Source organism: Rhizobium sp. WSM409 (assembly GCF_057653825.1).
In genome coordinates this window covers 282,855-338,691 of sequence record NZ_CM172794.1, presented here as the reverse complement: position 1 = coordinate 338,691, position 55,837 = coordinate 282,855, and the positions used below count along the sequence as shown (strand labels likewise).

Here is a 55,837-nt window from a genome sequence, read left to right as displayed (position 1 = left end):
AATTGAGATCGGGGAAGCCGCCAGATGTCATCCAACCCGACAAGACCGCCGGAAACCACCGTTGCCGGAGACAGCGAGGAGCGCATCAAGCGTTTTCTCGCGACTGCCTCGCACGACCTGCAATCACCGCTCCGCCATATCGCCATGTATGCCGAGCTGCTGCTCGACGATCTCGAGGAGAGGCTCGACGGCGAACAGCTTCAGAGCCTCCGGATGATCATGGAAAAGGCGCAGACGGCGCAGCGCCTCACCAAGGCATTGATGAGCCTTGCCGCTGGCACACCTCAGGTGACGCCTGAAGAGGTCGATCTGCAGGCGCTCGCCGAAAATGTCTGGGGCGAACTGACCGACGAGACGGCGGTCGGCGCAGCGACGCTTGAAAGCGACGGCCTGCCCTCGATCCGTACCGACCCTGCCCTCCTCGGTCTGGTGCTGCGGCACCTTTTGACCAATGCCCTCACCTACCGCGGGGAAGCGCCGCCGCATGTGGCCATTGCCGCGGAGCGCGAGCGGACGGACTGGTTCATCCGGATTTCCGACAATGGGACAGGCATCGATCCGGCTTATCGAGAGCGGATATTCGAGCCGTTCTGGAAATTGCCGAAGGCGGGAGCGGTCCCGGGCGCCGGTCTCGGATTGACCACGGCGCGTGAGTTTCTGGCGGCGCTTGGCGGCGATATCAGCCTCGAACGTTCGGATGAAAGCGGCAGTCGCTTCATCATCCGCCTTCCCATCGCTTGATGGTTAGATACTATAATCGTCCTTCCAGAAATCCGGGACGTCATAGGTCACATATTCGCGGATGATGTGCTGTAGCGTCTGGGCATCGATTTCGTCCTTGCCGATGCGGAAATCGACGCCGTAATCCGGGAATTCCTGGAAATAGCCGCCCGATATATCGGTCGAGACGACGCCGATCGGGCCGGTGTAGCCGATGCCACGCAGCTCCGGCACCGTCTCGCGGAAATCGGCATTGGGCAGAAGGCGATTGTCGAGCAGGATGAGATCGAAGCGCGCCAAGCGGATCTTTTCCAGCGCGTCACCGATCGATGGCGAATATTCAACCTCGACTGCCGGCTCGGAGAGATCGGCGATCTTCTTCTTGAGCGCGCGGAATTCGATAAATTCGTCGTCGACAAAGAGAACCTTTACGGCGTTCCTCCGGCCCGTTTCGGTGATCATCGTCTCATTTCCCCAATCCCGAAACCAACTTCACGAAACCAAACCATTCCTCAAGGCGATCGCCACCATATGAACGCGGTTGACAGCGTCGAGTTTGCGCGCGGCCGCGGTGATGTGCGAATTGACCGTATGTTCGGAGAGACCGAGAATGATGGCGATTTCCGCCGACGTCTTACCTTCGCTCGTCCATTTGACGATTTCCGATTCGCGCTGCGTCAGCCGTCCGGACATTTCCGGCGTCAGGATTTCCTCGTAGAGCTTGTCGAAAATGCGCATGGCGTCGAGAAGTATGTCGGCGATCTCACTCTGATCCGGCTCCTGACGCTCGCCGCTGAGCACGAGGCAATATCGCCGCCCTTCCGGCGTAAACAGCGGGATGAAGAGAAAGACGCCGCTCAGGAATTCGTTGAAAACCAGATCGGACGGATAAACTTCCGGCTGTGCGCTCCTGCCATGGACCGGCGTTGCCAGGAACTGGGCGGTCTTTGCCCGGACGGTGCCCAGCGCTTCCTTCAACGTCGTGATGAAAAGGCCGACACGCCGCTCGGCGACATTGGTGATGACGACATCACGTTCACCGAAAGGGGCCGAAGCCTCGGAAATGCGGGCCAGCGCAAAATTGTCGAAGTTGTAATGCTGCGCCGCCGATTTCAGCAGACGGAAAAAATCGGTGCGGTTGATCGCCCGGCTCAGCTCCGGTCCGGCATGAAAGGGAATTGCCGGGGCATTGTTCATTCCCACTCTTCCTCTCCTCCCGCCAATGCCTCTAATCCCGAAATCTTGGGATATACGTCTTAAACGCGAAGAGCTACAAAAATTGCGAGACGGTTGATGAGAGATATCGAAAACGGGGACTTTCGATATGTAAGGCGGAAATCATCAATTATCTCAACGACAGGTGATGCACGGGCAGATTTTACTGAGGGGCAGTAGTTCTTACCTGGGTATCGTATTCTTCCTGCATTCAACATCCATGAATGCGAGAAGGCAGTGCCAGACGTAAGCGCGAGAGAGCCGATAGACCCATTCAGCTAAGGGGTTGGCTGATGTTCGTGGCGGCGAACGCGGGTTGATCGGTTCTCTCAGCGCTTATTTCGCGTTCCATATTCTTCGCTTCGGTTGCATCTTGTGATGCGTCCTCGACCTTGTCAATTGCGGTTTGTCAGATGGCTTGGACGAATGAGAGGAAACAGGGCTTGCGGCTTTCGACGTTTTCTACATCTCAAGATTGAGAATGATCTTGGCAAGGTCAAGTGGCTTTTCCAGATAGACATCGGCGCCGGCATCGAGTGAGCGGGCGCGGTCCTCGGCAGCATCCGATCCGCTGCAGATAGCAAGTCGCATCGCCTTGAAACGATCATCCAGGCGCAACCGCGTGATCAGGCCAATGCCGCTATCGAGCGGCATGTAGAGATCGGCGACCAGAAGATCGGGCGAGGTCTTGCCTTCTGCCGCGCGCGTCTCCAGCGCCTCAAGCGCGGTCTCGGCTGTGGAGAAACAGAATAGATCGATGTCTATCTGCTGCTTTCTGCTCATATAGTCGAGATAGAAGAGGTCATCCTTGCTGTCGTCGACATAAAATAGGGTGGTCATCTAGCACCGTAATTTGGATATTGTTCGAATGAACCTCGCTGTCCTTCGACATCACCATATCGCGGTTCCACTAAAATTCGATATACCTCATCGCAAATCATTTCGCAAAAAGCGCGGCACCGCCCTGCCTTGGCTATTGAGTATTCCTCGATTTCGGAAAAGATGGCCGCGCAAACCGAAGGAGGACACAGGGGTGCAGGATCAGGGCAACGTGGACCTGCAGGACCAGCCAAGACAGCACTACCGAGCCTTTGCGATTGCCGTCGGCTGCCTGATGTTGCTTCTCGGCGCGACGGCGCTTACCGGCTGGCTGCTGCAGGCCGAGATTGTCATCTCGCTGGTTCCCGGCTTTCCGTCGATGGCTTTCAACACCGCGCTCTGCTTTGTGCTTTCCGGCGCAGGGCTGGCCGCCTCGACGCTGGCCGCCCGCCGTTTTCGAATAATGGCAGCGATCACGATGGGGCTTGCGGCGGCGATCGCCGCGGCCCGCCTCGTCGAAATCGTCACGATCGGGCGGAGTTTTCACAATGTCGACGTGCTGATCTCGCGCTTTCTGGTTTCGCCGGATTTCCTCGCCGAGATCGGCGGCGGCATGGGGCCGAACACGGCATTGGTCTTCCTGATTGCCAATCTTTCGCTGCTGCTCTCGCTCCAGGTGGAGAAGTCGAGAAGCCAGGTGGTGCAGGAATTGACGAGCTATGTCGTTATCACGCTCGGCATGATCGCGCTGGCCAGCTATGTCACCGATGCCGAACAGGGCTACCGCTGGGGCCCCTATGCGGCGATGGCGCTGCACACGGCGGCCGGCATGGTAATCTTCGGCTCGGGGCTTCTCGCCCGCTCCTGGTGGATGCAGCCGGCAAACCGGGCACAGATCCCGCTCTGGATCCCGGCTGCGGTCTGCTTCACCGGTCTTCTCGTCGATCTCTATACGCCGCTGGGTGTCGCCAACGGCATTCTCTACGTACCGCTGGTGCTGACGGCGCTCTGGTTCGGCAACCGGAACGCGCCGCTTTTCTTCGCCTTTGCCTGCACCGTGCTCCTGATGCTCGGCTTCTTCGCCGTCAAGCACAACGAGGCGGCGTTCTGGCAGGAAATCGCCAACCGTGCCATCACGGCTGCCACGCTTTGGCTGATCGCGATCCTCGTCTTCTATTTCATGCGCAACAACTATAACCTCGAAACCGAGCGCGTCCGCTTCGGCGCGCTGGTGCGCGGCACGCCCGATGCCGTCGTCGTCATCGACGAGCGTGGAACGATCAGGAATTTCAATCCGGCGGCTGAAAGCATGTTCGGTTACTCCCCGCAGGAGACGATCGGCAAGAACATCAAGATGCTGATGCCCGAACCCTACCATTCCGAGCATGACGGCTATCTCGCCCACTACCGGCAGACTGGCGACGAGCGCATCATCGGCACGACGCGCATGGTCTCCGGACGACGCAAGAACGGCATCGTCTTTCCGATCGACGTTTCCATCAGCGCCGTCGTCACCGGCCATACGAAGACCTTCGTCGGTATCGTGCGCGACATCAGCGAGCGCGTCCGGCAGGAAGAACGGATGAAAACGACGCTTTCCCAGCTTGAGGCCTATACGGCCGAACTCGAGCGCAGCAACCACGACCTCGATGAATTCGCCTATATCGCCTCGCATGATCTCAAGGAACCGCTGCGCGGCCTGCACAACCACTCCCGCTTCCTGTTGGAAGATTATGAAGACAAGCTCGATGCGGACGGCGTGCGCCGGCTGAACCGGCTCGTGCGTCTCAGCCAGCGCATGGAGAAACTCGTCAACGAGCTTCTTTATTTCTCCCGGCTCGGACGCCAGCAGCTGGCGGTCAAACGCACCGATATCGGCCTGATCGTCAAGGATGTCGTCGCGACGATGGAGTTGCTACTCGAGGAACGACACGCCAAGGTGATCATCGACGGCCGGCTGCCGGAGGTGGTCTGCGACGCGACGCGGCTGACCGAAGTGTTCCGCAATCTCATTACCAACGCGATCAAATACAATGACAAGCCGGCGCCGCTCGTCTCGATCGGCTATCTTGATCGGTTCGTCGGCAAGGACGGCACGGTTGCCCGCAACGTGTTTTTCGTTAAGGATAACGGCAAGGGCATTCCGCGGGAATTCCACGAGGATATTTTCCGCATTTTCAAACGGCTGGAAAAGTCGCAGGATTCCGACGACGGGACCGGAGCAGGCCTCACCTTCGTTCGCAAGATCATCGCCCGGCACAATGGCGATATCTGGCTGGAATCCGAGGTCGGCACCGGCACGACATTCTACTTCACTCTGGGAAAAAAGCGCGAGGGGCAGAATGCAGCAGCGTGATACGCAACCGATCCTGATCGTCGAGGACAGCGAAGACGATTTCGAAGCGACGATGCGCGCCTTCAAACGCACCAATCTGCGCAACTCGATCCGCTGGGCGGCCTCCGGTCAGGAAGCGCTCGACATGCTCGCCGAGATGGTGCCGAAACCGGGGCTGATCCTGCTTGACCTCAACATGCCGGGTCTTGACGGCCGCAAGACGCTGGAGGCGATCAAGTCGAACGCCGGCTGGCGCAAGATCCCGGTGGTCATCCTCACGACCTCCGACGACGAACGCGATATCGAAGGCTGCTACGCGCTCGGCGCCAATACCTATGTGCAGAAGCCGGTGGATCTCGACGGGCTCTTTGCCGCGATCCAGCGGCTGAAGGAATACTGGTTCGAAATCGCGATCCTGCCACTCGAGGACTGACAGATTGGCGGAACACTGCTCTATTCTCATCATCGACGACAACATCGACGATCTCGAGGTCTATCGCCGCATATTGGGCCGCGTTTCCAGCACTGCCTATACCGTCGTGGAGGCGGAGACGGGCGAAGAGGGCCGTGCGCTGAATGGCCGGAAACGGCCGGACTGCATCCTGCTCGACTATTCGCTGCCTGGGCGCGACGGGCTCGGCGTTCTTGCCGATATCCTGGAGGATGATCCCGCCGCCAACGTCATCATGCTGACCGGCCAGGGCAGTGAGACCGTGGCCGTCGAGGTGATGAAGAGCGGGGCACGCGACTATCTGACAAAGGATTCGCTTTCGCCCGAGACGCTGCATCGTTGCATTCAGAACGCCATCATGCACGGCATGCTGGAGGCGAAACTGGAGCAGAAGCGGCAGTCGCTGGAGATTTTCACCCGCGCCATGGCCCATGATCTGAAGGAGCCGCTCCGGACGATCAAATCCTTCACCCGCATCCTGCACGGTTCTGCGGCGCTGCCGGCCGAAGACCGGGAATTGCTCGATTACGTGCTCAGCGCGGCCGACCATATGGAAGACCTGATCGTCAAGGTCTCGGGCTTCACCAAGCTCGAGGCCTCCGGCGGACTGGAGCTCAGGCCGGTCTCGCTCTCTGATGTGCTCGACCAGGTGGAGGACAATCTGCGCCAGCAGACCGAAAGCCGTGGAGCCGTCATCATCCGCGGGGCGCTGCCCGAGGTCATGGGCGATGCGACGCTGCTGACCCAGCTCCTGCAGAACCTGGTGTCGAACGCCATCCGCTATTGCGAGCAGAAGGTTCCGGAGATCAGCATCACAGGCGAAGCGCAGGGCGATACCGGCCGCCTCACGGTGCGTGACAACGGGCCCGGCATCGACCCCGAGCACCGCGAACTGATCTTCCAGCCGTTCAAGCGTCTCGTCGGCCGTGGCATCGAAGGCACCGGGCTCGGCCTTGCCATCTGCCGCCGCATCGCGCAGATGCATGGCGGCTCGATCTGGTGCGAGGCAGAAAATGGGCCGGGCGCCACCTTCATTCTCGAAGTGCCGCTCGCCGAGGCGAGGCCCGTGCCATCAGCCGCATCGGCCGTGCCGCACAGCACAAGGCCGGCGGAGCAGCAAGCCGAAGGTTCGGGCAGGCTTGCCGAAGTGCTGCTGGTGGAAGACAGCCCGGCCGACATTCAACTTCTGAAGATCAAGCTGATGCGGAGGGAGAAGGTGAACTTCAACCTGCATGTCGCCACCAACGGGCGCGAGGCGATGCGGCTGCTCGAAGAACGCGCCGGCATTGCCGATCTGCCGCAGATCGACCTCATGCTGCTCGACATCAACATGCCGATCATGGACGGCTTCGAGGTGCTGCATGCGCTTTCAGCCGACGTGCGCCTCAAGCAAATTCCCGTCTGCATCCTCAGCACATCAAGCGACGAGAGCGACATGCGGCGGGCCAGAAATCTCGGTGCGCGCGCCTATATGGTCAAGCCGCCGACCCTGCAGCAACTAGAAGAGGCACTCGAAGATGTCGAGAATTTGGAGTTGTTGCAGCGCGGCGATTCGCTTGCGCTTTGTGCGGAACAAAACTAAGCGATCGTCATTGGCAACGGTATGACCTTCGCAGCTCTCATACTCGCGCTCCTGACGACGCCGCTTCAATCAGGACTGCTCTCGATGGTATCAGGTATACATCACGTCACGGCCGTCACCCGAAAGGTGCAGGCGAACGTGGACTTTTACGCGGGATTTCTCGGCATGCGGCTCGTCAAGCAGACAGCCGGTTACGAGGACGCGACGCAGCTTCATCTCTTCTATGGCGATGGAGAGGGGACGCCGGGTTCGCTGCTGACCTTCCTCGCCTGGGAAGATGGTGCGCCCGGCCGGGCCGGCTATGGCCAGATCAGCGAAATATCGCTGTCGATCAACCCCACCAGCATCGGCTACTGGCTGACGCGTGCCATGAGCTTCGGCCTCAGCTCCGAGGGACCGGCCGACGAATTCGGCGAGCCTGTCCTACGGCTGAAGGACCCTGACAACATCATCCTCAAGCTCGCCGGCGCAAAGAGCCTGGTATCGCCGGCCGCCTGGGACGGCGCCTCGATCCCGGTCGAGCATGCCATCCAGCGGGTGCGCGGCGCAACCATGCTGACGGAGAAGCCCACCGAAAGCCGCAGCTTCCTCGAGAGCCATTTCGGTTACCGCTTCCAGGCCAGCCGCGGCACGATCGACAGGCTGGTGTCGCAATCCGGCGACATTATCGACGTGCGCGATGCGCGCGGCTTCTGGTCCGGCGCGCCAGGCACCGGGACGGTCGATCACGTCGCCTTCCGCGCCGCCGACGAGGAGACGCTGCTTGTCGTTCGCAAGGCTCTGGAGGCGACTGACGCATCGCCGACCAACATGCATGACCGTAAATATTTCCGCTCGCTCTATGCCCGCGAGCCCGGCGGTACGCTGGTGGAGCTCGCCACCGACAAGCCCGGCATGACCGTGGACGAAGAGCAGGCCGCCCTCGGGGGGAAGCTGTTCGCACCGCCCGAAGCCATCACCAATCTTCACGACCTGAAGGTGATGCTGCCGCAATTTTCGATGCCCGGCCAGCCGCGTGTCAATTATCGCGAGCTGCCATTCGTCCACCGTTTCTATACGCCCCCCGATCCCGACGGCAGCGTCTTCGTGCTGTTGCACGGCTCCGGCGGCAACGAGACGACGCTGATGCCACTGTTGAACAAAGCGGCGCCGCGGGCGACGCTGCTCGGCGTGCGCGGCCGGGCGACGGAGGAAGGTTTTCCGCGCTGGTACAAGCGCATTACGCCCTTCTCCTTCGACCAGAACGACATCAAGACCGAGGCGGAGGCCTTCGCGGCCTTTATCGAGGGCGCCGTCAAATCCTACGGGCTCGATCCTCAGAAGGTCGTCTATGTCGGTTATTCCAATGGCGCCAACCTTTTAAACTCGCTGCTCTACCTACACCCGCACCTGGTTCACAAGGCCGTGCTGCTGCGTTCCATGCCTGTGCTCAGCGATTATCCGCATGCCGATCTGAAAGGCACGGACCTGCTCGTCATCAGCGGCAAGACGGATGCCTATGGCAAATATGCGAGCGAGTTGGAAGGGAGGCTGAAGAGTTCGGGCGCCACCGTCGATTCCGACGTCATCCCCGGCGGCCACGATCTCGGCGATGCCGACATTCCGATCATCCAGAAATGGCTGCTGCAGGAAAACCGCTGATCTGCCGCGGCTTCACACCTGAACGCGGGATGTCCGGGCAATCATGATGCCGGCCAGCACGACGGCGCCGCCGAGCGCCTGCATCGTTCCGATCGCCTCGTTAAGCAGCGCCCAGGCCAGGATTGCCGCAACGACCGGCTGCAGCAGCAGTGTCAGCGAGGAAAAGGCCGGCGGCAGATAGGCGAGCGCATAGGTGATCGCCACCTGTCCGCCGGCATGGCTGATAAAGGCGAGGCCGAAGACGATCGACCAGCCATAGACGGTCGCGGGCAGCATATGGCCCTCGTAGATCAGGCCGATCGGAAAGATGCAGGCGGCAGCGCAGGTCGTGCTCCACAGCATGATGCGGAGCGTATCGAAGCGGCTGCGCAGCCTGCCGATCGCAAGGATGTAGCAGGCATAGAAGAAGGCGGCGATCATCGCGATGCCGTCGCCGCGAAGGTCGCCATTGCCGATGGCTGCCGGTCCGCCCTTCAGAATGACGACGCCTGAGAGCGCAAGGACAAGCCCGAGCGCGAAGCCGCGGCTGATCCGCGCGCTGAAAAAGACGAAGGCAATCAGCGTGACGAAAACAGGTGCGAGGTTGGCAAGCAGAGTCGCATTGGCGACCGACGTCATGGTGAGCGAAAGATGCCAGGCGGCAAGGTCAAGCGCCAAGATGACGCCTGGGAGAATGAGCATGCCGTAGTCGGAAAGGCTTTGCGGCTTCGGCCCCCTTTCCTTCTTCAGCAGCGAGACGATGACGATCGGGATCAACGCCAGCGCCACACGCCAGAAGGCCGTCGCCATCGGTCCGACTTCGGACAGCCTGACGAAGATCGGCGAGCCGCCGATCGCCGCGCCGCCGAGAAGGAGCGCCGCAAGGGCGAAACGATTGGAAGGCGAGGCTTCGGAAAGGGTGGGGGCGGCCTGCGACATGGTCTCGATATTTCTGGTCGCCCGAATGCCGGGCCGGCGGGATATTACAGCGCCGCGCGTCTTTTCAGACGCGCAAAGGACGCTGTAACACTTTAAATTGCTGCATAATTTTATCCTTAAATCGCCTTCGATTTAAGGAATTATGCAGTGATGGCCGAGGGACTATCAGAAGTCGATCACCGGGGACAGTCGAAGAGCGACATATTGGTGGAAAATCAGGCAGGATGCCTATTCGTCGCGCTGGTCCGCAGCTTTTCGGCAATCTCGCCGGCGACGAAAAAGGCATGCTCGGTCACCTGCGGCAGTCCCATCAGCTCGCCGAATGTACCGCGCGCCAGCGGGCCGGAGATCAGCAGCGAGGGATCTACCTTTCCTGACGGGCCGATCGCCTCCGAGCGCTCGGTGCAGGCAAGGCCGAGGCCGGTCGGGTCGAGCGCCAGGTGACCGTTCGCCGCGAGTGCTGCGAGCCAGGGTTGGGTGTCGAGAATACCGCCATGCGCCGGGCCGGTGGTGACGACGACGGCGTCATAGCGCCGCTCCAACGGCTGGCGCTGATGACGCGGCTGCAGGGAGCAAAGAATGAGCTCGCCCTCGATGCGCGCATCGGCGACCGAGCCGGCCAGGATATCCAGACGGCCCGAGGTAACAGCTGCGTCGAGCACGGCCTCGACCTGCGGGGCGATCCGGAAACGATGCACATCCCAATAGGGACGCAGATGGCGGACGAGACGGCGTCGTTCGGCGACCGGCAGCGCCTGCCAGAGATCGTATCCCTGCGCCCGCACCTGGTCGATCACCCCATGCCAGCTTATGCCCTGCGCCTTCGCCGCACCTATGGCGGTACGGATCCCTCTCAGCAGCGACACGGCGGAATGGGCTGCACTGGAGACGAAATCGCCGAAGAGTTCCTGCGGTACCAGCGGATGGCCGCGAGACCGCAGCCCGCGGCGCGAGATCGCGGTCACCGAACCGTCATGCCCGCGCTGCGCCAGCGAGGCGATGACATCGGCGGCCGTCAGGCCATTGCCAATGACCAGCACCCGGTCATGCGGGCGGATCACGTCGAGCGCGTTCGGCTTGGTGGTATCGGCGACGAAACGGGGATGGGCAGCAAGCCGGCTCCCAAGCCGGCTTGGGGCTGTCGGCGGCGGATGGCTGGTGGCGATCGCGACGATATCGGCCTTCGTCACGCCGCCTCTGTCGTCGCGGATTGACCAGCGGCCGGCACAGCGTTCGACAGCCGTCACTGCAGCGCGGCAATGACGCACGCTACCGTCTTCCAGCAGCGGCTTCAGCAGCGAGGCGACATAATCGCCGAACAGCCGGCGCCGGGGGAAGAGCGAGCCATCGGGCTGCCTGGCCTCAGGGTCGCCGGCGACCGCATCGCGGACTTCGATCCAGGCCAGGAATTCGCCCAGGTCATCGGGCTGCAGGCTCATCTTGGCGGCTGGAACATTGATGCGGTGGGCCGGATCGGCCGTGTCGTAGGCAAGGCCGCGGCCGAGTTCGGCACGCGGCTCGAAAACCACGATGGCAAGGCGCTCGCCGCAGTTGGCTCTCGCGAGATGATAGGCGACGCCGGCGCCGGAGACACCGCCGCCGATGATGGCGACGACGGGCTGTTCAGACGTCGGGAGAGGCTTGGGCTGCATGGTGGCCGGGATCATTGCTTTCGATGCCCGAGCATAGAAGCCGGGCATTGGTCACGCAATCCTCCGCTCTCGATTGTCTATAATTATTATGTAGATTTAGCCTTACCCCCGATATCGTCGTCGAGAACTCGGGATTGCCGCGGATGGTGTTGCTCACGGTGCAGATCTCGTCTTCGGCGGCATGGGCGATTTTCTGCCGGGTTTCCTCGTCGATATCGCCCTTGATCGAAAAGGCGATGTTGAACTTGGCGACGCGCGAAAGGCCTTCCGTCGCTTTCTCGCCGGTGACCTCGGCAGTGATCTCGTTGATCTTGTCGAGAATGCCCATCTGGCTGGCGGCGATGCGGGCGCTAAGCACCAGGCAGGCCGAGAGCGAGGAATAGAGCAAATCGAGCGGATTGAAACCCGGCTGCGACGGCGCGGTGACGATATCTATTTCGCCCTTGGTGGCGGAGGTGACGTGCGGGAAACCGGTACGGCCGAGAACGGCGGTGGCGCCGGTCGGGCGGGGACGAGCTTTGAGATCGGCCATGTTGAAATCCTCTGACGAACATGTTGCAGATAGTAATTTCCGCCTGAGGCGGCAATGGCAAGCGGCGGCCCTTCGGTTTCGGAACCTTTCGATCCGTCATCAGTTGATTACACCTGAACGAAATCAGTGACAAAGGTGGATTGCGATGACTGACGTCCGCAGCATGGATAACCAAGGCCGGCGGATGGATGCTCGCGATCGGCTGATCGTTGCGCTCTATGCGCAGCTGAAAGCCGAGCGGGAAACCCGCCAAACGCTGGAATGGGCGATCCGAAATGGCGCCGTCTCACAGGAAGTGCTGGAAGCCATCGCTGCTGATCCGGTTCCCGTCGTCACCAGCGAGGATATCGCCTCGCTGGAGAAGATCATCGCGCTCGATGAACGGCGCAAAGCAAATCGGAACTAGCCGACGACATCATGCACCCTATTTGAGTGAGAAGAGGAGATCCGAAATGGCCGATATCACCTATCAGGTCGTGCCGCATGACAATGGCTGGGCCTACAAGCTAGGCGACACACTTTCGGAAACCTATGCGACAGCGGATGAAGCGATCATCCATGCCAAGGACGCCGCATCGCGCCAGAAGATCGGCGATGGCGATGCGTTGCTCGCCTATCCCGCGCCCGACGGCCGTGGCTGGGCATTTCAGGAACTCGAAACCGACAAGAGCGGCAGCCGGCTCTGATTGCGACGGAGGATGGAATGGCCGCTCGGGCAAGCTGGAAGGGTCATCTGAAGGTGGGCGACCTTGCCTGCGCCGTCGGGCTCTACACCGCCGTTTCCTCCTCCGACCGCGTCTCCTTCAACATCATCAACCGCAGGACCGGCCACCGGGTGGAACGGCAATTCGTCGACAGCGAGACCGGAAAACCGGTCGAGCGGGGCGACCAGGTCAAGGGCTACCAGATGGAGAATGGCGATTACATCGTCATCGAGGGCGACGAGATCGCCGAAATCATGCCGGAAAGCGACAAGGTCCTCAATATCAAGGCTTTCATCGCCTATGACGATATCGACAAGCTGTATTTCGACCGCCCTTATTATCTCGCGCCCGTCGACGAACATGACGAAGAGGCGCTGTCGCTGATCGCCAGGGGCATGCGTGACGGCAAGGTCGCGGCGCTGGCCGAAGCCGTGCTTTTCCGGCGCAACCGGACACTGCTGATCCGTCCGCATGACGACTACATCGTCGCGACGATGCTGAATTTCGACTACGAGGTGCGCTCGGCCGAGACGGTTTTCGAGGACATTCCCGACATCAAGTTCGACAAGGAAATGATCGCGCTTGCGGGCCATATCATTGGCACCAAACAAGGCAGCTTCGAACCGAGCACATACGAAGATCGCTACGAAGCCGCCCTCGTCGAGTTGGTGAAGGCGAAGATCGAGGGCCGGGCGCCACCGAAGAAGAAACCGGCCCCGGAACGCAAGGTCGTCGACCTGATGGAAGCGCTGCGGCAAAGCGCCAAGATGAGCGGCAACGCTCCAGCAAAGAAGGCCCTGGCGAAGAAGAAGGCACCGGCGCGCAGCGACAGCCGCAGCAAGAAGGCAAGCTGAGATGGCCTCGACCCTGGCGGGCGATGGGCAATCTCAGGCGCATCCGACCTCGCGCGAATGCATCGGTTTGTCGCGCCGGCGAAGCCGCTTGACCTGAAGCGCGTCAAAGTGGATTCCCGCGGCGCGCTTTAAATCTTTGATTTATATATGCAGTTTCCCGAAATCTCTGGCCACTTTTTCATTGGCGCGGCTTCTGGCCGCCTTCGGCCGCCAGGCTCTTCTTCAGCGCATCCATGATATTGATGACGTTGCCGGTCGATTTCACCGGTGCAGGTTTTTGCGCAGGCGCCGCCTTCTTCAGGCTCTTCTGCTTGCCGCGGATCATCGACTTCAGGCGTTTCTGGATCGGATCCTGCACCATGGCCGGGCTCCAATTCTTCGTCTCTTCCTTCACCAGTTGCGTCATCAGCGCAAGCAGCTTGCTGTCGATTTCAGTTTTGTTGTCGAGTTCGGCCACGGGGTCCCGCACTTCGTCGCCATAGCGCAGGGTCCAGAGAACGATGCCTTTGCCCAGCGGTTCCAGCAGCACCGCACGCTCGCGGCGATAGAGGACAAGGCGGGCGATGCCGACGACGTCATTCGCCTTCATCGCCTCGCGGATGACGCAGAAGGCTTCCACTCCGACCTTGTCCTCGGGCGCCAGAAAATGCGGTTTGTCGTACCAGATCCAATCGATCGAGCCGCGCGGCACGAAATTGTCGATCTCGATGGTGCGGGTGCTTTCGAGCCCGACTTCCTCGATCTCCTCGTCTTCGAGAAGAACATAGTCGTCCTCGCCGCGCGGATAACCCTTCACCTGGTCCCTCTCGGCCACCGGTTTGTGGGTGACGCTGTCGACATAGCGGCTTTCGACGCGGTTCTTCGTCTGGCGATTGAGGACGTGGAAACGGACCTTGTTGCTTTCGGTCGTCGCCGGCGTCAGCGAGACGGCGGCGGTGACGAGCGAGAGCTTGAGATAACCTTTCCAGAATGTCTGACGTGCCATGTCTGTCATGTCTCCCGGACACGGTTGGGCATGGCAATCAACGGCGGGTTCGGTCTTTGGTTCCGGCAATTGACGATTTCGTTGATCGGATGCGGTCGGTGCATGTCCATTTCATGGATCGGCTGCCATGCCCGAGCATTGCGGGCGGAGAGACCAGAACCACTCTTTCCTTGCCACCGCCATTTTCCTCTTCAATAATGAAAGCCCCAAGACGTCAGGATATCGGTCATCTGAATGTTGCGACTTTTCGCCAACCTCGTCATCGTCCTCGCATTGAATTTCCTTCTCATCGTCGGCAATGCTGGGCCGTCCTTCGCACAGGAATGCCCTGACCCTGCAAAAGCGACGAATGCCTCGGCCCAGCAAAAGCAGGCAAGCAAGCGACTTAATCGCGCTCTTCCCAGCTATCGCGTCAAATCGGCCCGATACAATCTGGCTCTTGTCGGCGATTCGCTCGTCGAACTCTGGCAGCCCTGGATCAAGGACAGCTTTCCCACCCGCCCGGCGATGAACCTCGCGGTCGCCGGCGACACCACGCAAAATGCATTGTACCGCCTCGATGATCTAGACCTTCCGGATTTCCATCCGACGGATGTCGTCGTGCTTATCGGCACGAATAACCTGGGTGCGAAAACGGCGCCATGCGCCGTGGCGGCGGGTGTCGTGGCTGTTGTCAGCAAGGTTCGCGCTCTTTGGCCAGGCGCCCATATTTATGCGTTGTCCATACCGCCTCGGGGCAAGCGCTACGCCTTCTACGAGGATGTCCGAATTCCGGCCAACCAACTTGTCGCATCGTCATTGGCTGAAATGCCTGGTGTCACCTTCGTTCAAATGAACGATGATATGTTGCGGTGCGGCAAACCAAGCGATAAGGATTGTTCCAACTACAAGCCTGACCATCTTCATTTCAATGAAGGGGCATACAAGCTGATCACGAGCTTCCTCGCCGCAGCGGGTCTGCAGCTTTGATTTTTGCCGCTCAGGTGGTTACCAAAACGTAAGGCGGAATGTCATGAGCACCTCATTTGACAGCTACCAACCGATTGGCCTGCAAAGACATAGACCCAGAGCTCGCGCGCAATATCGCATTCGGCGTGAAACCCTCGTTCGGATCCTCCTCTCGGCAATATTTTATATTTCCCTCTGGAGAGCGACTGGCATGTGGTACGGGCTGCCCGCCGACTTCCAGGAGGGTGTCGGCAAAGATCCCATGCCAATGCGACTGTTGCTGATGTCGCTCGTTCCACTCATCGGCCTCTACTGCTTGCTGGAGCCCAGGCGAGTCGTTGAAATGCTCCGCAGCGCCTCGCCGCTGGTCGGCATAATCTGCTTATGCGTCTTTCTGTCGATTGCTTTTTCCGTCAGCGTTACAGCCTCGCTCCGGGCTCTCGTCGCCGTCGCATTGCTGACTGCTGGACCCCTTCTTTACAGAGCCCGTTATGGAGCCGTCGACACATTTGAAAGCTTGGCGAAATTTGCCATTGCCACGGCTTTCATCAATATTCTTTACACGGCAGCCTTTCCCCGGTTTGCGGTGATGAGAGGCAGTTATGCCGGGATGGTGAAAGGGGCGTTCTACCACAAAAATATGCTCGGCCAGTTTTCGGCAACAAACTTCATCCTGCTACTTCCAGCCCTGCCGATGTGGCGCCTGCGCTATTATGATCTCCTGCGATGGGCGGCAATGCTGCTCTACCTCGTGCTCATCGTGCTGGCGAAATCATCGACGGCGATCATCCTGCTTTCGATCGGAATAGCCGTATACTACGGAATGAGCTGGATTCAGCGCTTTCCAGGCCGCATCTTCAGATCCTTCGTCGTTCTTCTTGCATTCGCCCTGCTAGGCTTCGTCGTCTCCGTCGCGTTGATGGGTGTGGCCCAGGCGATTGCCGAGTCATTCGGGAAAGACCTTACGCTCAGCGGACGTACGAATGTCTGGGAACAGTTGCTGCCGCTGATCTACGAGCGGCCGTTTTCAGGCTGGGGATTCGCCTTGTTCCGACAGCCCGATATCATGGAGCAATATGTTCGCCTTACGTGGGACGCTCAATCGACACACAACACCTATATCGAACTTGCGCTGAACATGGGCATACCAGCCACCATCATCTGGACCTCGTTCGTCGTGGTGCGGCTCGTGGGGAAAATGACCTCGTCACCCCTCAATCAAGCGCTCGCCATCACCAAGCGAAAGGAGGTTGTCATTATCCTCCTGATCTTGATCGGCGCGTTCACCGAAGCCGGAATGATGCTGGCCCCCTTCATCTTGTGGCCCCACACCGTGATCGCGCTTACGAGTCTTGGCCCGGAGTTCCTGTCCCGCTTCCGCAAACCGACCCAGGCAGGGGCGCAACATGCATCAGGCTAAAAAGATGACTTCAAATAATCGTAGACTGGTTGGCCTCGATGGGATTCGTGGCTTGGCGGCCATTTGTGTGGCAGTGCATCACACCGAAGGTTTCGTCGGATTTGATGCAGCACCTGCTGCCTATCTCGCCGTCGACCTGTTTTTTTGTCTCAGCGGCTTCGTGATCGGCCACGCCTATGAGAGGAAACTCATTCAAGAGTCTTCACTCTCTGCCAATGATTTTGCCATCAAGCGTCTCATCCGCTTATACCCCCTGTATCTGCTCGGTTTGCTGCTCGGCGTACTCGCATATGCCGGCATGTCGCTCAGCAGAAATCAGCAAATCGATCCGATGCTGTTTGCCACCTCGTTGATTGCCTCGATGTTCTTCCTGCCGGCGATCGGTGGAACATCGCTGAAGGCGCCGAACCTGTTCCCCTTCAACGGTCCGTCATGGTCCCTATTCCTAGAGATCGTGATCAACCTGGCCTACGGCTATGCGGCGAGAATGCTGTCCAGCGGCGTACTCGCACTCATCCTGCTTGCGTCATGGGTTTGGCTGGCGGCGCAAACGCTGGCCCATGGAAGCGCCGACCTGATCCCGCTCGACGGCGCCTTGCTCTCCGGATTTCCCCGCGTTCTCTTTTCTTTCAGCCTCGGCATCTTGATGTACCGCTACCGTCAGCGGCTTTCCCCTTCAGGCATCGGAAAAGCCGCCGCAGTGACAACAATCGTCGTCGCGACCGCTCTTCTCGTCTTCCAGGCGCCGGCCGCCTGGGTTGGCATAAAGGACCTGATTGTCATCACTGCTTTATTTCCTATCGCCGTGCTTGTCCTTTACACAGCCAACTTCGATGGCGTGTTGCGGCAGCCGCTTCTTATTGCGGGAGAGGCGTCTTACGCGCTCTATGCAATTCATGTTCCGCTGCTGGGCTTGCTGTTGGGAGCCTGGAAAGCCGCTGGCCTGGGACAACCGCCGGCCTGGGCGATCTTTGCCATCGTTCTTCCGCTGATCGTCCTATTGGCCATTGTCGTCACCCGCCTCTACGATGAACCGGTTCGCAAAGCGCTCAGCGCTGGAAAGGCCATGAGACTTCGCTGGCGTCGATCCTGATTTTGCGCGATCCGGGCCCCCGTCGCACCGCTTAAATCGAGAGATAGCGCTTCTGCCAAGGCAGCTTGTGTTCCTGCCATGCGCGCGGCGTGAAGTCGTCATAGGCAGTCTCGGCGATCGCCAGCATCCAGTTCTGGTCTTTGCGAGCCAGCAAGACGCATGACAATTCCATGCCAGGCTCCGCGGTGAAGGAGGGCCGATTGGCGCCTGGGATATCGATCCCCTTGTTGCGCCACTGGATGCGGATTTCGTCGGGCTCGGATGTCCATTCGCCGGAGGCAACGGACGCGTTGCCATCGGGCTTCAAGCGAAGCGGCGGCGGGGTGACGTTCAGGAAGCTGCCATCGTTGCGATAGTTGCCATCGATATCACCCGCAGTCGCTTTGCCGTTTCCCTTGAGAACGATGTCCTGCTCGCACCGCAGGAATATGTTGCGCCGAAAGCTGCCGGACCACCGACGGTTGGCGAAGAACGCGATGTCGCATTGGCTAATGACGTTGTCGTGGATATCGATGTCTTTGCGAAATGCCAGTTCCTGATCCGAAAAACCGCTCAGGCTGACGCCACGATTGGTGTTCTCGATCCAGTTGTCATAAATGTGATGGCCGGCGTGATCGGCCTTGTCGCCAACGCCGTAGCCGAAGGAATAATCATTCATCCTGCCATCGCGCATGATGTTGCTGCGCACCACGGCGTCATCGCCGATCGACGAAAAGGAGAAATTCTTGCCGCCGATGAAATTGTACTCGACCAGGTATTGTCGCGTTTTGTCGCAGACCAGCGCGCCCTTGTTCGATGCGCTCGCCGGCGACTGCAGGAAGAGGTTGCCGCGGATCACGATATCGGAGCTGATATTGTCGTCGCTGTTTTGATAGGCGAATTGGCAGCAGTCTGCTCCCTCGCCCGGGGCCGCGCCGATGCGATTATTCTCCAGCAACACGTGCGTCGTCTTCGTCAGGTAGATGCCGTCGCCGTTCACATTCTCCGTTTCACAGCGCCTGACGGTGAGATTCTTGCCATTGTGAAATTTGAAGCCGCGAGGGGAATTCTTGACGATAACGTCTTCGATCACCGTATCGGAAAACACCTGATAGGCGACGCCGACATCGGGCGCACCGTCGATGACCTGTCCGCGTGTAGACGCGCCGTGAACTTTCTTTCGCAGGATGGCGGTCATTGCATTTCCTTCGATACCGGTGCCGCGGGGAATTAAGCAGAGGGCATGTGGCAGATGTTTGAATATTTGGAAATTCAGCTTGTAAACCGCCCATCTTTCAGAAACGACAGGGCTTGGCTCCACATCGTCTTGTTGACGGGCAAGAAAGTGTGGTTTGCCGGAATGACGATATGTGCTGCCGCGCCGCCAAGGCGCGTGCTCTCCACCGAAACCTTCCCATCATTCGGAACCCTGAGGCCAATGATAAGCGAAGAGACCGGATCAATGGTCCGGTTCCCGGCGATGATGCCAAGTTCGTAATCGACCGTGCCGAACAGCTCGGTCATGGCGGTTTGATCGGTAATCAGCTGCTGTCCTGCCGGTCCATAGATCTTCCTGTATAGTGGCCAGCTCTTGAGGAAATCGGCAATCTGACTGCCGTTGTTCGGCGTTCCGACCATGACCACTCTCCCCAGCTTGGCTGGGCGATAGCGCCTGAGAAAAGCGCGGATGACCAGCCCACCCATCGAATAACCGACGAAATGGACCCGGCCATCGCCTGCTTTCTTCACGGCGTCGTCGATCTCCGGTCGGATGATGTCGATGAGGTCGCTGATCGAAAACCTGGTGGAGGGGTAACCGACATTCACAACCCGATAACCGTGGCCGGACAGGAAGCCGGCGAGCTTCGCCATGCTTTTCTTCGTCCGGGCAATGCCGTGAAAAAGAAGAACTGTGTCGTTCATCACTGTCCGCTCAACGTGCTGCTATCGATAGGGTCTATCCTGTAGCTCTCAAGGTGAAGCTTGTCACGACGGCAGACGTTCTCGAATAGCGGCGCGTGCTTGATGCGGCGTCCTGCTAGTGATCTAGTGGAGGATGAAATGAAGGTGAACTTCAGCAGCCCGTCTGATGAATGTTCGACCGCTCCTGTGCTAGCCTCCTATGCGCGTCTGAAAAGACGCGCAGCGCTGTAGAGAAAGAAATGCGAGCACGTGACGACCAGCATCCGACATATCGCTAAACTTGCAGGAACGTCAGTCTCTTCGGTCTCGCGCGTGCTCAACAACAGCGGTTATGCCTCGCCTGAGCTCAGGGAGCGGGTCGAGGCGGCCATCCGAACGCTGAACTACACGCCGAGCAAGGGTGCACGCATGCTGCGCGGTGCACCAAGCCGGATGATCGGACTGATGCTGCCGTCGATCGACGTGCCCTTCTTCGGCATCCTGGCCCATGCGATCGAACAGGAATTGTTCCAGCACGGCTATCAGACGCTGATCTGCAGCACGGCGGAAAATATGGACCATGAGGTGCGCTATATCTCCATGCTGCTCGCTCAGCGCGTCGATGGCGTCATCGTGGCAAGCGCCTTTGGCAGCATCGAGCATTTCGGCGTGCTGCGGGACGCTGGCATTCCGATCATCGCCATTGACCGCGAGCTGAGCGGCATCGCTGACGACGCTGTCATGGCCGATCACGAGGAAGGCGGACGGCTGATGGCGCGCCATCTGATCGACCTCGGCCACCGGGCAATCGCCATTGTCGGCGCGCCGGCCCACAGCCAGCCGATCCAGCTTCGCCTTCAGGGCATCACGGCAGAAATGGCGAAAGATGGCATCGCGCCCGCCATCGTGGCGATGGCGGAAGAGCACAGCTTTGCAGAGACCTACCGGCTGGCGCGGGAATTGCTGGCGTCTCGACCCGAGGTCACCGCGATCATCGGCACGACCGACGTTTCGGCGATTGCCGCAATCCATGCCATCCAGGATCGCGGATTTTCCGTTCCGGGCGACTATTCGGTCGTGGGCTTCGACGATCTGCCGGAGGCCGCCTACGTCTTTCCACGGCTGACAACGGTCGCACAGCCGATCCGCAATGTCGGACAGCAGGCAGCACGGCTGCTGGAAGCGCTGATCGAGGAGCACCAAACAGGAGACGAATCTCGGCAAGGCGCGATCGTAAAAGTGCCGGTCACCCTGATCGAGCGCGATTCCACCGGTCTCGTCCGCAACTGAGGTGGGACCCCGAAGCTAGGGCCGGACGATGACCTTGATCTCGCCCGGCAATGGCGCGTTGCCCACCACGTCGGCGACCTCCTCGAGACTTATGGTTTTGGTGACCAATGCGTCCAGCTCCAACACTCCGCTCGCGACCATTGCCGCAGCGCGCGAATGGGTGAAGGGGTTGAGGTAGGCCGGCCTGATATCGACTTCGTTTACGAGCAGATCGAAAGGCAGAACCGGCACCTCGACACCCGCCGGTGTGACCCCAAAAAGCACGAAGGTACCACCGCGCCGCGCCATCTTCAGACCGCTTTGAAGCGTGTCGCTGACGCCGGCGCACTCGATGACAACGTCGGCGCCGCCTTTGGTGACCTCTCGAACGGAAGCGATTGTGTCTGAAGAGGTCGGGTCGAAGGCGTGCGTCGCCCCCAGGCGCAGAGCGGTTTGGCGTCTCGATTGCTGCCGCGTAATCAAAATAATCTCGCCTGCCCCAGCCAGGCGGGCCAGTTGCACCATGAGCAGGCCGATCACGCCCCCGCCGAGGATCGCGACGCTGTCGCCCGGACGGATCCTTGCCTTGTCGATGGCGTGAATACAGCAGGCCAGCGGTTCACTGAAGGCGCCGTGAACGGGATCGAGGCCGGCAGGCAGGACGAAGGCCTGGGCCTGCGGCACCGCTACATATTCGGCAAAGCCGCCATCCCGTGTCACACCGATGGCGGTCAAGCTCTCGCACAAGTTCGGCCGCGCCTGCGTGCACGCCCGACAGGTGCCGCAGGCAATATTCGGGTCCACCGTCACAAGCTCACCACCGGTAAAGCGGGTAACGGTATCGCCGATCGCTTCCACTATGCCGCACAATTCGTGGCCCAGCGTGACGGGGATAGCCGTCGGATACTCGCCCTTGTACATGTGGCGATCGGAACCACAGATGCCGGCCACTGCAACCCGGACAAGCAGCTCGCCCGGTCCGGCAACCGGCCTCTCGACGCTGCGCATGGTCAAAGACCCGATCGACTCCAAACGTACAGCTCTCATTCCACTCCTCCAGACATCAAGTTCGATTGCCCATTCCGGCTGATGAAGCCAAGCGCCTCAGCTCATGACATTGCCGCCGTCGACATTGTAGCACTGCGCCACGATGTATGCTGCATCGGGTCCGGCCAGGAAGGCGGCCATGGCAGCTTGTTCTTGGGGGGCGCCAAATCGTCCGGCCGGGACGGCGGCGGCCACGCGGCGCTTGACGTCACCGGGTCTCAAACCTTCCCGGCTGCCGAGTTTTGCATCGACGACGTCCCACATCGGCGTATCGACGACGCCGGGAGCGATGGCGTTGACGTTGATCCCGTAACGGATCAGCTCCAGAGCGCAGCTTTGGGTGATGCTGATGACGGCCGCCTTGGAAGCGCAGTAAGCCACGGCCGGTCCTTCGCCCCGGCGCCCAGCCTGGGACGAGAAGTTGATGATGCGTCCACCTTCCCCTCTTTCCACCATGTGCCGGGCAACGGCCTGCGTCATGAAGATCAGGCCTTCGATATTGACCTGAAATACCCTAGCGGTCCGTTCCCGGGATATTTCCAGGATGGACTCGACGTCGTAAATGCCTGCGGCGTTGACCAGGATGTCGATCTGACCGGCGGTTGATATAGTGAAGCGTACGGCTTCTTCGATGCTGTCCTGGCGGGTCACGTCAAGCGCTGCACCCCAGACATCAGGGCCGATCGCTTCCGCCACCCGTGCGCATCGTTCACCGTCGAGGTCCGCCACGACAACCCTCGCGCCTTCGGCAGCGAAGCGTTGGCATACCGCCTTGCCGATGCCGCTCGCTCCTCCTGTAACCAATGCCACCTTGCCGGAGAGCCGCGCCGTTTCCGTATGGGTCATCGCACTGCCTCCCCGGTCGCGCCTAAATCGGCAAAGGCGCCGTGCGCGGCTGCCATAATGAATAGCTTCATGTTTGCTCTTCCCCTTTTGACTGAACGATAATCGGAGCCGCCCTCCTGAGGCGGCGCCAATGGGCTAAGCGGATTGCGGGTTCGTCTCCTTCGCCTCGCGAATAAGGACAGACATGTCGGGGATGCCATCGGTGGCCGTCGCCCCCTTGAGGCAACGCGCAGCTGCGGCATGGGCGACGGCGCAGATATGCTCGACCGGCCAGTTCTCATGCAGGCCGTAGAGCACGGCGGCGCAGAAAGCGTCTCCTGCGCCGACGGTACTGACGATGTCATCGGGATCGACGGGTCGTGAACGCGTCATGATCGGAGAAGCGCCGGGCGAAAACCAGAAGCAGGTTTCCGGCGCATGGATGATCGCGCCCTTGGAGACGCCGGCCGCAAGAAGGCGCTCCCCCGCTTCCAAAAGCCCCGCCTCGGTCAAATCTCCCTCCGCATCGCGAACGATAACGCCGGTTGCCCGCCCCGCCTCCATCTCGTTGATGATCAGATAATCGCAGAATGGCAGAGCGACGCCGACCTTGGCCGCAAATTCCGGGTCTTCGCTCGATACGAAATCCACGCAGGTCGTCAGGCCGGCGCGCCGCGCCGCTTCCAGCAGGCGCGATGCTCCCGAACGGCCGTCGGGGCCAATGCGGTCGAGACCCGGCAACAGCATGAGATAGCCGAGATAGAACAGCCGATAGCCGGCCTTGGCGAAGGCTGCGGGTGAGACAAGCTCATCCGTGACGGCATCGTTGGCGCCACCATGATAGAAGAAGGTCCGGTTCTGGCCGGGCACATTCATGACATGCGTATGCGCCGTCACCCGGTCGGCAAGCGCGGTGAGCCCCACGACATCGACGCCGGCAACCGCAAGGCGGGCCTTGACGATCTCTCCGTCCTGATCGGCGCCGATGCATCCCGCCGCCGCCAGTTTTCCGGGAAATCCAAGCGAAGCCAGATCGGTGACGACATTGGCCGCCCCGCCCCCCACACCCAGATCCTGGTGCAGGATATGGGCGAGATTGCCCTGTTCGGGCCAATAAGACAGGGTGTGGACGCGATCGACGATGAAGTTTCCGGCGCAAACGATGCCGCCCTGCTTTTGACTGTCGCGATCGTGAACCTCCTCCCCGGCTCGCATCAGCTGACTCCTTCGTTCCACAAGGGTCTCAGCGGCGGCTCGTCTTCCTCGATCGCGGCAAAGCGCGCGATCGGCTCCAGAAAGAAATTGTCGCTGTTGTCGTCGTTGACCTGGCTGACCTCGCCGACAAGGACAGGTCCGCCGCCTTTCCTGCCGTAGAAGCGGTGGTAAAGCCCGGTGCGGATCGTCACGCTCTGGCCGGGCTGGAGAACCAGCGGCTCCCATGCGGCGAGCCGGTGCTGCAGCCCGTCTACCGGCACCGTCACATCCTCCGCCAGCACATTGCCATCGGCATCGGTTGCGGCGAATTCGATGACGAGATCGCCGCCGGCGCGATTGATGATGTCTTCCATCTTCGCCGCATGACGGTGGGTCGGCGTAACCTGCCCTTCCCCAACGAAGAGCAGCTTTTCGGCATAGGTCCGTTCACCCCTGATATCGACGACGCCATTGCGCAGGCTAAACAGCACGAGACCGCATTCGGCGAAGCGGTTCGAGCCGAAATCGGTGACATCCCAACCCAGCTGATGGGCGCGCAAATAGGCTGATGCCTCAGGATGAGCGGCAAAATCGGCCGCCGTCCAGGAGCCCCATGCCGGCAGAGACCAGTGCCAGCGCTCGAGGGTCTCGGTTGCCCGCAGCAACGCGGCGTTGATCTCGGAGCGCTTCATCAGGCTGACGCCCCGTCATACTCGACCGGTACCACGACGTCCTCGAGGCCGGATTTGAGGGCTGCCGTCAGGACCGCATGATGCGCCTGCGCCTCGGCCGGCGTCGCGCAGCCGAAACCGTTGGCATTTCCTCCAACAAGCTCATCGACGAAGGCCGCCCACATCTGCTGTATGGCGTCGGCAAAACCGAATTCGAAGATCTTGCCTGTTATGGCTGGAAACAGCGAGCCATAACCGAGATCCTCGGTGCTCCAAGCCTGGACACCGCCATTATAGTCCATCCACTGCCATTGGCGCGGCGACTTCGTGCTGAAGAACGCGCTCTTCTTCATGCCGAGAACGCGGAGGTACCAGGTGTTGGATTCGCCGGGCGCGATGCGCCAGGTTTTCAGCACCATCGGGAAATCCTGATCGCCGGTGCGCACGCGGCTGCTGATCGTAGCATTGTCCCAGGTGGTGCAGGGCAACATGCCGCCCTTGCCGTCAGGACGTTCGGTGACCTTCTTGACCAATTGCGCATGCAGGGTCGTCGGGCGCCAGCCGAGACGCAGCGGCACGTGCAGCACATGCATGCCGAGATCACCCATGCAGCCATAATCGCCATTGATATCGGCCATGCGCTTCCAGTTGATCGGCTTCTGCCGGTCGATATCCGAAGAGTGCAGGAAACCCGCCTCGACTTCGATTATATCCCCCATCTCGCCACTTTTTGCGAGCGCGATGACCTTCTGCGCGCCGGGGAAGAAAGGCATTTCCGACGAGCAGCGGACCAGGAGTTCGGGATGCTCGGCGAGAACAGCCATGATATCCCGGTTCTGCGCGGCGTCCATGCCGAAGGGCTTTTCGCCGAGAAGATGTTTTCCGGCCTTCAGGACGTCGATGTAGAATTGCTGGTGCAGCACATGCGGGACAGCGCAATAGACCGCATCGACCTCGGGATTGGCCAGAAGCTCCTTATAGTCGGCGGCGAACTGCCGAACGGTCGGCACATGATCCCTGAACCAGTCGAGCAGCGTCGCGTTGGTATCACAGACGGCGACGATTTCCGGTCGCGCCTTCACATCGGCCAGATGCAGCCAGCGCGCCGCAGCACTCGCGAATTCGCGCCCCATCAGACCGCAGCCGATGACGCCGAAGCGGAATATTTTCGTCATGACATGTCCTCCCAGACGCGCGTCAGCCAATATGCAGCAAGGCCTGCTCGACGGAAGCCTTGTCATGGACGATCGCCATCAAGGCCCGCGTCATGCCGGCGGGATTTTGATGCTGGATGACGTTGCGGCCATAGACGATGCCACGGGCGCCCTGCTCCATCAACTGCTTGGTGCGGATCAGGATTTCCTGATCCGAAACGCGGCCGCCGCCGCGCACCAGCACCGGCAGGCCTTGGGCGATCTCGACGACGCGGTGATATTCCTCGACATTGTCGCAGGGGTCGGCCTTGATGATATCAGCGCCGAGTTCGGCCGCCTGGCGCACGAGCGGCAGGATCTTGTCGATCGCGCCGTCGACCATGTAGGCGCCCTTGGAATTGTCCTGCATGACGAGCGGCTCGACCATCAGCGGCATGCCGTAGATCTCGCATTCGCGTTTCAGGCTGTTCACATTGCGCACGCAGGCGCGGTAGACTTCCGGCTGGTCCGGCAGCATCAAGAGATTGACGACGACACAGGCGGCATCCAACGCAACGCCCTGTTCCACCGCCCTGTCGATCATTTCGGAAAACAGCTGAGACGGCAGGGGATTGCCATAGATGTTGGCGATGTCGGTGCGCAGCACCAGCGCCGGACGCTGCTTGCCGGGGATCGCCTGCAGCATGGGTGCGGTTCCCGGCGGCAGCTGAATTGCATCCGGCGCCGCTTGCGCGATCACCTCGATCGCAGTCTTCATGTTCTCGATGCCGGCGAGGAAAGTCCGTTCATTGAACATGCCGTGATCGATAGCAACGTCAAAACAATTTCCAGACACGCCGAAAAGTCGGTTCAATCGCGCGGATTTCATCAAGCTTCCTCCCGATATGGTAACGTTTCCACATTTGGATAAACGCAGCAGGAATGCGAGTCAAGATAATGTGGTAACGTTTCCATGCTGGTTTTTCCGATGCGGACGAGGCGCGCTCGCGCCTCGTCCGGGAAGAACTACCAGCAGGTGAATCCCGCATCGACGTTGACGATCGCCCCGGTCATCAGGCTGGCCGCGCCCGAGGCGAGGAAGAGGACCGCGCTGGCAACCTCTTCCGGCGTTCCCATCCTGCCCATCGGCGTGTCGGCGAGCCAGAGCGGAATACGCTCGCGATTGGCTTCGACGGCCACCACCATCGGTGTCTCGATATAGGTGGGCGCAACGGCATTTACCCTGATACCGTGGTGTGCCCACTCGGCGGCCAACGAGCGCGTGAGGTGATGGACTGCCGCCTTGGAGACGTTATAGGCCGTCTGAGGCTGGGGCCGGTTGCAGATCGTCCCCGACATCGAGCCGAGGTTGACGATGGCGCCGCGTTTCATCGAAATCATCGGACGACCAAAGGCGCGCGAGCACCAGAAGACGCCGTTGAGATTGACGTCCATCATGCGCAGCCAATCGGCGTCGGTGAGATCCTGCGCCGGGATGCCGCTCTGGCCAATTCCGGCATTGTTCACCAGGATGGTCGCCGGCCGCCCGCCGTCGGCGAGTTCAGCCGCGATCGCGTCCATTCGGGCCGCGTCTGTGACGTCGCCGACCCGGACTTCGACGTCGTAGCCTCTGTCGCGCAACGCAAGTGCTTGCACAGCGTCGGCCTCGCTGCGTTCGATGACGACGACGGCGGCGCCCGCCTCCGCCAGCGCCTCGGTGCAGCAGAGACCGATCGCACGCCCTCCGCCTGTGACCACCGCCCGTTCGCCGTCGAGGCGAAATTTCTGCTGGTAGCTCATTTCGCGTCTCCTCAAATGTCAAAGGCGCTTGGAAGCACGACGATATCGCGGATAGTGACGTTGCGCGGACGGGTCAGCATGAAGATGATCGCGTCGGCGACTTCCTTGGGCTCGATCAAGGCTCCGGCCTCCTTGGCCTTGCGAAGGTTTTCCTCCGGCCAGTCCGCAAGCAAAGCGCTGATCACCGGCCCTGGAGAAACCGACCCCACACGAATGCCACTTTTCAGAAGCTGGCGTCGCATCGTCTGGACGAAGCACGTCATCGCCCACTTCGATGACGAATAAACAGGTTCCCATGGAATCGCCGAGTGTCCAGCGACGGAGCTGGTGACGACAATGTCGCCGGTGCCGCGTTCGATCATGTGCGGAATGACGCTTCGAACGTTCTTGATGACGACGTTTACATTGAGATTGAGCATCCGATCGATGGTATCGAGGTCGGTTTCCATCAGGTCGCCGCCGATATAGGTGCCTGCATTGGCATGCAGGATATCGAGCTTGCCGGTCTTCGACAGGATGCCATCGAGCAGTCCCGCACACTCGCCCGGATCCAGCAAGTTGATCTTGAGCGGAATAGCGCGCTCGCCAAGCCGGGCACAAACCGTCTCAAGGGCCTTCTCATCGCGGTCCACCAGCACGACCGTCGCGCCAGCGGCGAGCATTGCCTCCGTCGAAGCGAGTCCAATTCCGGACGCAGCACCCGTGACCGCCGCGATCTTCCCATTCAATTCCGTCATCGATTTTTCCTCCTGTCTTGATCCTGATTGTCAATTCTTCCCGACGCCGCAGGCGGCGTGATAGTCCGAGAGACTCTTCGTCACCCTCCAGATCAAAACCTGTTCCGGATCGAGCGGCGCATCTGCGAATTCCTGTGCGGCCGGCATATGCTGCCAAAACAAGGGCAGCGGTACAATTTGCCCTCGAAGCGCCTCGCACAGGCGCCCGACGGCCTCTTGGGCTTCAGCCGACGCCCAATAATAGCGAATGCGGTCAGACAGCGAGTAATGCCGCAGCCAGCGCATCTCGGCGTTTGTCCCGTGGTAGTGGCGGCTCCAGTTGCCGGGCTGATCGAGCATCAGCGCTTCCATCGCCGCATAGAGCGGACGCTGGCCGTAATCGGGCAAAAGGTCCGACGCGATCGCATCCAGCGCGTAGAGCGCCTCGCGCAGGACGAAGGTCAGTTCGGGACCGACCTTCAGAATGGGAAAGCCATCCTCCACCAGCGCGGCCAAGGGCTGGGTCCCCTGATAGTCTGTCGAATGCGCCTCGAAGACAAACTGCGGCTCCTTGGTGAGCACCGACTTCAGCGCGTCTATCTTGCTGCGGTCGTAAAGGATGACATTCTGATTGCCGAACTCGACGCCCGGCTGAACGACCAGCCCGATGGCCCGTTCAAACGCTTGGCCGAGTCCTGCCTCCGCAAAGATCCGGCGGTGGACTTCGATCGTCTTCAGCGCCGCTGCGGCCGCCGTCGGATCGATGGTTGTCAGGGCATGATCGGCCCCGCCTGGCGGCGGCACTTCGGTGCCGATGACATAAACCGGCATTGCGCCGCCGCTCTTCTTCGCCGAGGCCTCGGCGACCGCCGCGAGCCGGGCGGCGCGATGGGCGGTGGTTTCATCGTCGAGCGCCACCGGCTCGCCCTTGCAGCCCATCGAGGCATCGAGGTGAATCTTGCGAAACCCGGCCTCGACATAGGCGGCAACCATCTTCTCCGCCTCGGCCATGGCCTCTTCGGCCGGCCGGTCACGCCAAGGATTGGGGCCGAGATGGTCACCGCCGAGAACGATCAGATTTTCCGGGCACCCTTCCTCGACTGCTATTTTGCGGACGAGGGACGCGAAGTCGCTTGGCGTCATTCCGGTATAGCCGCCGAGGTGATTGACCTGGTTGCAGGTCGCTTCGATCAGGACGGTGCTTGCCTGTTGCCGCCCGTGTCGGAGTGCGGCGCGAAGCACGATGGGATGGGCCGAGCATACGGAGGTCACGCCTCTGGGGTGGCCTTCGATCCTCATCTTGGCCAGTTCGTTGAGATGCACCTGCATCACGGGCGCCTTTCGGTTGAAGCGATGAATGCATCGAGTTCTTGCTGAGTGCCGGCACCTTCCATCGGACCGAGGACCGTCACGTTGCGGGCGCCGGCGGCCGAGGCATAGGTCAGAGCTTGCTGCGGAGACATTCCGAGCCGCCGGCAGGTAAGATAGGCACCGCCGAAGCAGTCGCCGGCGCCGGTGGGGTCGACCTCTTGAACGACAAATGCCGGAGCGTCGATGCGGTCTCCGTCCCTGCCGAAGTAGGTCGCGCCTTCGGCGCCGCGCTTCAGCACGATCTCCTTGACACCCATCTCGAACAAGCGGCGGATCGCCTCTGCCTCGCCTTCGACGCCGGCGGCACGCTCAAGCTCCTCTCCGGACGGCAGAAGCAGATCGGCGGCAGCGACAAGCTTGGAAAAGCGGCGCTCGGTATCCTCATCCAGCTTCAATTCCTTGCGAATGTTCGGATCCACTGAGAGGGTTCCGCCCCGCGCCTTGACGATGTCGACCGCCTTGTCGATCACCGCGCGCGCGCTGGGGACCGACAGAGCGGAACCCATCACGTGAAGATGTCCGCTCCGATGGATGAGATCGCCGACCGCTTGAGACCAGCCGAAGCGCGCAGCTGCTGATGTGGCGATGTTATAGACGAAATCCCTGGAGCCATCCTTGCGGTAGCGGACAAAGGCGCTGCCTGTGGGGTAATCCGAATCGATCGAGATCGTCGAAACGTCGACGCCGTCGCGTTTGAGGCGATCGGTATTGACACGACCGAAATCGTCATCGCCGACGGCGCCGACCATTGCGGCCTTGCCACCCAGGCGCCCGCATTGCGAGATGAAGATCGCTGGCGCTCCGCTCGCGAACGGACCGACGAGCGGCTGGGCTTTGAGAAAGCCGTCTCCGACCGTCGTGGCGACGATCTCGACGAGGATCTCCCCTACGCAAACGGTGGGACCAAGCGGGTCCGGAGCCAGTACTGAAGTCATTTGCAATCCTGCTTTCGATCGTTCTTGTCGTCAACTCGTCGCCGACTGGATCAGCGCACCGTCCTCGCCGCCGAACTCCTCGCTCTCCAATGACAGAAAGCGCTGGTGCAACATGCACGCCGCCCCGAAGGCGGAGCCGAACTCCGCATCATCGTCCACGACGATCTCCGGCGTAGGGAAAGGTATACTCTGGCCCTCCGACATGTGGACCGCCACCCGGGCGGCCACCATCGGGTAGAGGGATGCCACAGAGCCACCCAGCACGATCCTGTCGGGGTCGAGCAGCCGACAGGCCTGCAGCAATGCATATGCGAGATGGCGCGACCAGGTTTCGGCGATATTGACCGCGGCCGGGACACGGTCATGAACGTCGCCAAGGAATTCCTGCAGATCGACGTGCTTACGTCCAATAGCCTCGCGATACTGCCTGATCAGCACTTCGCGACCGATCAGTTGCTCAAACTTCTGACCGCCGCTTCCCGGCACCTGGGTGTGACCGATTTCTCCCGCCAGGCCGTGGCCGCCCCGGAACAGCTTGCCATCGATCATGATACCGCCACCAACGCCGGTTTCCATCAGCAGGAACAGGGTCACGCCTGAGACGCCGTGACGATAGCTGTCGCCGATCGCAAACGCGTTGGCGTCGTTTTCAACTGCGATCGGGACGGCGGCCGGGAAGGCGGCCAGGAAGGCGGATCGGCCAATCTCCTTCAACGACACCTCCCGCCAGCCGATGATGGGTGCGAGGGTGACAATTCCGTCCGGCCGGATGTGGGCCGGCGCCGATATGCCGAGACCCTTGCAGCGTCCGATCATCCCCTTCGCCATCGCGCCGACGATCAGCTCGACACCCCGCGCCACGGCCTCCTCCACGGTCGACGACATGGTGTCGAACGCGATTTTCCGACATGCCCGGACTTCGGCGGAGAGATCGACAACTGCAGCCGATATATGCTCGACGCCAATCTCGATCCCGACGAAGAATGCGGCATCGGGGACCAGTTCGAGCATGATACCAGGACGCCCGGCACGGGAATGCTCCAGGCGCTGCTTGCCGCTCTCGTCCGACTCCTGAACAAACCCGCCTTCCGTCAGCTCGGCGACGATCTCTCCCGAGGACGAGCGATTCATCCCGAGCTTCCGGGCGAGATCCGCCCGGCTGAGGCTTCGGTGGGCATAGATCGTCTGCAAGGCGGCGACGATATTGTTCTGTCGGATCCTGCGCGGCGAACTTCCGATGGAGACGGTGTCGTTCATGTTTCAATTCCCTTCAGTCGGCCCAACCCTTACACGACTGGAACAGGCTGTCAGAGGGATAATCAGGGCCGCGCGTTTGTGGCGCGGCGGCGCTTGGCCTCGTCATATTTCAGCTCGATGTAGCGCTTCGCGTGCGCCGCAAGCGGATCATTATCCTCCCAGGTGTCGCGCCAGATCGCGCAGGCGAGCGACAGGCCTTCGTCCACGACCGTCGTCGAGAAGCTTTCGAACACGATGTCGCGCTTGTAGTCGATGTCGAGCAGAGCGTCGAAGATCAGATCGAAGTTGATGACACCGTCACCGAGGTAACCGCGATTGCTCTCGCCGATGTGGAAGTAGCCGATCTTGTCGCCGGCCAGGCGGATCGCCGCGGCCGGATTGGCTTCCTCGATGTTCATATGGAATGTGTCGAGGTGGAGACGGACATGCTCCGATCCCGTCTCGGCGACGAACTTCAGCCCCTGCGCTGCCGTATTCAGCAGGTTGGTCTCGAACCGGTTGACAACCTCCAGGACGAGGTCGACGTTCGCTTGTCTGGCGACTTCGGCGGTTGCGGCGATCGCGGCGACGCTATTGTCCCAGCCCTTCTTCGTCGGTTGGCGATTGTACTTGGTGTGCGCGGAATAGAGAATTCCGCCGAGCTTGTTGCCGCCGATGTCACGGACCGCCCGAACGGCGTCGGCCAGCGTCTGCTTGCCGGCGGACACAGCTGAGGTATCCTCGCTCGATACGTCCCTGTCGAGCGGCAGGCCCATCGTCACGCCAATCTCCACGTCAAGCGACTGCGCAAGCTTTGCCAGTCGATCGAGATTGAATTTCTCGGGGCGCAGATAGGCAAATTCGATGGTGCGATATCCGTGTTCGGCCGTCTTGTTGAGGGCCATCTCCAGCCCTTCCTGCGTTTGGCCGCCTGTCCATACAAATGAATGGATACCCAATCGACGCATAGCCTTTTCCTCCAAAAAATGCCTTTGGCTGCGGACAGTGCTATGCCATTTAGTTTGGCAAGACAACAAATAATTTTGGCTTAAAATCTTTTGCTGCTTTGCAAAAATACCTTGCAATGCAACATTTTAAGCTTGCGCCCATTGCATTCAACCCTCCGTCGGAAATTAGTTTCTGCGAAAATCAATAGGATAGATCCTCTATTTGCATGTTTAGACAACAAATGTTGCGCCGGTGGTTTTTTTGGCCTACACAAAGGACCGGCGAAATGATCTCGCTGCACTTTGGGAGGATTGAAAATGAACTATGCTTTGAAGGCTAGCGCGCTTGCGCTGACGCTCAGCCTCGCCGCCACTGCTTCGCCTGCCTGGGCTGATTTCTGGTCCGACGCCGGCGCCAAATTCAAGGGCGTGACACTGCACGGCGTCACCGAAAGCACCCCGCCATCGAACTACATCAGGAATGTGCTTGCTCCGGAATTCGAAAAGAAGACCGGCATCAAGGTCGACATCGAGACGACGTCCTGGGATCAGATGTACGACAAGGCCATCAAGGACATGGAAGCCAAGACTGGTATCTATGACATGGTCTACATCGAGCAGGACATCATCTACTCCTATCTCGCCAGGAATTTCCTCGTCGACATCACCAAGACGCTTAAAGACCAGCCGGATCTGAAGGCGCCGACCTACGACGATGCGAACTTCACCAGCTTTGCCGACTATTTCAAGGACGCGAGCGGCGATCTCTTCGGCGTTCCGATGGAAGCCTTCCTGAAGGCGTATCTCTATCGTAAGGACCTGTTCGAAGATCCGAAGATCAAGGAAGCTTTCAAGAAGGAAACCGGCAAGGACCTGAAGCCGGCGACCACACACGCGGAATACACCGAGATCGCCGAATTCTTCACGAAGTACGGCAAGGACAACGGTATGGAGCTCTGGGGCACCACCGCTCAGGCACATACCGGCCATCCGGCGTCCTGGTATGAATTCTTCGAGTCCATCGCGCCGACTTTCGGCGTCTACAATTGGGGCATCGACGCCAAGAACAATTATGCGGCGACGGTCGAACATGGCGGCGCAATGAACGGCGACAAGGCCAAGGCCGCGTTGAAGTACTGGCTGCACCTGCGCGACATCGCTCCTCCGGAATCGACGCAGTCAACCTGGACGGAAACCGCAACGACCTTCGCCGCGGGCCGCGTCGCCCAGGGCCTGATCTACGGTGAGAACGCCGCGTGGATCGCAAGCGATCCGGCGCAGTCGAAGGTGGTCGGCCAGGTCGGTTTCGCTCTGCCGCCGCTCGAGCCGGGCGTATTGGACGACGCGAAAGCTGGAAAGGGCTATATCGGCTACTACGATGGCGGCGCCTTCGGCGTTCCGGTCACGTCCAAGAACAAGGAAGCATCACTGCTGTTCCTCGAATTCATCGGCCAGAACGAAGTGCAGCCCGATTGGGCGATCGCCGCACCGCGCATCACCAACAAGGCGACGTTCGACGATCCGAAGGTGAAGGAGATGGACGTCAAGCTCGGCGGCTTCTACACGATGCTGAAGGACGACGGCAAGCTCTTCGCCGGCGCTCCCCCCTACCCCTTCCATGCGCAGGTGCGTGAAGCGACCGCTCCTATCTTCTACGACATCCTGACCGGCAAGATCGGGCCCGATGAAGGCCTCGACCAGATGGCGGCCAAGGCCGAAGAAGAGCTCACCTCGCTCGGCTATCGCAAATAAAACATCCTCCCCAACTTGACGGGTCGTTCCGACGACCCGTCATCTTCCGTTCCCAGATGGAGCGGACGTCCACATAACGTTCAATGGGGGATAGGCGATGCATTCGCAGAAGCTCGGGTGGCTGTTGCTGTCACCGACCATAGTGATCCTCGGACTGTTCGGGATCTTTCCTTTCATCTACGTCCTCTGGGTCTCTTTCCATTCATGGAACCCGTTCGCGGCCAATCCGGGCATGATTTTCAACTGGGCTGAGAACTATCGGCGGCTCGTCTTCGACCCGCAGTTCCTGGCATCACTCGGCATCACCCTGACATTCGTCTTCTTCGCGGTCGTGTCGGAGCTGGTCCTTGGCTACATCCTCGCCCAGGCGCTGCTCAAGGACTTTCCCGGAAAAGCGGTGTTTCGCACGATCCATACGCTGCCGCTGATCATGGCGCCGATCATCGTCGGCTCAGTCTGGAAGCTGATGACCACCCCCTCCATCGGCATCATTCCCTATCTTCTGAGGAGCTGGTTCGGCTACGATCTGAATATCGGCCAGAGCGCCGTCGCGGCCTTCACCGTCACTGTCATCATGGACATCTGGCACTGGACGCCGCTCGTCACCCTGTCGCTGATCGCCGCACTCGTCTCACTTCCTTCAGACCCGTTCGAGCAGGCGCAGATCGACGGCGCGGGCAAAAGCCAGATCTTCTGGCACATCACGCTGCCCCTGATCCGTCCGGCCATGCTCGCCACCGTGTTCATCAGGCTGATGGATGCGCTGCGCACCGTTGACGAAGTCCTGATGCTGACCGGCGGCGGTCCGGGTTCATCGACGCGCTACATCGGCGTCCATATCTTCAAGGAAGTCTTTCCCAAGACGAATTACGGCTACGGTTCGGCGATCTCCGTCATCGTCCTCTATCTCACCATCGTCGTCTGCTGGCTGCTCTACGTCGGTTTGATTGCGCCCCGCGTGAAGAGAGGTTGAAGCGATGAAGAAGACCCGTTTTCCCTGGCTTCCGGTCGTCCTGTGGACCTTGATAAGCCTCGCGACCCTTTTCCCGATCTACTGGCTCTTCGTCATATCGGTGAAACAGCCCTTCGACCTGTTCTCGACGCCCGATGTCATTCTCCGGAGCTTCTTCTGGAAGAACTACCAGGACGTGCTGACCAATCCGACCTTGCGCGGATACATGCTCAACTCGATGATCATTTCGTCAGGCAACGCGCTGCTCGTCACCACGCTCGGCTTCCTTGCCTGCTACGCCCTGACGCGCTTCGACCTCGCCGGCAAGGAAAGCATCTTCTTCTGGACGATCACCAACCGCATGGCGCCGCCGGCGGTCTTCCTGCTGCCGCTTTTCCTGCTACTGACGCAGGTCTACAGGATCGGCGACTTCTCGCTCGCCGATTCCAAGCTGGGCATGATCCTGGTCTATTGCTCCTTCAACCTTCCCTTCGCCATCTGGACGCTGCGTCCGACCGTGGAAGGCATTCCGAAGGAATTGGACGAGGCGGCCTACATGGACGGCGCGAGCCCATGGACCGTCCTCTATGATATCATCTTTCCTTTGGCACGGCCCGGACTTGCGGTGACGCTAATCCTGACCTGGGTGTTTGCGTGGAACGAATACCTGCTGGCAGCGACGCTCACCAATTTCCACGCGCGGACTCTGACCACCGGCTTGTCTGAATATGTGACGACGACGGGGACGGCCTGGGGCATCATGGCCGCGATCTCAATGCTGACATTGGTTCCGGCGCTCATCGTCTTTTCGGTGGTCCAGCGTCACATCGTCGCCGGCCTGACCTTCGGCGCCGTGAAAGGATGAAACTATGACGTCTCAATCAGGAAATAACGAACGCAAGCCGGGATTTCTGCCGATCGAAACGAACTGGTTCGACCGGCTCTTCATCTCGATCGTGATCTGGGTCGCGCTCTCGCTGTTCTGGATGCGGTTCATCGAGCCGTTCGGGCCTTCGGTATGGTTCGCGGCGGCAATCTCGGCGGTCCTTGGCGCCTATGTCGTCTGGAAGGGATGAACCGATGAATTCCGTCAATGACATCAAAACACAAACTGGGCTGCTTTAGGGGGAACGACATTGGCAAACGTACAGGTTAGCGACGTCACCAAGAAGTATGGCTCTCTTCAGGTCATGCATGGCGTGAGCGTCGACATCGAGGACGGGGAATTCGTCGTTCTGGTCGGTCCCTCCGGATGCGGCAAGTCCACCCTGCTCCGGATGATCGCCGGGCTGGAGACGGTCAGCAGCGGAGACATCCGGATCGGCGGACGTGTCGTCACCGACGCTCCTCCAAAGGAGCGTGACATCGCGATGGTCTTCCAGAGCTACGCGCTCTATCCCCACAAGACGGTCGCCGAGAATATGGGCTTTCCGCTGAAGATGGCCAAACGTCCGAAGGCGGAGATCGACGAGAAGGTCGGCAGGGCGGCCGAGATCCTCGATCTGACGCGTTATCTCGACCGCTATCCGAAGCAACTGTCGGGCGGACAGCGTCAACGCGTGGCGATGGGTCGTGCCATCGTCCGAGACCCGAAGGTCTTCCTATTCGACGAGCCATTGTCGAACCTCGACGCTAAACTCCGCGTCACCATGCGCGTCGAGATCAAGGAGCTTCACCAGCGGCTGAAGACCACCACCGTCTACGTCACGCACGATCAGATCGAGGCGATGACGATGGCCAACAAGATCGTGGTGATGCGTGACGGGAGGGTCGAGCAGATCGGCAAGCCTCTCGATCTCTACGACTTCCCCGTCAACCTCTTCGTCGCCGGCTTCATCGGCAGCCCATCGATGAACTTCCTTGAGGGCCGCATAGCCACCCGCGACGGCAGGAAGATCGTCGTCACCGAACAGGGCATCACCTTGCCCATGGCAGATACAAATGCTGAGGAAGGACGAGCCGTTACCTACGGCATCCGACCGGAGCACATCACGATCGGCGAAGAAGGCGTTCCGGTCGAAGTCTCGGTGTTCGAGCCGACGGGTTCCGAGACGTTGATCTTCGGCCGCACGGGAGGCGTGCCGATCGACGCGCTGATCCGTGAGCGTATCGAGGTCGACCCCGGACGGACGATGTACTTCCACATCGATCCCCGACGTGCGCATATCTTCGATCGGGAAACAGGCCAGAGACTTTAGGAGATCGACCCATGGAGTTCAGAGGAAAGACGGTGATCGTGACCGGCGCCGGCAAAGGTATCGGACGCGAAATTGTAAGGATGCTCGTCGAACGGAGTGCGCAGGTCGTCGCGCTGACGCGCAGTGCTGCCGACGTCGAAGCGTTGCGAGGGGAATTCGGCTGCCGGGCAATCCAGGTCGATCTCGCGGACGCCGATGCGACCAGAGAGGCGGCGATCGCTGCCCTTCCCGCAGATTTCCTTATCAACTGCGCCGGCACGACCGAGCTCCAGCCGTTCCTGGAGACGACCGTCGAAGCGTTCGATCGTCTTGTCGCGGTCAATACGCGCGCTCCGATGATCGTCGCCCAGGAATATGCCCGTTCGCTGATCAAGGAGGGCCGCAAGGGCGCCATCGTCAATGTCTCGTCGGTCGCCTCCTTCGTCGGCATCCCCGACCACGCGGCCTATTGTGCATCGAAGGGTGGATTGGATGGCTTGACGCGGGTCATGGCCAAGGAACTTGCGCCGCACGGCATCCGCGCCAACGGCGTCCATCCAACGGTGACGTTGACGCCAATGGCGGTGAAGGCATGGAGCGATCCCGAGAAAGCCGCGGGGATGATGAAGCGAATTCCCGTCGGTCGCTTCGCCGAGCCGGCAGATATCGCCGAGGTTGTTCTTTTCCTGCTGTCCGATCAGGCTGCCATGGTGAACGGGATATCGATGCCGGTGGACGGTGGTTATATGATTGCTTGAAGTTCAGGACGAACGCGTCGTACGAGGCTGCGATTGCAATCGAGAAAGCGGCGGCGTTGACCGCCGCACCAATCGGCGCAGCTCATCTTGATCGACAAAATGGTCCGTCACTCCGGCCTCTTTATCCGGATGACTGAAGACAAGACCGTCGGAATCCTCAAGCTTGAGAGCTTGCTCGGTATTCATGATCCCCAGTGCCTGGCGCTCGTACTCGGACTCGAGCGCCGCCTCGACGATGGCTTTTCTCTTGCGCATGTCCATATCCTCCGTTCCTCAAAGGGTAACGGACGGCCGGACTCGCGGTTCCGATCGAGGCATCACGATATGAGACCCGTTGAAACGAACGCCCCGCCGATACTCCCCGGTACTGGCGACGCCGCCTAACTCGGCGAGACGTCAGGCCCACCGGCGGCTCTTTGAATTAAGCGGGCAACCACTTCTGTGCGGTTCTGCGCCTGCAACTTGCGCATTATGTGCTGCAAATGCATCTTCACCGTATGCCCCGACAAATTAAGTTTTCCTGCAATGACCTTATTTGAACAGCCGCATTGCAGCTCTGCGAGGACATCCGCTTCCCGGGGAGTGAAATCAGCAATCGCCAAATACTGCGTCCTCTCATCCAAACTCTTTTCGGCCTCATTTCTGACCGGCGTATGATCGTTTGGGACTGCTGTAACAGCTCCCAATAGCTGCGGGAAAAACGTTCCTCCAGCCAGAACGAGACGAAGACCGGCAAGGGCAATGTCAATGGGAAGTGAAGTCGAGAATAAGCCGCGGAGGCCCATCTTGAGTGCCTGACGGGCTATGATGGCGTCATCCGTACCTGAGAGCAACGTGACAGGAGCCTCAGGAAAACGTGCAGCAATCGCCGCGAGATCGTCACGCAGGCTGGTGCTCTCAACACTTCTGCCAGCCAGACCCAATACAATCAAACGCACCTCAGCTCCGAGAGCACTCTCGAGACTCTCGGTCGAGATCAAATCTATAACGTTCCATCCGGCGAGTTCACGCTCAAGAAGCTTCACCACGGTGGTGCGCGCCAATGTAGAATGCTCGATGATGATCACAGTTGGTGCATTGCGCCCGATACGGCGCCTAGTTCCAGTAATGTCGGACACTTGCGTGCTCCCCAAGAATATTTGCAACGCAACAGCTGTTCATATTATTCCTGTTCTCACTACATGTCATGAGAAAAAGTGAGTGTATTTCTGATATTAATAGTCTTACCTCTCATGATAATTCTTATAGTTTATAAAATATCAATGATAGATAACTGTGATTGCAGAGCACATTGAAGAGATTTTTCATGAATTCCTGCTGGTTCGACTTGTCGCTGCAGACTTTCCAGCCTTCGCCGAATTCACGTACGGCAAGCGGGTCAACAAAGCTTTCAAAGGCACTGAAAAGGCAACCAATCTGCTACAGACCCATTCAGGAAAGCGCCATTGGATCTAACGAGTTGCCGATCGGCTCGGCTTTGTTTCCATATCTCAATTCAAAGCAGTCGCAGACCCGACAGCAAAATGACAAACGCGAAAAGCAACAAAAGCCTGAGATCGCTGACTACCCCTTATGATTAGTGAAACTGTGCTCTAATGACGCATTATACCAGTTAGCATTGTTCTCCCGCGCAGACAGCACTGCGCCGGCACCGACCGATAGCGGCCGGAGGTCACGGCCCCTGTCGGCCGAAATCGGCGACAATGCGGATGAGGTCATGGTGGAATGTTCGGGATCTCAGTGAGCCCGCCGTTCAGTGCCATATCGGCCCAAGGAGCCGGAATGCCGGGCGGAGGAAACAATTCAACACATGGCTTGAAAGATCGCACGAAGAACGGTTTCGTGCAGTTGAGCCTCCGCAATGCAAGTGGGGAGGCTATGCGCTAGCGCAATACCAGCAAAAATGCGTAGCGGTTTTGCGTCCGGAATTGTATGGAAACAAAGAGATAGAGCATTTCCGTGCTTCGAAGAAAAATGGAAAGGCTCTAGCCATGCATGAAGCTCAGAATGTCGTCTACGAGAGCCGAATGGGCGTCTGTGAGGTTACCGTCTCCGCCGTGGCCCGCGATGCCGGCCAACTGGAGCGCATGTTGATCATAGAGAACATGATCGACCTGTTGGGCGTCCGCCGTCCCACCGGCGGGAACGGCAATGTTGATGGGATGGAAATAGCCGAAATTGACATCGACCATGCTGCCGGTTGACGATCCGACTCCGTCACCGCCACCACCGAGCGCATGGTTGCCGGTGAAAATCGTGTCTGACGACAGGTTGAAGCCACCGCCATTGCCGCCGATGCCTGCGATCTGCACAGCTCCCTGATCGAAAATGACATTGTTTGTCTGATGGGCCTCCGCCGAGCCGCCCGCGGCGCCAATGGCGATATTGATCGGCGAGAAGATGGCGATACTCACGTCGACCATAGTGCCGACGAAATATCCATCGCCGCCATGACCTGCATAAAAGTCGCCGGTCAATGTGAGCGCAGTTCCCGGGCTCATCGACGAGCCGTGGCTCGCGACGTTATGGTCTCCGCCCGAGCCGCCCATGCCGCCGATCTGGGTTGCGCCCTGCAGGAACAGGGCGTTGTTCGATTGCTCGGCGTGAGCCGTCGCGTCGGGGCCTGCAGCCACGGCAGTATTGACGGGGGCAAACAGTGCGACTTCGGTGCTCACGAGTCCGCCGTAGAAAAGCCCATTGCCCCCCGTGCCGGCATGATTGGCGCCATCGCCGCTGCCGATGGCAACATTGCCGCTGCCGCCATTCCCGCCTATCCCGGCCATTTCGGTGGGATGCTGATTGATGAGCGCATCATTGCCCTGGAAAGCGTCGGCACCCGAATGAGGTCCCGCAATAGCGGCATTGGACGGCATGAAAACGGCCAACGCGTTGCTGCTGATCACGCCTTCGCTTATCCCGTCACCACCGCTGCCGGCTGAATTAGAGCTTGGACCGGAAGCGACATCCAATGGAAGCCAAGTCGGCACCAGCGCCAGATGTCCCGCGGCCACATTGGAGGCGAGGTGTTGATCGGTGCCCGCCTTGGGCAAGTCTTCCACTAAGGAACGAGTTTCCGCCATTGCCGTCTCCATCCGCGGTCAACCGCACGTTCACCGAGCGTGCGGCGCCATGCAGCCTGAATTGTTCAGGCATTGTGCCTCTGAACGGAAGAAAAGCGGAGCCTGCAATTCGTCTACATCCCGTCGGCTAGGACTGTAGCCATTTGGCTGTCATGACCGCAGCGCCCGTTGTGCGAGTTTGCGAGCACCAATCCGCCCTTGGATCAGAGGTCCTGCATCTTTCTCGCGGCGGAACATAAACGTTTTCAGCCCCGAACAGGATCGTCTTTGCCAAGCGCAAACCTGATGAGAACCCCGGATACAGGCGGTTTTCTTCGGCGGGCGTTGCTTCAAAAAGCGGCGCCGCTTCGACGAGGTCGCAGACATGATCGTGGCCATGCCATCCGACGCCAAAGCACCAAGTACCAATTCAAATAACGCTTCGCCGCCTCGAAGTATACATCCGAATGAATGTCACCGAATATCTAGATGGTTCACAGATTAAATCGCAGGCATTATTTGCATGCGGTTGTATTGGCTGGCGGTGACATGCTTGATACTCACGCCGTAAAAGCAACACTGATGAAACGAAGTAGAAGGAGTGACATCAATGCCTATTCCACAGATATCCGACACGATTCATCTCAACAACCCGGATGCGGGTGACGCGAATGCCGGCAACGGCGGAGATGGCCACAACGATGGGAACATCAACTACAACCCGGTTGCATATGTAGACCCAGTGCAAACGGTCTACGGGACCGATACCCATCTGCACAACGGCGATCACGTTTGGCAGAAGGCAGGTTGGGACGCCGGCAGTGGCGGAGACGGTGGCTTTGCTCAGGCCAAGAACGGCTTCCTGGCGGCGGTCACGAACAGCGGCGACGGCGGCGCGGGGGGAGATTCCCACTCCAACGGCAGCCAAGGAAACTCGAGCGGCGGCGACACGGCTACCGTGAATGCGGCGACGACCGCGACACAATATACGCAGCTTGTGGCCGATCAGCATGCGACCATCCTCGCAGGCGTCGGCGGCAACGGCGGCAACGGAAACAACGCTCTGGGCGGCGATATCTCGTCAGCTCTGGTTCACACCGATCCCGAAACGACGACGGTGAACAATTCTCTCGATCACTTCATAAACGCCTTCGGCCATATCGACGTCGACCATCTCGGCTCCTGAACTCAGACCTCAAGGGCCGCTGGTTTCGGCCGGCGGCCCTCAAGGTAAGCAGCCTCTTCTTGTCAGTATCAAGTGCAGCGAGATCTGATAATGACAACAATTTCCATAAAGCCACCGCGCCCGCCGACACAGCTTGTTGTTGCGCTCCGGGCTTGTGCCGGAGCCTTCGGGCTGGTCTTCCTCTATAGCTGCGGCTACAATCTGTTTCTTCTCGCGCCTTCGATCTATCTCCTGCAGATCTATGACAGGGTCCTGTCGAGCCGAAGCGCTGACACGCTGCTGATGCTGACGATGATCATCGCCATCGGCGTGATGGTCGGGTCCACGCTGGATATCGTGCGCAGAGCAGCTCTTTCGCGCATCGGCAGTTGGCTGGACCACAGGCTGCGGCCCATGGTGCTGACGGCATCGTTCGAATATGCCGCTCGCGCCGATACGGGAGCCGCCACGGAATGCTACAGGGACCTGGCCGCACTACGCCAGTTCCTCGATTCACCGGCTAGCTCGCTCTTTTTTGATGTTCCCTGGGCACCGGTATTCCTGTTCCTGCTCTTTCTTGTTCATCCGCTGCTTGGGACCATCGGTCTTCTGAGCGCGCTTGCACTTCTGCTGTTTGCGTTCCTGACGGAACTGGCGACGAGAGAGCCGCTTGCCTACGCCAATCTTGCCCTTTCGAGGAGCTATATCCGGTTTGCGACCGCCCTCAAAAACATCGAGGTGATCCGGGCAATGGGCATGCAGGATGGCGCAGCGCTGATCGTCTATCGCGATGCGGAAATGGCAAGAAGGGCGCAGGACATCGCGATGCATCGGACGGAGATCATTCTTGGTTTCTCCAAATCGATCCGCACCCTCGCGCAGATCCTGATGATGGGATCCGCCACCTGGCTGGTGCTCGCAAACAATGGCAGTGCCGGGATCATCTTCGTTGCGAGCCTGCTGCTCGGACGCGGGCTTGCACCAATCGAGGGCGCAATAGGTGCATGGCGCTCCTTTACGTTTGCGCGCAATGCCTTCAATCGCTTGAACAGAATGCTGATATCAGTTGCATCTGAACACGATGCTCGAATGGTGCCGTTACCGGAACCCAATGGCCTCGTTCTCGATAATGTCAGCTATATCAAGCCATTCGCCGATCGGCCGATATTGACAGGCATCACCTTGCGCCTCGCGCCCGGCGATTGCATAGCGCTCATCGGTCCTTCGGGATCGGGAAAATCGACACTCGGTCGCGTCATAGCAGGCGTTGTGCAAGCAACGAGCGGATGTGCTCTTCTCGGCGGGGTCGATATCTCAGCTCTGCGCCTTTGCGGGGGGACCCGCCACGTCGGATACCTGCCGCAGGACATCGAACTTTTCGGCGGGGCGATCAAGGATGTGATCGGCCGGCTGGACGGAGGAGATCCCGGCAAGGCGATCGACGCCGCAAAGCTGGTTGGCTTGCACGACGCGATCATGCGGCTGCCCCAGGGCTACGAGACCGATATCGGTGAAGGTGGAAACCTGCTCCTTCGAGCGCAACGCCAACAGCTGGGACTGGCACGGGCGGCCTATGGAAATCCGTCCCTGATCGTTCTCGACGATCCGAATTCGAGCCTGGATTATGACGGCGAACGCATGCTGTTCACGGCAATCGAGCGTATGAAATCCAGGGGGATGACCGTCGTTATCATGACTCACCGGATGGGGATCCTGCCGGTCACCAACAAGATTGCCATCATGCGTAACGGGACGGTGGCAGCCTTCGGCGACAGCGAGCGGATTTATGAAACTTATCTTCAGCCACCGTCTCGAACAGGAACATAGGGAGAAACGCTGCCATGGCCCTTGTTCAACTGGACGCAACGCCGGCGAAATTTTCAAATTCGTCAAGGACGAGTCAGCAGTTGGTTCCACGATCGACAGCGACGGCCAGGCAACAGACGGCCTATTTGCCGGTGATCGAGTCGAAACAGCGCGGACCCGCCCCCCCTTCGCCCATGCCCGGGCTCAGAGGTGTTGTCTGGACGGGGAACCTGTTGATCCTGGTCTTCATCGTCGGATTGGGAATCTGGTCGGTCCTGGCGCCGCTGAAAAGCGCTGCGATCGCATCCGGCGTTGTCGAACCGGAGTCCAGCCGCAAAACCATTCAGCATCTGGAAGGCGGGATTGTCCGACGGATACTCGTTAAAAACGGCGATGCGGTCATGGGCGGGCAAATCGTGATAGAGCTCGACGATACGAAGTCCCGCTCGGAGCGCGACAGCATTCAAGGGCAACTTTGGGACGCCGAAGGAAGCCGCGCCCGCCTGCTTGCGGAGCAGACGGGCGGCGACCATATCGCCTATCCTGAGGATCTCAGGGCAGCAATGGACAAATATCCTTCGGTCAGCACAATTCTGATTGGGCAACAGAAAATCTTCGAAGCCCGTCGCCGGGTCATGCAGGCCGAAATTCAGATCGCCAATGAAAAGATCGCGCAGGTGCGGCAGGAAATCGTCGGACTTGGCGCGCAGAAGGCAGCACTGGCCGACAGAGCGACAATCTCGAGCCAAGAACTGGATCAGGTTACGATCCTCAGCGCCAAAGGTCTGGAAAGAAGAAGCAGACTTCTCAACCTCCAGCGGGAAAAAGCAGACCTTGATGGCCAGCAGGGTCAAGTCGAGGCACAGATCTCTCGCGCCTACCAGGTGATCAGCGGGTCACAGGCCGATCTCGCAAAGCTTGAGAGCGACCGGTTGAGCGAAGTCGCCCAGGGCACGCGCGATACGGAGAGCCGGATCATGCAACTGCGCGAGCGTTTGCGGGCGATCGACGACCAACTCTCAAGGACCGATATCCGTGCTCCCGAAGATGGAACAATCATGAACCTGCGCATCCACACATCAGGTGGGGTGATCGGCGCGGGTGAACCGCTCGTCGATCTTCTGCCGCGCTCAGATCGCCTTGTCGTGTCTGCCCACGTCAGACCGGAAGACATCAATCTCGTCCATGCCGGGCTCGAGGCACAGGTCCACCTCCTTCCATATAATCAGCGGCGCGTTCCACTCCTGAAAGGTCGAGTGGAGTATGTATCAGCGGACCGCCTCACCGATCCGCAGAGCGGCCAGCCCTACTTTGCCGCGACGATCCGTGTAACGGACGAGCGGTTGGCGAAAATGAAAGATGTCGAGCTGGTCGCGGGCATGCCCGCACAGATACTGATCGAAACGGGCAAAAGCAGCGTGGCGCTCTATGCCGTCAGACCACTCCTCGACAGTTTCAACAGAGCATTTCGCGAGGACTGAGGCGGTGATGGGCAAGCGAAAATTCGACGACGACCAGATTACGGGTATTCTGAAGGAGCACCAAGCCGGAGTGACAGTGGCAGATGTTTGCCACAAGCACGGTATCAGCGAGCCGACCTTCTATCGGTGGCAATCCCTGCAGTTCGGGAATGTCGGTCTTCATGCCAAAAGGTTGAGAGCACTGGAGGAAGAGAACCAGAAGCTCAAGAAGCTTTTGGCCGAATCCATGCTCTCGGCGGCAACACTGAGCGAGATGCTGGCGAAGACATTGAAAGGGCGACACTAACCTCTAAAGAGAGGGGCTTGTTGGCCGCCTTCTGGCCCTGCATACCAGGAGCTCGGCATCATATTTTTGGACGAGGGAGCCTCCCCAAGTGGGGCAAAGGGATACGGCTCTAAAAGCAGCAAGCTCGATCACAGCATGGCCGCCTTGGGATGCGTATACATCAAGCCACATCGTCAAGGTCGACGTCCAGCGCGCTGGCGATCGACCTGAGTGCGTCCAGGGAGCCCTCCTTCTTTCCGGTCTCGATTTCGGAAAGATAGGGCTGGGAGAGCCCGGACTTTTCACCCAGCTCCTTGATGCTCATGCCGCGATGCTTACGGAACACCCGGACAGGATCTTCGCCGGCGATCAGCGCCTTGACGACGTCTTCAGGCCAGGTCTCTTCGCCAGCGTCGATACGCGCCTTTGCGGCACGCGCGTCGCTGACGTCGACAAGGTCCTGATAGTCGTCTTCGGAAAGCAGCACGTACCCCTTGCCGTCGATGGTCAGTTTCTGGATTTCACCCATGGCGGTCCCCTAATCGTTATAGATGTCGCCGCGTGGGCCGGCCTTGATGACGAGAACCTGCATGGTCTGATCGTCGATGATGACGCGGTCCTGCCCGACACGAATTCGAAAAAATTCGCTGCCTTGCAGCGTCTTGAGGTCGACCGGCTCGCCGTTGGCGATGATCGCCGCGGCGCGCTTCGGCTGCATCTTGCGGAGTGCCTTCGTGGCGGCCTTGCTGTAGGTGATCCTTTTCATGAGCAAATATAGCTGATAGCTAACTATTTCGCTACAATAATATTGCCAGTGGCGATACTTGCTAAATTCTGCAGGTTCTTTCAATCGGATGCCCGCGCGCATCGATAATGCGGATAAGAAAATGCAATGAAAACATCGTGGATTGAGTGGTGCCCAGGACCGGAATCGAACCAGTGACACGCGGATTTTCAATCCGCTGCTCTACCAACTGAGCTACCTGGGCTAACCTGCTTCCGATGGTCCCTTTCAGAAAAAGGAACCGCGGGGCCTTGGTTCACCCCGGAAGCGAGCGGGGTTATAGCATCTTGTTCGGCCATGGCAAGCGTCAAATGACTCTTTTTTGACGGTCTTGCCGGCTTTGCGGATTCATGAGGAAAAATAAGAGCTTCGCGGGCGGAAATCTTTAATTTTCTTCATCCGGATAATCGGCCTTCGTCTCGTCGTCGGCAACCGGAATGGCGTAGGCGCCGGTCAGCCAGCGGGAGAGATCGGCCTCCCGGCAGCGGTTGGAGCAGAAGGGGTAATGTTCGCGGTGGGAGGGTTTGCCGCATTCGGGGCAAGGGCGCGTCTTGCGCAGCGGTTCGACCTTGGCGGCCGCTTTCTTGTCTTCAGGCATATCAGTCCGTCCTAAAGCATGTCGCGTAAAAGTGTGCAGCGGTTTTGCGACAACGACATGCGAGAAAATAAAGCCTTAAAGCGCGACGCTCGGATCTGAAAGATCGTGGCGCGCTTTAAGCATCGGCCGTCGGGCTCAGCCCTCGGGCCACCGGCTATGCACATCGAAGCCTTCGCCGGTCAAAAGCAGAATGGTTTCATAAAGCGGAAGGCCGACGACATTGGTGTAGGAGCCCACCATCTTTTGCACGAAGGTGCCGGCGAGGCCCTGGATGCCGTAGGCGCCTGCCTTGCCGCGCCACTGGCCGGAGGCCAGGTAGTTCTCGATCTCGAAGCCGGAGAGACGCTTGAAGCGTACCTTGGTCTCGACGATCTTCTGACGGATCTTGCGATCCGGCGTCACCAGGCAAACGCCGGTGTAGACCATATGGTTGCGCCCCGAGAGGAGATGCAGCGAGTTCAACGCCTCGTCAGCGAACTCAGCCTTGCCGAGGATGCGTCGGCCGACGGCGACCACCGTATCGGCAGACAGGATATAGCTGCCCTTCCAGGTGATATCGCCCTTGATGGCGGCAAGGGCCGCTTCAGCCTTCTCAGCCGAAAGCCTGCGGGCGAGCGAACGCGGATGCTCCGACTTCTTCGGCGCCTCGTCGATATCCATCGGCATCAGGCGCGAAGGCTCGATGCCGGCCTGGTTGAGCAGGTCAACGCGACGGGGCGAGCCCGAGGCCAGAATGAGCTTGTATTTCAGCGCCATGGAACCTCGACCATCGTCAGACGGGAGCAAAAACCCTTGCGGGGACCTTCGGGCAAACTTACTTGAAACGGTAGGTGATGCGGCCTTTGGTCAAATCGTAGGGCGTCATTTCCACAAGCACCTTGTCGCCGGCGAGAACGCGGATGCGGTTCTTGCGCATGCGGCCCGCGGTGTGGGCGATGATCTCGTGTTCGTTTTCGAGCTTCACGCGGAACGTCGCATTCGGCAGAAGTTCGGTGACGATTCCCGGGAATTCGAGGACTTCTTCTTTAGGCATATAAGTGTTTTCTTCCTGTGCGTTGAATAGGCAGCGCAGCGCGCGCCTTTAAAATTTGGGCGGAAACTACACAATCAACGCAGGTTTGTGAACCTCGTTGATCAGGCTTTCCTTTATTTGTTTTCATGCCGATTGCGCGGCAATGCCATTTCGTTTGAGTAGCCGGCTTTCGATGAGGCCGGCCAGATGATCGCGGACCTCGCGATAGCTCTCCAGAATCTGCTCGCGCGTTCCGATTGCAACCGTCGGATCCATGGTCGGCCAATAGACCACATCGACCGCACTCGACCGCGTCAGCTCGAGTGCTGCATGATGGGCCTGCGGCGACAGCGTGATGATCAGATCGAAGTAATCGTCCTCGAGCTCTTCCAGCGTCTGCGGCTGGCGGCGCCCGAGAGAAAGCCCGATCTCGTCGAGCACGACGTCCACGAAGGGATCGCGCTCGCCGGCGCGTACGCCGGCAGACCTGATATAGGTATTGGCGGGCAGAATGCTACGGGCGATCGCTTCGGCCATCGGCGAGCGGATGGCATTCATACCGCACATGAAGAGGATGGCGCCCGGCCGCTTTCCCTCCTCGACGTCGACGGCGAGCTCCATTGCCGTCATCCGCGCCAGTAGAGCACGCAGACCAGCGTGAAAAGGCGCCGGGCGGTATCGAAATCGACCTCTATCTTGCCGGCCAGCCTATCCTTCAGCGTCTGCGAGCCTTCATTGTGGATGCCGCGCCGGCCCATGTCGATCGCCTCGATGCGGCTCGGCGTCGACGAACGGATCGCTTCGTAATAGCTCTCGCAGATCATGAAGTAATCCTTGACGATCCGCCGGAAGGGCGTGAGCGACAGGATATGGGTGGCGACCCCGCCGCCTTCTTCGGTGGTGATGGCGAATACCAGCTTCGAATCGACCAGCGAGATGTTCAGCCGGTAAGGACCGCCGGCATGGCCGAGCGGCTCGAACCTGTTTTCCTCGATCAGGTCGAAGATGGCGACGGCGCGCTCATGCTCGACATCGGGCGTCGAACGGCCGATCGTATCGTCAAGGACGACGTCGCAAAGCCGGAATTCGCCCTTCGCCATGCCCTCACCTTTCGAGGTTGAGGCGGATCGCGACCGATCGCGCATGGGCATCGAGGCCTTCGGAAACGGCAAGGGCGATCGCCGCCGGGCCGAGGGTGCGGAGCTGCTGCGGGCCGAGGCGCAGGATCGAGGTGCGCTTGACGAAATCGAGCACCGAAAGGCCGGAGGAGAAACGTGCCGAACGCGCCGTCGGCAGCACGTGGTTCGAACCGCCGACATAATCGCCGATCACCTCGGGCGTATGGGCGCCGATGAAGATCGCGCCGGCATTGCGGATGCCGTCGAGCAGCCGGTCCGGATCGGCGACGGCGAGCTCCAGATGCTCGGCAGCGATACGGTTTGCCAAGGGAATGGCCTGTTTCAGATCGGCAACCAGGATGACCGCGCCGAAATCGCGCCAGCTTGCTGCCGCCGTCTCGGCCCGGTTCAGCGTCTTCAGCTGGCGTTCGACCGCCTGCTCCACCGCCTTGCCGAATGCGGCATCGTCGGTGATCAGGATCGCCTGGGAACTGACGTCGTGCTCGGCCTGGGCCAAGAGATCGGCTGCAATCCAATCCGGATTGTTGTCCTTGTCTGCAATGACAAGCACTTCGGAGGGACCGGCGATCATATCGATGCCGACGGTGCCGAAGACATGACGCTTGGCAGCAGCGACATAGGCATTGCCGGGGCCGGTGATCTTGGCGACCGGGGCGATCGTCTCGGTGCCATAAGCAAGAGCCGCGATCGCCTGGGCGCCGCCGACACGGTAAATCTCGGTGACGCCGACAAGCTTGGCGGCGGCAAGCACCGCCGGATTGACGGCGCCGCCTGTGGCAGGAACAGCGATGACGATGCGATCGACGCCGGCGACCTTGGCCGGCACCGCATTCATCAGCACCGAGCTCGGATAACTCGCGGTGCCGCCCGGAACATAGAGCCCGACCGCTTCGATCGCCGTCCAGCGCGAGCCGAGACTGACGCCCATGTCGTCCTCATAGATATCGTCCTTCGGCAGTTGCCGGCGATGATGGGATTCGATGCGCAGCGCCGCGAGCTTCAGCGCCCCCAGCACTTCCGAAGGCACCGCCTCGACGGCGGCGTCGATCTCTTCAGCTGTGACACGCATCGGGACGGTAGCGTAGTCGATGCTGTCGAATTTCAGCGAATATTCGGCAAGCGCCACATCGCCACGGGCGCGCACGTCATCGATGATGGTGCGAACGACCACGTTCACATCCTCGGAGACTTCACGCTTCGTCGTCAGAAAGGCGGCAAAATGCTGCTCGAAACCTTCCGATGCCTGATCCAGCCAGATTGCCAAGGCCGATATTCCTTCTCAACTTGAAACTGCGATGTTCAAACTTTAGGGCGTCAAACACTCATTGTTTTATGCATGTCGTTATCCCGGAACCGCTGCACACTTCCGGGCGACATGCATTAGCGGTGACGAGGCTTGGAGGAAGCCTCCCAGGCGCCGCCGATATCGGCCAGCTGGACCTCGATGCATTCGACATCGAGCGCAATCGAGGCGGTGCCGGACAGGGACAGCTCGATCGTGCCCTCCGGCCCCTCGCCCTTTTGCTCGAAGCGCAGCGCCAGCAGCGACAGCACCTCGTCGCGTTTGCCGCGATCAATGCCGAGCGAACGGACGGCAAGCACGCGCTTGAAAACCAGGGCAGCACGGCGGCGCTCGAAACCCTTGCGCTTGCGCTCGGCACCTTCCCAGACGAAACGATTGGCGGCAAGCGCGAACTGCGCGTCGCGCGGCGACCAATCGATGTCGCCGACCTTGAAGACACTGTCCTGCATATGCGCGGACATGATCGCAAGATCCTCGTTATCGAGCGCAACAAGTTTCAGGTCGGTCATTCAGCCTCATCCCATTACCGGCCTAGACCGGGCACCGCCGGAATGGCGATGCGTCAGACAAGGGAAATAAGGCGCGGCGACCAATTACGCAACCGGGATGAACGGTGCTTACTCGCTGATGCGCTCGACGATGGCGCCGCAACGGGTCAGCTTCTCCTCGAGCCGCTCGAAACCGCGGTCGAGGTGATAGACGCGGGAGACCGTGGTTTCGCCCTCGGCGGCAAGGCCGGCGATGACCAGCGAGACGGAGGCGCGCAGATCGGTTGCCATAACAGGCGCACCGCGCAGGCGTTGGACACCCTCGATCTTCGCCGTCTGGCCGGACAGCGAGATCCTGGCGCCGAGGCGGGCAAGCTCCTGCACATGCATGAAACGGTTTTCGAAGATGGTCTCGGTGACATGCGAGACGCCGGAAGAACGGGTCATCAGCGCCATGAACTGCGCCTGCAGGTCGGTCGGGAAACCCGGGAAAGGATCGGTGACGATATCGACCGGCCTGATGCCGGCGCCATTGCGCTTGATGCGCATGCCATTGTTGGTCGACGAGATTTCCGCGCCGGCGCGGCGCAACGTTTCCACCGCGGTTTCGAGCAGCGCCACATCGGTATTTTCGAGCACGACGTCGCCACCGGCCATGGCGACCGCCATGGCGTAGGTGCCGGTCTCGATGCGATCCGGCAGGACGCGATGGCGGGCGCCGGAGAGCGAGGTGACGCCTTCGATGGTGATCGTCGCCGTACCCGCGCCCGATATCCTGGCGCCCATGGCGTTCAGGCAGTTGGCGAGGTCGACGACCTCAGGCTCGCGGGCGGCATTGCCGATGACAGTCGTGCCGCGGGCAAGCGTTGCCGCCATCATCATCACATGGGTGGCGCCGACGGAGACCTTCGGGAAGGTGTAGCGTGCGCCGATCAGGCCGCCGGCAGGCGCCTTGGCGTTGATATAACCGGCATCGATTTCCATCGTGGCGCCGAGCGCCGTCAGGCCTTCGATGAAGAGATCGACGGGGCGCGTGCCGATGGCACAGCCGCCCGGCAGCGAAACGCGGCAATGGCCTTCGCGCGCCAGCAACGGGCCGATGACCCAGAAGGAGGCGCGCATCTTCGAGACCAGTTCATAAGATGCGGTCGTATCGACGATGGTGCGGCAGGTGAAATGGATCGTGCGCGAATAGGCGTCTTCCTGGCGCTCGCGGCGGCCGTTAACGGCGACGTCGACGCCGTGATTGCCGAGGATGCGCATCAGCAGCTCGACATCGGCCAGATGCGGCACGTTTTCGAGCGTCAGCGTATCGCTGGTCAGAAGCGAGGCGATCATCAGCGGCAGTGCGGCATTCTTGGCGCCGGAAATCGGAATGATGCCATTCAGCTCATTACCGCCGACGATTCTGATACGATCCATGTGCGCTTACGGGCCGAGCCCGCCTTTCCTGAAAGTTCTGCCTTGGAATAAGGAGTGAGGTGTTTAGGGGATTTCTCGACACGCTTCAATTCGTGTCGGACGGAACATTACGATTCGTCCATTTTTGCGGCGGGCAGCCCATTTGTTTCGTCGGCCTGGCCCGAACGGCGGGCGCGGACCTGCTGTTTGCGTCGCCCCAGATTTTCCCTGAGCTTGTCGGCGGCGCGCTCGCGGCGCAGTTTCGCCTGTGCCTCGATCGCCTGTTTGCGGCTCTGCTGGCCGGTTTCGGTCTTTTCGTTCATGCGACAGGATTAGCTGAATTCGCGCCAATCCAAAAGTCCCTTCATCCCAATCGACGCGAAGTTGGAATTTGCGGCTTGCGCTTGCCGCCAAGCTGTGGCAATAGCCCCCCGTCCTCGCGATTGAGCCACACGGCTCGCACGGGTACTGGTCCTGCTGCCGTAGCTCAGTGGTAGAGCACACCCTTGGTAAGGGTGAGGTCGGTGGTTCAATCCCACTCGGCAGCACCAGTTTTCATCAGCAAAATCATCAGGATACGGAAGGGCAGTCGCCCTCACCCGCTGCACAATTCAGCACGAAAACGCAGAACAGAACGCGAATTGCTCGGAAAATCCGTGCAAAATCCGTGCAGTGTGTTCCCTTGTCGTTCTAGACGGCTCAAAATGGTAACGCGAAGAATCGCCATTTGATGTCCTGCCGAACGATAATTCGTGGATGGGGCCGTGGAGGCTTCTTTTTCCCAGAGATGAGGCATCAGGAAATGGATATGCTGATTCAAAACGCTGCGGTCACCACCTCGCCTCGCCCGCGTCTTCGTCGCAAGGACGTTCCGGCGTACCTCGCGTCATCTTATGGAATCGACATCGCGGTTTCAACACTCGCCAATTTGGCAACAATTGGTGGCGGCCCTGCCATGCAATACAACGGTCGGATACCGCTCTACAACGTCGCCGACTTGGATGAGTGGGCAAATTCCCGACTTTCTAAGAGAGTGCTGTCTACGTCAGAGGCTCGCTAACATTATAGAGATGACCACTCAAAATTCCCCAGCTACCCCACTGTCTCGCCCGCGCCTTCGTCGAAGTGATGTCCCCGCATACCTCGCTTCAGCTCATGGCATTGATGTCGCGATCTCAACGCTTGCAAAATGGGCGACAGTTGGCGGCGGTCCAGCCATGCAGTACAGCGGTCGCATTCCCCTGTACAATATTTCCGACCTCGACGAATGGGCGAATGACCGGCTTTCGAAGCGAGTTTTTTCTACGTCTGAAGCTCGTTAGTCTCAAACTGCCCCACACCATGACCTTTAAGGACCGGTTGGACGAGCCCATCTCAGCAAAACGCATTGAATGGGCGCTTGATAGACTCGCTGAGATCATGGTTCGGCTTTGCGAAGAAGGTCAAAAGTGTCTGCCGATCTATAAGCGCCTTGAGGCCGAACTCGCCACATATCGCGCGCAGGAAAGGGACATGGTCACCGTTGGCGAGCGGGCAAAGAGGTTGAAGACGCAGCGAGCGCATTCGCTTAGGACGCGCGGATAGGCGGTCGTGCACTGCCGCCCGCGATACCAGAGAGCGATGGCGGTCTCGAAGGTGGTGGCTGTCGACCTGGGCTTGATCGGTGGATGCGGGGGTTGCAGCAAGTGTATTACGGGATATGATTGAGCCGCCTACAGAACAGCGGAGTGCGTCCGTATGTCATACTTGCTCATTCTGGAAGACAAGATCAACACATCCTTCAGCGAGACGGGCGGCGGCAGGCGTAAGTCCAACGCGCTCACCGGTGAGAAGAGTGCTCGAAACGATGATCTGCTCAGGCAACTCAATAACGCGGCGATTCAAATTGGTGGCAGTGTGACCACCGACCGCCGCTCTAAAATCGAAAGCATTTCGACCCGCGACACAGGCCCCAAATATCAGCCGGTCGAAATTCGCGACGTCGTCGAAATCGTAACTTACGTTTTCGGTTCGGCTACTGCTCTAGCAATTTTCTTGCGCAACGTCGTTGGGATCGTCGTTGATTATCAAAAGCTGAAGGATCAACGCTCAACGATAGTCAAGTTGGGAGACGAAGAGTTCGCTGTGAAGCCTGGCGAGGATATCCTAAAGAAAGTCATCGAGCGGTATCCTGCAATAAAAGACGCGATCGAACACCCCGATAAAAGGGAGTGAACGAAAGTGCATTCGCTGATGACCTCGCCCGACACTGCCATATTGCTGGAAGACGCCGCCGACCGGATCGCTGATATCTCTCGAGCGGATCTTCAGATTATGCTTCGTCGGGCCGCGCTGCGGCTACGCAACGCTGGCGCCGTCTCGATGGAGCATGACGTTGAGGACGCCTTGCGCGACCTGTCCGGCGAGCTTGGCATGACGCGTAACGACATAATCAGGTTTATCATCCGGGAGTGGATGGAGAAGAACACCTATCTGCCGGTACACGCCCTTGACGAGGACGGCGATGTTGATGGGACGGCTTGAGCGTATGCGCCGCGGGGCCCCATCGATCTCATAGATCGTGGGTATTGCCCGGCACCGGCGTACGCAGTTTTGAAAGCTTGACCACCCAGAGAAATCAAAAGCGCTTCTCTAAGCCCCCGCGCCGGTATCACCTGCGAACATAATTTAACCTTGTCGGTTAAAAAAACGCCGGCCCCAGGTTGATTTTCGTTGCCATTAACCTTATCTTAACTTCGTTGGCGAGCGTGCCACGCGCCTAAAAGGAGAAAGCAATGTTAACCGAGATCGGAAAGGAACTTCG

Annotated in this window: 59 protein-coding genes, 2 tRNA genes and 2 pseudogenes (1 of these 63 running past the window's edge); 27 read left to right on the top strand and 36 right to left on the bottom strand. The window is 59.7% G+C overall.

The window, feature by feature from the left end:
• Positions 1-24 precede the first annotated feature (24 nt).
• Entirely contained in the window at positions 25-741 is a 717-nt protein-coding gene (locus AC25BC_RS01680) for a sensor histidine kinase (protein WP_128439585.1), read from the top strand.
• A 3-nt stretch (positions 742-744) separates the two neighbouring features.
• Here the strand turns inward: AC25BC_RS01680 and AC25BC_RS01675 are convergent, their stop codons facing one another.
• The 3 genes from AC25BC_RS01675 to AC25BC_RS01665 form a co-directional block, all read right to left on the bottom strand.
• Positions 745-1,182: a response regulator gene (locus AC25BC_RS01675; protein ID WP_003556461.1), complete on the bottom strand. Its 438-nt coding sequence runs from the start codon at positions 1,180-1,182 to the stop codon at positions 745-747.
• Positions 1,183-1,212: 30 nt separating this feature from the next.
• Positions 1,213-1,917, bottom strand: coding sequence for a helix-turn-helix transcriptional regulator (locus AC25BC_RS01670; RefSeq protein ID WP_012756036.1), 705 nt, complete (start codon positions 1,915-1,917; stop codon positions 1,213-1,215).
• A gap of 480 nt (positions 1,918-2,397) precedes the next feature.
• Positions 2,398-2,775: a response regulator gene (locus AC25BC_RS01665; RefSeq protein ID WP_012756035.1), complete on the bottom strand. Its 378-nt coding sequence runs from the start codon at positions 2,773-2,775 to the stop codon at positions 2,398-2,400.
• A gap of 28 nt (positions 2,776-2,803) precedes the next feature.
• Here AC25BC_RS01665 and AC25BC_RS01660 point away from each other — a divergent pair, with 28 nt between their 5' ends.
• From AC25BC_RS01660 to AC25BC_RS01645, 4 genes are read left to right on the top strand one after another with little or no spacing between them, the layout of a single operon-like run.
• Positions 2,804-5,110 (top strand): sensor histidine kinase, encoded by a 2,307-nt coding sequence (locus tag AC25BC_RS01660; protein ID WP_017992927.1) that lies wholly within the window; start codon positions 2,804-2,806, stop codon positions 5,108-5,110.
• Positions 5,097-5,522, top strand: a complete 426-nt coding sequence (locus AC25BC_RS01655; RefSeq protein ID WP_003545468.1) for a response regulator — start codon at positions 5,097-5,099, stop codon at positions 5,520-5,522. The genes AC25BC_RS01660 and AC25BC_RS01655 overlap by 14 nt, the downstream gene beginning before the upstream one ends.
• 4 nt (positions 5,523-5,526) lie before the next feature.
• The gene (locus AC25BC_RS01650) at positions 5,527-7,122 is read left to right on the top strand and encodes a response regulator (RefSeq protein ID WP_128439586.1); all 1,596 of its coding nucleotides are present in this window, start codon (positions 5,527-5,529) and stop codon (positions 7,120-7,122) included.
• Between the two features lie 21 nt (positions 7,123-7,143).
• Positions 7,144-8,763: a VOC family protein gene (locus AC25BC_RS01645; protein WP_171815671.1), complete on the top strand. Its 1,620-nt coding sequence runs from the start codon at positions 7,144-7,146 to the stop codon at positions 8,761-8,763.
• Between the two features lie 12 nt (positions 8,764-8,775).
• Here the strand turns inward: AC25BC_RS01645 and AC25BC_RS01640 are convergent, their stop codons facing one another.
• From AC25BC_RS01640 to AC25BC_RS01630, 3 genes and pseudogenes are all read right to left on the bottom strand, one after another.
• A complete protein-coding gene (locus AC25BC_RS01640; protein WP_012756031.1) occupies positions 8,776-9,681 on the bottom strand; it encodes a DMT family transporter in 906 nt (301 codons plus the stop codon).
• 215 nt (positions 9,682-9,896) lie between these two features.
• On the bottom strand, positions 9,897-11,381 hold the full coding sequence (locus tag AC25BC_RS01635) for an FAD/NAD(P)-binding protein (RefSeq protein ID WP_171815670.1): 1,485 nt from the start codon (positions 11,379-11,381) through the stop codon (positions 9,897-9,899).
• Between the two features lie 58 nt (positions 11,382-11,439).
• A pseudogene (locus AC25BC_RS01630) lies at positions 11,440-11,865 on the bottom strand (OsmC family protein); the annotation flags it as partial.
• Between the two features lie 145 nt (positions 11,866-12,010).
• Between AC25BC_RS01630 and AC25BC_RS01625 the strand changes: the two are divergent.
• From AC25BC_RS01625 to ku (AC25BC_RS01615), 3 genes are read left to right on the top strand one after another with little or no spacing between them, the layout of a single operon-like run.
• Positions 12,011-12,271 (top strand): hypothetical protein, encoded by a 261-nt coding sequence (locus AC25BC_RS01625; RefSeq protein ID WP_128439588.1) that lies wholly within the window; start codon positions 12,011-12,013, stop codon positions 12,269-12,271.
• Between the two features lie 46 nt (positions 12,272-12,317).
• Positions 12,318-12,551 carry a DUF2188 domain-containing protein gene (locus AC25BC_RS01620; RefSeq protein ID WP_012756027.1) on the top strand — a complete coding sequence of 78 codons (234 nt, stop codon included), beginning with the start codon at positions 12,318-12,320 and terminating at the stop codon, positions 12,549-12,551.
• 17 nt (positions 12,552-12,568) lie between these two features.
• Positions 12,569-13,423 carry a non-homologous end joining protein Ku gene (gene ku, locus AC25BC_RS01615; RefSeq protein ID WP_012756026.1) on the top strand — a complete coding sequence of 285 codons (855 nt, stop codon included), beginning with the start codon at positions 12,569-12,571 and terminating at the stop codon, positions 13,421-13,423.
• A 178-nt stretch (positions 13,424-13,601) separates the two neighbouring features.
• Here ku (AC25BC_RS01615) and ku (AC25BC_RS01610) read toward each other — a convergent pair whose 3' ends face one another.
• Complete coding sequence (gene ku / locus AC25BC_RS01610) at positions 13,602-14,408, bottom strand: non-homologous end joining protein Ku (protein WP_012756025.1); 807 nt, start codon at positions 14,406-14,408, stop codon at positions 13,602-13,604.
• A 234-nt stretch (positions 14,409-14,642) separates the two neighbouring features.
• On the opposite strand from ku (AC25BC_RS01610), the gene AC25BC_RS01605 reads away from it, so the two are divergent.
• The 3 genes from AC25BC_RS01605 to AC25BC_RS01595 all read left to right on the top strand — a co-directional run bounded on the left by AC25BC_RS01605 (position 14,643) and on the right by AC25BC_RS01595 (position 17,869).
• Positions 14,643-15,377, top strand: a complete 735-nt coding sequence (locus AC25BC_RS01605) for a GDSL-type esterase/lipase family protein (RefSeq protein WP_012756024.1) — start codon at positions 14,643-14,645, stop codon at positions 15,375-15,377.
• A 43-nt stretch (positions 15,378-15,420) separates the two neighbouring features.
• A complete protein-coding gene (locus AC25BC_RS01600) occupies positions 15,421-16,776 on the top strand; it encodes an O-antigen ligase family protein (RefSeq protein ID WP_012756023.1) in 1,356 nt (451 codons plus the stop codon).
• A gap of 67 nt (positions 16,777-16,843) precedes the next feature.
• Positions 16,844-17,869: an acyltransferase family protein gene (locus AC25BC_RS01595; protein WP_041935624.1), complete on the top strand. Its 1,026-nt coding sequence runs from the start codon at positions 16,844-16,846 to the stop codon at positions 17,867-17,869.
• A gap of 31 nt (positions 17,870-17,900) precedes the next feature.
• Here the strand turns inward: AC25BC_RS01595 and AC25BC_RS01590 are convergent, their stop codons facing one another.
• Together AC25BC_RS01590 and AC25BC_RS01585 are read right to left on the bottom strand one after the other, a co-directional pair.
• On the bottom strand, positions 17,901-19,046 hold the full coding sequence (locus tag AC25BC_RS01590; protein ID WP_012756021.1) for a right-handed parallel beta-helix repeat-containing protein: 1,146 nt from the start codon (positions 19,044-19,046) through the stop codon (positions 17,901-17,903).
• 74 nt (positions 19,047-19,120) lie between these two features.
• Positions 19,121-19,771 (bottom strand): esterase/lipase family protein, encoded by a 651-nt coding sequence (locus AC25BC_RS01585; protein WP_012756020.1) that lies wholly within the window; start codon positions 19,769-19,771, stop codon positions 19,121-19,123.
• Positions 19,772-20,020: 249 nt separating this feature from the next.
• Here AC25BC_RS01585 and AC25BC_RS01580 point away from each other — a divergent pair, with 249 nt between their 5' ends.
• Entirely contained in the window at positions 20,021-21,040 is a 1,020-nt protein-coding gene (locus AC25BC_RS01580) for a LacI family DNA-binding transcriptional regulator (RefSeq protein ID WP_017992904.1), read from the top strand.
• A gap of 15 nt (positions 21,041-21,055) precedes the next feature.
• Here the strand turns inward: AC25BC_RS01580 and AC25BC_RS01575 are convergent, their stop codons facing one another.
• From AC25BC_RS01575 to AC25BC_RS01520, 12 genes are all read right to left on the bottom strand, one after another.
• Positions 21,056-22,066, bottom strand: coding sequence for a zinc-dependent alcohol dehydrogenase family protein (locus tag AC25BC_RS01575; protein WP_012756018.1), 1,011 nt, complete (start codon positions 22,064-22,066; stop codon positions 21,056-21,058).
• A gap of 57 nt (positions 22,067-22,123) precedes the next feature.
• Positions 22,124-22,912: an L-iditol 2-dehydrogenase gene (locus AC25BC_RS01570; protein WP_012756017.1), complete on the bottom strand. Its 789-nt coding sequence runs from the start codon at positions 22,910-22,912 to the stop codon at positions 22,124-22,126.
• A 135-nt stretch (positions 22,913-23,047) separates the two neighbouring features.
• Entirely contained in the window at positions 23,048-24,106 is a 1,059-nt protein-coding gene (locus AC25BC_RS01565; RefSeq protein ID WP_012756016.1) for a carbohydrate kinase family protein, read from the bottom strand.
• Entirely contained in the window at positions 24,106-24,777 is a 672-nt protein-coding gene (locus AC25BC_RS01560; RefSeq protein ID WP_012756015.1) for a D-lyxose/D-mannose family sugar isomerase, read from the bottom strand. The genes AC25BC_RS01565 and AC25BC_RS01560 overlap by 1 nt, the downstream gene beginning before the upstream one ends.
• Complete coding sequence (locus tag AC25BC_RS01555; protein WP_128406001.1) at positions 24,777-25,931, bottom strand: Gfo/Idh/MocA family protein; 1,155 nt, start codon at positions 25,929-25,931, stop codon at positions 24,777-24,779. The genes AC25BC_RS01560 and AC25BC_RS01555 overlap by 1 nt, the downstream gene beginning before the upstream one ends.
• Before the next feature lie 22 nt (positions 25,932-25,953).
• Positions 25,954-26,778 (bottom strand): class I fructose-bisphosphate aldolase, encoded by an 825-nt coding sequence (locus AC25BC_RS01550; protein WP_128439589.1) that lies wholly within the window; start codon positions 26,776-26,778, stop codon positions 25,954-25,956.
• A 137-nt stretch (positions 26,779-26,915) separates the two neighbouring features.
• Positions 26,916-27,689, bottom strand: a complete 774-nt coding sequence (locus AC25BC_RS01545; RefSeq protein WP_012756012.1) for an SDR family NAD(P)-dependent oxidoreductase — start codon at positions 27,687-27,689, stop codon at positions 26,916-26,918.
• A gap of 11 nt (positions 27,690-27,700) precedes the next feature.
• Positions 27,701-28,426 carry an SDR family oxidoreductase gene (locus tag AC25BC_RS01540; protein WP_012756011.1) on the bottom strand — a complete coding sequence of 242 codons (726 nt, stop codon included), beginning with the start codon at positions 28,424-28,426 and terminating at the stop codon, positions 27,701-27,703.
• A 30-nt stretch (positions 28,427-28,456) separates the two neighbouring features.
• Positions 28,457-29,734, bottom strand: coding sequence for a D-tagatose-bisphosphate aldolase, class II, non-catalytic subunit (locus AC25BC_RS01535; protein ID WP_128439590.1), 1,278 nt, complete (start codon positions 29,732-29,734; stop codon positions 28,457-28,459).
• Entirely contained in the window at positions 29,734-30,711 is a 978-nt protein-coding gene (locus AC25BC_RS01530) for a tagatose kinase (protein WP_128439591.1), read from the bottom strand. The genes AC25BC_RS01535 and AC25BC_RS01530 overlap by 1 nt, the downstream gene beginning before the upstream one ends.
• Positions 30,712-30,741: 30 nt before the next feature.
• The gene (locus tag AC25BC_RS01525) at positions 30,742-31,968 is read right to left on the bottom strand and encodes an ROK family transcriptional regulator (RefSeq protein ID WP_128439592.1); all 1,227 of its coding nucleotides are present in this window, start codon (positions 31,966-31,968) and stop codon (positions 30,742-30,744) included.
• 62 nt (positions 31,969-32,030) lie between these two features.
• Positions 32,031-32,915: a sugar phosphate isomerase/epimerase family protein gene (locus AC25BC_RS01520; protein ID WP_017992894.1), complete on the bottom strand. Its 885-nt coding sequence runs from the start codon at positions 32,913-32,915 to the stop codon at positions 32,031-32,033.
• A 297-nt stretch (positions 32,916-33,212) separates the two neighbouring features.
• On the opposite strand from AC25BC_RS01520, the gene AC25BC_RS01515 reads away from it, so the two are divergent.
• The 6 genes from AC25BC_RS01515 (at position 33,213) to AC25BC_RS01490 (ending at position 38,533) form a co-directional block, all read left to right on the top strand.
• Entirely contained in the window at positions 33,213-34,646 is a 1,434-nt protein-coding gene (locus tag AC25BC_RS01515) for an extracellular solute-binding protein (RefSeq protein ID WP_012756006.1), read from the top strand.
• Between the two features lie 97 nt (positions 34,647-34,743).
• Positions 34,744-35,619, top strand: a complete 876-nt coding sequence (locus AC25BC_RS01510; protein WP_012756005.1) for a carbohydrate ABC transporter permease — start codon at positions 34,744-34,746, stop codon at positions 35,617-35,619.
• 4 nt (positions 35,620-35,623) lie between these two features.
• Positions 35,624-36,463, top strand: coding sequence for a carbohydrate ABC transporter permease (locus tag AC25BC_RS01505; protein WP_012756004.1), 840 nt, complete (start codon positions 35,624-35,626; stop codon positions 36,461-36,463).
• 4 nt (positions 36,464-36,467) lie between these two features.
• A complete protein-coding gene (locus AC25BC_RS01500; RefSeq protein ID WP_003556377.1) occupies positions 36,468-36,674 on the top strand; it encodes a DUF2160 family membrane protein in 207 nt (68 codons plus the stop codon).
• 60 nt (positions 36,675-36,734) lie between these two features.
• The gene (locus tag AC25BC_RS01495) at positions 36,735-37,796 is read left to right on the top strand and encodes an ABC transporter ATP-binding protein (RefSeq protein ID WP_012756002.1); all 1,062 of its coding nucleotides are present in this window, start codon (positions 36,735-36,737) and stop codon (positions 37,794-37,796) included.
• A gap of 11 nt (positions 37,797-37,807) precedes the next feature.
• Entirely contained in the window at positions 37,808-38,533 is a 726-nt protein-coding gene (locus AC25BC_RS01490; protein ID WP_012756001.1) for an SDR family oxidoreductase, read from the top strand.
• 3 nt (positions 38,534-38,536) lie between these two features.
• Here AC25BC_RS01490 and AC25BC_RS01485 read toward each other — a convergent pair whose 3' ends face one another.
• From AC25BC_RS01485 to AC25BC_RS01475, 3 genes are all read right to left on the bottom strand, one after another.
• Positions 38,537-38,794: a hypothetical protein gene (locus tag AC25BC_RS01485; RefSeq protein ID WP_017992890.1), complete on the bottom strand. Its 258-nt coding sequence runs from the start codon at positions 38,792-38,794 to the stop codon at positions 38,537-38,539.
• Between the two features lie 119 nt (positions 38,795-38,913).
• The gene (locus AC25BC_RS01480; RefSeq protein WP_017992889.1) at positions 38,914-39,678 is read right to left on the bottom strand and encodes a LuxR family transcriptional regulator; all 765 of its coding nucleotides are present in this window, start codon (positions 39,676-39,678) and stop codon (positions 38,914-38,916) included.
• A gap of 840 nt (positions 39,679-40,518) precedes the next feature.
• Positions 40,519-41,613, bottom strand: a complete 1,095-nt coding sequence (locus AC25BC_RS01475; RefSeq protein WP_128439594.1) for a hypothetical protein — start codon at positions 41,611-41,613, stop codon at positions 40,519-40,521.
• Positions 41,614-42,202: 589 nt separating this feature from the next.
• Here AC25BC_RS01475 and AC25BC_RS01470 point away from each other — a divergent pair.
• The 4 genes and pseudogenes from AC25BC_RS01470 to AC25BC_RS01455 form a co-directional block, all read left to right on the top strand.
• Positions 42,203-42,778, top strand: a complete 576-nt coding sequence (locus AC25BC_RS01470) for a PE-PGRS family protein (protein WP_128439595.1) — start codon at positions 42,203-42,205, stop codon at positions 42,776-42,778.
• A 90-nt stretch (positions 42,779-42,868) separates the two neighbouring features.
• Positions 42,869-44,584, top strand: a complete 1,716-nt coding sequence (locus AC25BC_RS01465; RefSeq protein ID WP_012755995.1) for a type I secretion system permease/ATPase — start codon at positions 42,869-42,871, stop codon at positions 44,582-44,584.
• Positions 44,585-44,598: 14 nt separating this feature from the next.
• Positions 44,599-46,044: an HlyD family type I secretion periplasmic adaptor subunit gene (locus AC25BC_RS01460; RefSeq protein WP_128439596.1), complete on the top strand. Its 1,446-nt coding sequence runs from the start codon at positions 44,599-44,601 to the stop codon at positions 46,042-46,044.
• A 7-nt stretch (positions 46,045-46,051) separates the two neighbouring features.
• Positions 46,052-46,315 (top strand): annotated as a pseudogene (locus AC25BC_RS01455) (transposase); the annotation flags it as partial.
• 175 nt (positions 46,316-46,490) lie between these two features.
• Here AC25BC_RS01455 and AC25BC_RS01450 read toward each other — a convergent pair.
• The 12 genes from AC25BC_RS01450 to AC25BC_RS01395 form a co-directional block, all read right to left on the bottom strand.
• Complete coding sequence (locus AC25BC_RS01450; protein WP_128439597.1) at positions 46,491-46,838, bottom strand: helix-turn-helix domain-containing protein; 348 nt, start codon at positions 46,836-46,838, stop codon at positions 46,491-46,493.
• A gap of 9 nt (positions 46,839-46,847) precedes the next feature.
• Positions 46,848-47,075, bottom strand: a complete 228-nt coding sequence (locus AC25BC_RS01445) for a type II toxin-antitoxin system RelE family toxin (RefSeq protein ID WP_128439598.1) — start codon at positions 47,073-47,075, stop codon at positions 46,848-46,850.
• 147 nt (positions 47,076-47,222) lie between these two features.
• Positions 47,223-47,298, bottom strand: a tRNA-Phe gene (locus AC25BC_RS01440).
• A gap of 180 nt (positions 47,299-47,478) precedes the next feature.
• Positions 47,479-47,691, bottom strand: coding sequence for a DNA gyrase inhibitor YacG (yacG, locus tag AC25BC_RS01435; RefSeq protein WP_012755993.1), 213 nt, complete (start codon positions 47,689-47,691; stop codon positions 47,479-47,481).
• Positions 47,692-47,826: 135 nt separating this feature from the next.
• The gene (locus AC25BC_RS01430; RefSeq protein ID WP_003556345.1) at positions 47,827-48,447 is read right to left on the bottom strand and encodes a Maf-like protein; all 621 of its coding nucleotides are present in this window, start codon (positions 48,445-48,447) and stop codon (positions 47,827-47,829) included.
• Positions 48,448-48,505: 58 nt separating this feature from the next.
• Positions 48,506-48,724, bottom strand: coding sequence for a translation initiation factor IF-1 (infA, locus tag AC25BC_RS01425; protein ID WP_003545338.1), 219 nt, complete (start codon positions 48,722-48,724; stop codon positions 48,506-48,508).
• A 123-nt stretch (positions 48,725-48,847) separates the two neighbouring features.
• A complete protein-coding gene (locus AC25BC_RS01420; protein WP_028740385.1) occupies positions 48,848-49,333 on the bottom strand; it encodes an arsenate-mycothiol transferase ArsC in 486 nt (161 codons plus the stop codon).
• Entirely contained in the window at positions 49,330-49,803 is a 474-nt protein-coding gene (locus AC25BC_RS01415; protein ID WP_011650397.1) for a UPF0262 family protein, read from the bottom strand. Before AC25BC_RS01415 ends, AC25BC_RS01420 begins: the two co-directional genes overlap by 4 nt.
• A gap of 4 nt (positions 49,804-49,807) precedes the next feature.
• Positions 49,808-51,106, bottom strand: coding sequence for a histidinol dehydrogenase (hisD, locus tag AC25BC_RS01410; protein WP_012755990.1), 1,299 nt, complete (start codon positions 51,104-51,106; stop codon positions 49,808-49,810).
• Between the two features lie 116 nt (positions 51,107-51,222).
• The gene (locus tag AC25BC_RS01405; protein WP_012755989.1) at positions 51,223-51,654 is read right to left on the bottom strand and encodes a DUF2948 family protein; all 432 of its coding nucleotides are present in this window, start codon (positions 51,652-51,654) and stop codon (positions 51,223-51,225) included.
• Between the two features lie 108 nt (positions 51,655-51,762).
• The gene (murA, locus tag AC25BC_RS01400; protein WP_012755988.1) at positions 51,763-53,055 is read right to left on the bottom strand and encodes a UDP-N-acetylglucosamine 1-carboxyvinyltransferase; all 1,293 of its coding nucleotides are present in this window, start codon (positions 53,053-53,055) and stop codon (positions 51,763-51,765) included.
• Positions 53,056-53,162: 107 nt separating this feature from the next.
• Positions 53,163-53,357 (bottom strand): hypothetical protein, encoded by a 195-nt coding sequence (locus AC25BC_RS01395; RefSeq protein WP_012755987.1) that lies wholly within the window; start codon positions 53,355-53,357, stop codon positions 53,163-53,165.
• A 153-nt stretch (positions 53,358-53,510) separates the two neighbouring features.
• Between AC25BC_RS01395 and AC25BC_RS01390 the strand changes: the two genes are divergently transcribed.
• From AC25BC_RS01390 to AC25BC_RS01370, 5 genes are all read left to right on the top strand, one after another.
• Positions 53,511-53,585, top strand: a tRNA-Thr gene (locus AC25BC_RS01390).
• A gap of 257 nt (positions 53,586-53,842) precedes the next feature.
• Entirely contained in the window at positions 53,843-54,094 is a 252-nt protein-coding gene (locus AC25BC_RS01385) for a hypothetical protein (protein WP_245459862.1), read from the top strand.
• A gap of 677 nt (positions 54,095-54,771) precedes the next feature.
• The gene (locus AC25BC_RS01380) at positions 54,772-55,248 is read left to right on the top strand and encodes a hypothetical protein (protein WP_128439601.1); all 477 of its coding nucleotides are present in this window, start codon (positions 54,772-54,774) and stop codon (positions 55,246-55,248) included.
• Between the two features lie 18 nt (positions 55,249-55,266).
• Positions 55,267-55,557, top strand: a complete 291-nt coding sequence (locus AC25BC_RS01375) for a CopG family transcriptional regulator (protein WP_128439625.1) — start codon at positions 55,267-55,269, stop codon at positions 55,555-55,557.
• Between the two features lie 251 nt (positions 55,558-55,808).
• Positions 55,809-55,837, top strand: partial view of a helix-turn-helix domain-containing protein gene (locus tag AC25BC_RS01370; protein ID WP_128439602.1) — the 5' end (the start) only. 334 nt of this gene lie beyond the right edge of the window; the window shows 29 of its 363 coding nt (coding positions 1-29); its start codon is at positions 55,809-55,811; its stop codon lies off the right edge, out of view.

Bases quoted from the DNA above. Each gene is read 5' to 3' on its own strand.
- AC25BC_RS01680 (WP_128439585.1), top strand. From the start codon at position 25: ATGTCATCCAACCCGACAAGACCGCCGGAAACCACCGTTGCCGGAGAC.
- AC25BC_RS01675 (WP_003556461.1), bottom strand. From the start codon at position 1,182: ATGATCACCGAAACGGGCCGGAGGAACGCCGTAAAGGTTCTCTTTGTC.
- AC25BC_RS01670 (WP_012756036.1), bottom strand. From the start codon at position 1,917: ATGAACAATGCCCCGGCAATTCCCTTTCATGCCGGACCGGAGCTGAGC.
- AC25BC_RS01665 (WP_012756035.1), bottom strand. From the start codon at position 2,775: ATGACCACCCTATTTTATGTCGACGACAGCAAGGATGACCTCTTCTAT.
- AC25BC_RS01660 (WP_017992927.1), top strand. From the start codon at position 2,804: ATGAACCTCGCTGTCCTTCGACATCACCATATCGCGGTTCCACTAAAA.
- AC25BC_RS01655 (WP_003545468.1), top strand. From the start codon at position 5,097: ATGCAGCAGCGTGATACGCAACCGATCCTGATCGTCGAGGACAGCGAA.
- AC25BC_RS01645 (WP_171815671.1), top strand. From the start codon at position 7,144: ATGACCTTCGCAGCTCTCATACTCGCGCTCCTGACGACGCCGCTTCAA.
- AC25BC_RS01640 (WP_012756031.1), bottom strand. From the start codon at position 9,681: ATGTCGCAGGCCGCCCCCACCCTTTCCGAAGCCTCGCCTTCCAATCGT.
- AC25BC_RS01635 (WP_171815670.1), bottom strand. From the start codon at position 11,381: ATGCCCGGCTTCTATGCTCGGGCATCGAAAGCAATGATCCCGGCCACC.
- AC25BC_RS01625 (WP_128439588.1), top strand. From the start codon at position 12,011: ATGACTGACGTCCGCAGCATGGATAACCAAGGCCGGCGGATGGATGCT.
- AC25BC_RS01620 (WP_012756027.1), top strand. From the start codon at position 12,318: ATGGCCGATATCACCTATCAGGTCGTGCCGCATGACAATGGCTGGGCC.
- ku (WP_012756026.1), top strand. From the start codon at position 12,569: ATGGCCGCTCGGGCAAGCTGGAAGGGTCATCTGAAGGTGGGCGACCTT.
- ku (WP_012756025.1), bottom strand. From the start codon at position 14,408: ATGGCACGTCAGACATTCTGGAAAGGTTATCTCAAGCTCTCGCTCGTC.
- AC25BC_RS01605 (WP_012756024.1), top strand. From the start codon at position 14,643: ATGTTGCGACTTTTCGCCAACCTCGTCATCGTCCTCGCATTGAATTTC.
- AC25BC_RS01600 (WP_012756023.1), top strand. From the start codon at position 15,421: ATGAGCACCTCATTTGACAGCTACCAACCGATTGGCCTGCAAAGACAT.
- AC25BC_RS01590 (WP_012756021.1), bottom strand. From the start codon at position 19,046: ATGACCGCCATCCTGCGAAAGAAAGTTCACGGCGCGTCTACACGCGGA.
- AC25BC_RS01585 (WP_012756020.1), bottom strand. From the start codon at position 19,771: ATGAACGACACAGTTCTTCTTTTTCACGGCATTGCCCGGACGAAGAAA.
- AC25BC_RS01575 (WP_012756018.1), bottom strand. From the start codon at position 22,066: ATGAGAGCTGTACGTTTGGAGTCGATCGGGTCTTTGACCATGCGCAGC.
- AC25BC_RS01570 (WP_012756017.1), bottom strand. From the start codon at position 22,912: ATGACCCATACGGAAACGGCGCGGCTCTCCGGCAAGGTGGCATTGGTT.
- AC25BC_RS01565 (WP_012756016.1), bottom strand. From the start codon at position 24,106: ATGCGAGCCGGGGAGGAGGTTCACGATCGCGACAGTCAAAAGCAGGGC.
- AC25BC_RS01560 (WP_012756015.1), bottom strand. From the start codon at position 24,777: ATGAAGCGCTCCGAGATCAACGCCGCGTTGCTGCGGGCAACCGAGACC.
- AC25BC_RS01555 (WP_128406001.1), bottom strand. From the start codon at position 25,931: ATGACGAAAATATTCCGCTTCGGCGTCATCGGCTGCGGTCTGATGGGG.
- AC25BC_RS01550 (WP_128439589.1), bottom strand. From the start codon at position 26,778: ATGAAATCCGCGCGATTGAACCGACTTTTCGGCGTGTCTGGAAATTGT.
- AC25BC_RS01545 (WP_012756012.1), bottom strand. From the start codon at position 27,689: ATGAGCTACCAGCAGAAATTTCGCCTCGACGGCGAACGGGCGGTGGTC.
- AC25BC_RS01540 (WP_012756011.1), bottom strand. From the start codon at position 28,426: ATGACGGAATTGAATGGGAAGATCGCGGCGGTCACGGGTGCTGCGTCC.
- AC25BC_RS01535 (WP_128439590.1), bottom strand. From the start codon at position 29,734: ATGCAGGTGCATCTCAACGAACTGGCCAAGATGAGGATCGAAGGCCAC.
- AC25BC_RS01530 (WP_128439591.1), bottom strand. From the start codon at position 30,711: ATGACTTCAGTACTGGCTCCGGACCCGCTTGGTCCCACCGTTTGCGTA.
- AC25BC_RS01525 (WP_128439592.1), bottom strand. From the start codon at position 31,968: ATGAACGACACCGTCTCCATCGGAAGTTCGCCGCGCAGGATCCGACAG.
- AC25BC_RS01520 (WP_017992894.1), bottom strand. From the start codon at position 32,915: ATGCGTCGATTGGGTATCCATTCATTTGTATGGACAGGCGGCCAAACG.
- AC25BC_RS01515 (WP_012756006.1), top strand. From the start codon at position 33,213: ATGAACTATGCTTTGAAGGCTAGCGCGCTTGCGCTGACGCTCAGCCTC.
- AC25BC_RS01510 (WP_012756005.1), top strand. From the start codon at position 34,744: ATGCATTCGCAGAAGCTCGGGTGGCTGTTGCTGTCACCGACCATAGTG.
- AC25BC_RS01505 (WP_012756004.1), top strand. From the start codon at position 35,624: ATGAAGAAGACCCGTTTTCCCTGGCTTCCGGTCGTCCTGTGGACCTTG.
- AC25BC_RS01500 (WP_003556377.1), top strand. From the start codon at position 36,468: ATGACGTCTCAATCAGGAAATAACGAACGCAAGCCGGGATTTCTGCCG.
- AC25BC_RS01490 (WP_012756001.1), top strand. From the start codon at position 37,808: ATGGAGTTCAGAGGAAAGACGGTGATCGTGACCGGCGCCGGCAAAGGT.
- AC25BC_RS01485 (WP_017992890.1), bottom strand. From the start codon at position 38,794: ATGGACATGCGCAAGAGAAAAGCCATCGTCGAGGCGGCGCTCGAGTCC.
- AC25BC_RS01475 (WP_128439594.1), bottom strand. From the start codon at position 41,613: ATGGCGGAAACTCGTTCCTTAGTGGAAGACTTGCCCAAGGCGGGCACC.
- AC25BC_RS01470 (WP_128439595.1), top strand. From the start codon at position 42,203: ATGCCTATTCCACAGATATCCGACACGATTCATCTCAACAACCCGGAT.
- AC25BC_RS01465 (WP_012755995.1), top strand. From the start codon at position 42,869: ATGACAACAATTTCCATAAAGCCACCGCGCCCGCCGACACAGCTTGTT.
- AC25BC_RS01460 (WP_128439596.1), top strand. From the start codon at position 44,599: ATGGCCCTTGTTCAACTGGACGCAACGCCGGCGAAATTTTCAAATTCG.
- AC25BC_RS01450 (WP_128439597.1), bottom strand. From the start codon at position 46,838: ATGGGTGAAATCCAGAAACTGACCATCGACGGCAAGGGGTACGTGCTG.
- AC25BC_RS01445 (WP_128439598.1), bottom strand. From the start codon at position 47,075: ATGAAAAGGATCACCTACAGCAAGGCCGCCACGAAGGCACTCCGCAAG.
- yacG (WP_012755993.1), bottom strand. From the start codon at position 47,691: ATGCCTGAAGACAAGAAAGCGGCCGCCAAGGTCGAACCGCTGCGCAAG.
- AC25BC_RS01430 (WP_003556345.1), bottom strand. From the start codon at position 48,447: ATGGCGCTGAAATACAAGCTCATTCTGGCCTCGGGCTCGCCCCGTCGC.
- infA (WP_003545338.1), bottom strand. From the start codon at position 48,724: ATGCCTAAAGAAGAAGTCCTCGAATTCCCGGGAATCGTCACCGAACTT.
- AC25BC_RS01420 (WP_028740385.1), bottom strand. From the start codon at position 49,333: ATGACGGCAATGGAGCTCGCCGTCGACGTCGAGGAGGGAAAGCGGCCG.
- AC25BC_RS01415 (WP_011650397.1), bottom strand. From the start codon at position 49,803: ATGGCGAAGGGCGAATTCCGGCTTTGCGACGTCGTCCTTGACGATACG.
- AC25BC_RS01405 (WP_012755989.1), bottom strand. From the start codon at position 51,654: ATGACCGACCTGAAACTTGTTGCGCTCGATAACGAGGATCTTGCGATC.
- murA (WP_012755988.1), bottom strand. From the start codon at position 53,055: ATGGATCGTATCAGAATCGTCGGCGGTAATGAGCTGAATGGCATCATT.
- AC25BC_RS01395 (WP_012755987.1), bottom strand. From the start codon at position 53,357: ATGAACGAAAAGACCGAAACCGGCCAGCAGAGCCGCAAACAGGCGATC.
- AC25BC_RS01385 (WP_245459862.1), top strand. From the start codon at position 53,843: ATGCTGATTCAAAACGCTGCGGTCACCACCTCGCCTCGCCCGCGTCTT.
- AC25BC_RS01380 (WP_128439601.1), top strand. From the start codon at position 54,772: ATGTCATACTTGCTCATTCTGGAAGACAAGATCAACACATCCTTCAGC.
- AC25BC_RS01375 (WP_128439625.1), top strand. From the start codon at position 55,267: ATGACCTCGCCCGACACTGCCATATTGCTGGAAGACGCCGCCGACCGG.